The 55,664-nt window shown below is 71.5% G+C and carries 57 protein-coding genes, 1 tRNA gene, 1 pseudogene and 1 riboswitch (2 of these 60 running past the window's edge); of the genes and pseudogenes, 12 read left to right on the top strand and 47 right to left on the bottom strand.

The genetic code is table 11. From position 1 onward, the window contains the following. From MED15_RS34595 to MED15_RS28815, 3 genes are all read right to left on the bottom strand, one after another. Nucleotides 1-110: the 5' portion of an MFS transporter small subunit gene (locus tag MED15_RS34595; RefSeq protein WP_256442137.1), read on the bottom strand. The gene continues 16 nt to the left of window position 1, outside the view; the window shows 110 of its 126 coding nt (coding positions 1-110); the start codon lies at nt 108-110; the stop codon falls past the left edge of the window. Next, nucleotides 107-1,555: an OFA family MFS transporter gene (locus tag MED15_RS28820; protein WP_244220629.1), complete on the bottom strand. Its 1,449-nt coding sequence runs from the start codon at nt 1,553-1,555 to the stop codon at nt 107-109. The genes MED15_RS34595 and MED15_RS28820 overlap by 4 nt, the downstream gene beginning before the upstream one ends. Before the next feature lie 262 nt (nt 1,556-1,817). Beyond that, nucleotides 1,818-3,245 carry an MFS transporter gene (locus tag MED15_RS28815; protein ID WP_112737432.1) on the bottom strand — a complete coding sequence of 476 codons (1,428 nt, stop codon included), beginning with the start codon at nt 3,243-3,245 and terminating at the stop codon, nt 1,818-1,820. A 101-nt stretch (nt 3,246-3,346) separates the two neighbouring features. Between MED15_RS28815 and MED15_RS28810 the strand changes: the two genes are divergently transcribed. Next, entirely contained in the window at nt 3,347-4,024 is a 678-nt protein-coding gene (locus MED15_RS28810; RefSeq protein ID WP_112737430.1) for a TetR/AcrR family transcriptional regulator, read from the top strand. Between the two features lie 36 nt (nt 4,025-4,060). Here the strand turns inward: MED15_RS28810 and zwf are convergent, their stop codons facing one another. Further along, the gene (zwf, locus tag MED15_RS28805) at nt 4,061-5,440 is read right to left on the bottom strand and encodes a glucose-6-phosphate dehydrogenase (RefSeq protein WP_112737428.1); all 1,380 of its coding nucleotides are present in this window, start codon (nt 5,438-5,440) and stop codon (nt 4,061-4,063) included. 213 nt (nt 5,441-5,653) lie between these two features. Between zwf and MED15_RS28800 the strand changes: the two genes are divergently transcribed. Next, a complete protein-coding gene (locus tag MED15_RS28800) occupies nt 5,654-7,249 on the top strand; it encodes a beta-N-acetylhexosaminidase (RefSeq protein WP_244220628.1) in 1,596 nt (531 codons plus the stop codon). Here the strand turns inward: MED15_RS28800 and MED15_RS28795 are convergent. From MED15_RS28795 to MED15_RS28780, 4 genes are all read right to left on the bottom strand, one after another. Continuing rightward, nucleotides 7,219-8,058, bottom strand: a complete 840-nt coding sequence (locus MED15_RS28795) for a PhzF family phenazine biosynthesis protein (RefSeq protein ID WP_244220627.1) — start codon at nt 8,056-8,058, stop codon at nt 7,219-7,221. The two genes, MED15_RS28800 and MED15_RS28795, sit on opposite strands and share 31 nt — an antisense overlap. A gap of 227 nt (nt 8,059-8,285) precedes the next feature. Beyond that, entirely contained in the window at nt 8,286-8,978 is a 693-nt protein-coding gene (locus tag MED15_RS28790; RefSeq protein WP_146754602.1) for a hypothetical protein, read from the bottom strand. 130 nt (nt 8,979-9,108) lie between these two features. Then, a complete protein-coding gene (locus tag MED15_RS34410; RefSeq protein WP_244220626.1) occupies nt 9,109-9,870 on the bottom strand; it encodes a hypothetical protein in 762 nt (253 codons plus the stop codon). After that, nucleotides 9,867-10,418 carry an AAA family ATPase gene (locus MED15_RS28780; protein WP_112737424.1) on the bottom strand — a complete coding sequence of 184 codons (552 nt, stop codon included), beginning with the start codon at nt 10,416-10,418 and terminating at the stop codon, nt 9,867-9,869. The genes MED15_RS34410 and MED15_RS28780 overlap by 4 nt, the downstream gene beginning before the upstream one ends. 59 nt (nt 10,419-10,477) lie before the next feature. On the opposite strand from MED15_RS28780, the gene MED15_RS28775 reads away from it, so the two are divergent. Beyond that, nucleotides 10,478-11,473 carry a tyrosine-type recombinase/integrase gene (locus MED15_RS28775; RefSeq protein WP_112737422.1) on the top strand — a complete coding sequence of 332 codons (996 nt, stop codon included), beginning with the start codon at nt 10,478-10,480 and terminating at the stop codon, nt 11,471-11,473. A 6-nt stretch (nt 11,474-11,479) separates the two neighbouring features. Here the strand turns inward: MED15_RS28775 and MED15_RS28770 are convergent, their stop codons facing one another. From MED15_RS28770 to MED15_RS28755, 4 genes are all read right to left on the bottom strand, one after another. Further along, nucleotides 11,480-12,169 carry a fasciclin domain-containing protein gene (locus tag MED15_RS28770; RefSeq protein ID WP_167457755.1) on the bottom strand — a complete coding sequence of 230 codons (690 nt, stop codon included), beginning with the start codon at nt 12,167-12,169 and terminating at the stop codon, nt 11,480-11,482. Nucleotides 12,170-12,262: 93 nt separating this feature from the next. Continuing rightward, nucleotides 12,263-14,359: a M14 family zinc carboxypeptidase gene (locus tag MED15_RS34590; protein WP_112737471.1), complete on the bottom strand. Its 2,097-nt coding sequence runs from the start codon at nt 14,357-14,359 to the stop codon at nt 12,263-12,265. Nucleotides 14,360-14,588: 229 nt separating this feature from the next. Beyond that, nucleotides 14,589-15,389: an alpha/beta hydrolase gene (locus tag MED15_RS28760; protein WP_112737420.1), complete on the bottom strand. Its 801-nt coding sequence runs from the start codon at nt 15,387-15,389 to the stop codon at nt 14,589-14,591. A gap of 108 nt (nt 15,390-15,497) precedes the next feature. Further along, nucleotides 15,498-16,277 carry an endonuclease/exonuclease/phosphatase family protein gene (locus tag MED15_RS28755; RefSeq protein WP_112587017.1) on the bottom strand — a complete coding sequence of 260 codons (780 nt, stop codon included), beginning with the start codon at nt 16,275-16,277 and terminating at the stop codon, nt 15,498-15,500. A 183-nt stretch (nt 16,278-16,460) separates the two neighbouring features. On the opposite strand from MED15_RS28755, the gene MED15_RS28750 reads away from it, so the two are divergent. Then, nucleotides 16,461-17,231, top strand: coding sequence for a sulfite exporter TauE/SafE family protein (locus MED15_RS28750; RefSeq protein WP_263972109.1), 771 nt, complete (start codon nt 16,461-16,463; stop codon nt 17,229-17,231). Here the strand turns inward: MED15_RS28750 and MED15_RS28745 are convergent. Together MED15_RS28745 and MED15_RS28740 are read right to left on the bottom strand one after the other, a co-directional pair. Then, nucleotides 17,228-17,737, bottom strand: coding sequence for a peptide deformylase (locus MED15_RS28745; RefSeq protein ID WP_091398002.1), 510 nt, complete (start codon nt 17,735-17,737; stop codon nt 17,228-17,230). The genes MED15_RS28750 and MED15_RS28745 overlap by 4 nt on opposite strands. A gap of 32 nt (nt 17,738-17,769) precedes the next feature. After that, a complete protein-coding gene (locus MED15_RS28740) occupies nt 17,770-19,044 on the bottom strand; it encodes a chorismate-binding protein (protein ID WP_112587021.1) in 1,275 nt (424 codons plus the stop codon). Between the two features lie 123 nt (nt 19,045-19,167). Here MED15_RS28740 and MED15_RS28735 point away from each other — a divergent pair, with 123 nt between their 5' ends. Next, nucleotides 19,168-19,368, top strand: coding sequence for a DUF5999 family protein (locus tag MED15_RS28735; RefSeq protein ID WP_007460326.1), 201 nt, complete (start codon nt 19,168-19,170; stop codon nt 19,366-19,368). Between the two features lie 124 nt (nt 19,369-19,492). On the opposite strand, the gene gcvP is transcribed toward MED15_RS28735, so the two are convergent. From gcvP to MED15_RS28720, 3 genes are all read right to left on the bottom strand, one after another. Beyond that, a complete protein-coding gene (gene gcvP / locus MED15_RS28730) occupies nt 19,493-22,315 on the bottom strand; it encodes an aminomethyl-transferring glycine dehydrogenase (protein ID WP_112737418.1) in 2,823 nt (940 codons plus the stop codon). Between the two features lie 72 nt (nt 22,316-22,387). Next, nucleotides 22,388-22,486, bottom strand: a riboswitch (glycine riboswitch). A 74-nt stretch (nt 22,487-22,560) separates the two neighbouring features. Continuing rightward, nucleotides 22,561-23,403, bottom strand: a complete 843-nt coding sequence (locus tag MED15_RS28725; RefSeq protein ID WP_112587025.1) for an NAD-dependent protein deacetylase — start codon at nt 23,401-23,403, stop codon at nt 22,561-22,563. 99 nt (nt 23,404-23,502) lie between these two features. Then, entirely contained in the window at nt 23,503-24,570 is a 1,068-nt protein-coding gene (locus MED15_RS28720; protein ID WP_112737469.1) for a MerR family transcriptional regulator, read from the bottom strand. 120 nt (nt 24,571-24,690) lie between these two features. On the opposite strand from MED15_RS28720, the gene MED15_RS28715 reads away from it, so the two are divergent. Together MED15_RS28715 and MED15_RS28710 are read left to right on the top strand one after the other, a co-directional pair. Beyond that, nucleotides 24,691-25,347 (top strand): SDR family oxidoreductase, encoded by a 657-nt coding sequence (locus MED15_RS28715; RefSeq protein WP_112699000.1) that lies wholly within the window; start codon nt 24,691-24,693, stop codon nt 25,345-25,347. Between the two features lie 28 nt (nt 25,348-25,375). Further along, nucleotides 25,376-25,654 (top strand): DUF1905 domain-containing protein, encoded by a 279-nt coding sequence (locus MED15_RS28710; RefSeq protein WP_112587027.1) that lies wholly within the window; start codon nt 25,376-25,378, stop codon nt 25,652-25,654. 25 nt (nt 25,655-25,679) lie between these two features. Here MED15_RS28710 and MED15_RS28705 read toward each other — a convergent pair whose 3' ends face one another. From MED15_RS28705 to MED15_RS28620, 18 genes and pseudogenes are all read right to left on the bottom strand, one after another. After that, complete coding sequence (locus MED15_RS28705) at nt 25,680-26,639, bottom strand: class I SAM-dependent methyltransferase (protein ID WP_208646741.1); 960 nt, start codon at nt 26,637-26,639, stop codon at nt 25,680-25,682. Nucleotides 26,640-26,742: 103 nt separating this feature from the next. After that, entirely contained in the window at nt 26,743-28,134 is a 1,392-nt protein-coding gene (gene tnpB / locus MED15_RS28700) for an IS607 family element RNA-guided endonuclease TnpB (protein ID WP_112724838.1), read from the bottom strand. Continuing rightward, a pseudogene (locus tag MED15_RS28695) lies at nt 28,131-28,711 on the bottom strand (IS607 family transposase). The gene tnpB and the pseudogene MED15_RS28695 overlap by 4 nt, the downstream one beginning before the upstream one ends. Before the next feature lie 76 nt (nt 28,712-28,787). Then, a complete protein-coding gene (locus tag MED15_RS34585; RefSeq protein WP_112587029.1) occupies nt 28,788-29,483 on the bottom strand; it encodes a DivIVA domain-containing protein in 696 nt (231 codons plus the stop codon). Nucleotides 29,484-29,535: 52 nt separating this feature from the next. After that, nucleotides 29,536-30,717 (bottom strand): globin domain-containing protein, encoded by a 1,182-nt coding sequence (locus MED15_RS28685; protein WP_112587031.1) that lies wholly within the window; start codon nt 30,715-30,717, stop codon nt 29,536-29,538. Between the two features lie 2 nt (nt 30,718-30,719). Further along, nucleotides 30,720-31,118, bottom strand: coding sequence for a group I truncated hemoglobin (locus tag MED15_RS28680; protein WP_112587033.1), 399 nt, complete (start codon nt 31,116-31,118; stop codon nt 30,720-30,722). A 260-nt stretch (nt 31,119-31,378) separates the two neighbouring features. Further along, on the bottom strand, nt 31,379-31,975 hold the full coding sequence (locus tag MED15_RS28675) for a MerR family transcriptional regulator (RefSeq protein ID WP_112587035.1): 597 nt from the start codon (nt 31,973-31,975) through the stop codon (nt 31,379-31,381). Between the two features lie 159 nt (nt 31,976-32,134). After that, nucleotides 32,135-32,599 carry a bifunctional nuclease family protein gene (locus tag MED15_RS28670; RefSeq protein WP_030327706.1) on the bottom strand — a complete coding sequence of 155 codons (465 nt, stop codon included), beginning with the start codon at nt 32,597-32,599 and terminating at the stop codon, nt 32,135-32,137. Between the two features lie 185 nt (nt 32,600-32,784). Next, nucleotides 32,785-33,486 (bottom strand): transcriptional regulator FtsR, encoded by a 702-nt coding sequence (gene ftsR, locus MED15_RS28665; protein WP_181518541.1) that lies wholly within the window; start codon nt 33,484-33,486, stop codon nt 32,785-32,787. Nucleotides 33,487-33,536: 50 nt separating this feature from the next. Continuing rightward, complete coding sequence (gene odhI / locus MED15_RS28660; protein WP_007071101.1) at nt 33,537-33,989, bottom strand: oxoglutarate dehydrogenase inhibitor Odhl; 453 nt, start codon at nt 33,987-33,989, stop codon at nt 33,537-33,539. A 214-nt stretch (nt 33,990-34,203) separates the two neighbouring features. Then, nucleotides 34,204-34,584 carry a glycine cleavage system protein GcvH gene (gcvH, locus tag MED15_RS28655; protein WP_091397961.1) on the bottom strand — a complete coding sequence of 127 codons (381 nt, stop codon included), beginning with the start codon at nt 34,582-34,584 and terminating at the stop codon, nt 34,204-34,206. 60 nt (nt 34,585-34,644) lie between these two features. Then, the gene (locus tag MED15_RS28650) at nt 34,645-35,676 is read right to left on the bottom strand and encodes a DUF881 domain-containing protein (RefSeq protein ID WP_112602419.1); all 1,032 of its coding nucleotides are present in this window, start codon (nt 35,674-35,676) and stop codon (nt 34,645-34,647) included. An 11-nt stretch (nt 35,677-35,687) separates the two neighbouring features. Further along, nucleotides 35,688-36,020 carry a small basic family protein gene (locus MED15_RS28645; RefSeq protein ID WP_030327710.1) on the bottom strand — a complete coding sequence of 111 codons (333 nt, stop codon included), beginning with the start codon at nt 36,018-36,020 and terminating at the stop codon, nt 35,688-35,690. Then, nucleotides 36,017-36,961 (bottom strand): DUF881 domain-containing protein, encoded by a 945-nt coding sequence (locus MED15_RS28640; protein WP_112602420.1) that lies wholly within the window; start codon nt 36,959-36,961, stop codon nt 36,017-36,019. Before MED15_RS28640 ends, MED15_RS28645 begins: the two co-directional genes overlap by 4 nt. Beyond that, a complete protein-coding gene (clsA, locus tag MED15_RS28635; protein ID WP_112587041.1) occupies nt 36,958-37,590 on the bottom strand; it encodes a cardiolipin synthase ClsA in 633 nt (210 codons plus the stop codon). Before clsA ends, MED15_RS28640 begins: the two co-directional genes overlap by 4 nt. Before the next feature lie 295 nt (nt 37,591-37,885). After that, nucleotides 37,886-38,347 (bottom strand): MarR family winged helix-turn-helix transcriptional regulator, encoded by a 462-nt coding sequence (locus MED15_RS28630; RefSeq protein ID WP_112587043.1) that lies wholly within the window; start codon nt 38,345-38,347, stop codon nt 37,886-37,888. A 56-nt stretch (nt 38,348-38,403) separates the two neighbouring features. Continuing rightward, a complete protein-coding gene (locus MED15_RS28625; protein WP_112737416.1) occupies nt 38,404-39,576 on the bottom strand; it encodes a PP2C family protein-serine/threonine phosphatase in 1,173 nt (390 codons plus the stop codon). 71 nt (nt 39,577-39,647) lie between these two features. Continuing rightward, on the bottom strand, nt 39,648-40,394 hold the full coding sequence (locus MED15_RS28620; RefSeq protein ID WP_112587047.1) for an SAM-dependent methyltransferase: 747 nt from the start codon (nt 40,392-40,394) through the stop codon (nt 39,648-39,650). A 112-nt stretch (nt 40,395-40,506) separates the two neighbouring features. Here MED15_RS28620 and MED15_RS28615 point away from each other — a divergent pair, with 112 nt between their 5' ends. From MED15_RS28615 to MED15_RS28605, 3 genes are all read left to right on the top strand, one after another. Beyond that, entirely contained in the window at nt 40,507-41,388 is an 882-nt protein-coding gene (locus tag MED15_RS28615) for a universal stress protein (RefSeq protein WP_112587049.1), read from the top strand. A gap of 100 nt (nt 41,389-41,488) precedes the next feature. Then, the gene (locus MED15_RS28610) at nt 41,489-41,701 is read left to right on the top strand and encodes a phosphatidylethanolamine-binding protein (protein ID WP_088948250.1); all 213 of its coding nucleotides are present in this window, start codon (nt 41,489-41,491) and stop codon (nt 41,699-41,701) included. Beyond that, nucleotides 41,698-42,174, top strand: a complete 477-nt coding sequence (locus tag MED15_RS28605; protein ID WP_112734117.1) for a hypothetical protein — start codon at nt 41,698-41,700, stop codon at nt 42,172-42,174. Before MED15_RS28610 ends, MED15_RS28605 begins: the two co-directional genes overlap by 4 nt. Before the next feature lie 8 nt (nt 42,175-42,182). Here MED15_RS28605 and MED15_RS28600 read toward each other — a convergent pair whose 3' ends face one another. After that, nucleotides 42,183-42,386, bottom strand: a complete 204-nt coding sequence (locus MED15_RS28600) for a hypothetical protein (protein ID WP_091397934.1) — start codon at nt 42,384-42,386, stop codon at nt 42,183-42,185. A 134-nt stretch (nt 42,387-42,520) separates the two neighbouring features. Here MED15_RS28600 and MED15_RS28595 point away from each other — a divergent pair, with 134 nt between their 5' ends. Continuing rightward, complete coding sequence (locus tag MED15_RS28595; protein WP_112587053.1) at nt 42,521-43,171, top strand: hypothetical protein; 651 nt, start codon at nt 42,521-42,523, stop codon at nt 43,169-43,171. Nucleotides 43,172-43,176: 5 nt separating this feature from the next. Here MED15_RS28595 and MED15_RS28590 read toward each other — a convergent pair whose 3' ends face one another. The 5 genes from MED15_RS28590 to MED15_RS28570 all read right to left on the bottom strand — a co-directional run bounded on the left by MED15_RS28590 (nt 43,177) and on the right by MED15_RS28570 (nt 46,461). Further along, nucleotides 43,177-43,362, bottom strand: a complete 186-nt coding sequence (locus MED15_RS28590) for a hypothetical protein (RefSeq protein ID WP_036410487.1) — start codon at nt 43,360-43,362, stop codon at nt 43,177-43,179. A 73-nt stretch (nt 43,363-43,435) separates the two neighbouring features. Beyond that, on the bottom strand, nt 43,436-44,713 hold the full coding sequence (locus MED15_RS28585) for a hemolysin family protein (protein WP_112737414.1): 1,278 nt from the start codon (nt 44,711-44,713) through the stop codon (nt 43,436-43,438). Nucleotides 44,714-44,788: 75 nt separating this feature from the next. After that, the gene (locus MED15_RS28580) at nt 44,789-44,986 is read right to left on the bottom strand and encodes a hypothetical protein (RefSeq protein WP_112587850.1); all 198 of its coding nucleotides are present in this window, start codon (nt 44,984-44,986) and stop codon (nt 44,789-44,791) included. 58 nt (nt 44,987-45,044) lie between these two features. Continuing rightward, a complete protein-coding gene (locus MED15_RS28575) occupies nt 45,045-45,782 on the bottom strand; it encodes a hypothetical protein (protein WP_112724834.1) in 738 nt (245 codons plus the stop codon). A 70-nt stretch (nt 45,783-45,852) separates the two neighbouring features. Beyond that, entirely contained in the window at nt 45,853-46,461 is a 609-nt protein-coding gene (locus tag MED15_RS28570; RefSeq protein ID WP_112737412.1) for a TetR/AcrR family transcriptional regulator, read from the bottom strand. A 95-nt stretch (nt 46,462-46,556) separates the two neighbouring features. Between MED15_RS28570 and MED15_RS28565 the strand changes: the two genes are divergently transcribed. Beyond that, nucleotides 46,557-47,597, top strand: a complete 1,041-nt coding sequence (locus MED15_RS28565; protein ID WP_112724832.1) for an NAD(P)-dependent alcohol dehydrogenase — start codon at nt 46,557-46,559, stop codon at nt 47,595-47,597. Between the two features lie 29 nt (nt 47,598-47,626). Here the strand turns inward: MED15_RS28565 and selB are convergent, their stop codons facing one another. From selB to fdh, 6 genes are all read right to left on the bottom strand, one after another. Next, nucleotides 47,627-49,381 carry a selenocysteine-specific translation elongation factor gene (gene selB / locus MED15_RS28560; protein ID WP_112724831.1) on the bottom strand — a complete coding sequence of 585 codons (1,755 nt, stop codon included), beginning with the start codon at nt 49,379-49,381 and terminating at the stop codon, nt 47,627-47,629. Between the two features lie 2 nt (nt 49,382-49,383). After that, nucleotides 49,384-50,688 (bottom strand): L-seryl-tRNA(Sec) selenium transferase, encoded by a 1,305-nt coding sequence (selA, locus tag MED15_RS28555; RefSeq protein WP_112724830.1) that lies wholly within the window; start codon nt 50,686-50,688, stop codon nt 49,384-49,386. Between the two features lie 23 nt (nt 50,689-50,711). After that, a tRNA-Sec gene (locus tag MED15_RS33670) sits at nt 50,712-50,807 on the bottom strand. 13 nt (nt 50,808-50,820) lie between these two features. Next, complete coding sequence (gene nrfD / locus MED15_RS28550; RefSeq protein WP_208646740.1) at nt 50,821-52,068, bottom strand: NrfD/PsrC family molybdoenzyme membrane anchor subunit; 1,248 nt, start codon at nt 52,066-52,068, stop codon at nt 50,821-50,823. Further along, entirely contained in the window at nt 52,065-53,219 is a 1,155-nt protein-coding gene (locus MED15_RS28545) for a 4Fe-4S dicluster domain-containing protein (RefSeq protein ID WP_112724829.1), read from the bottom strand. The genes nrfD and MED15_RS28545 overlap by 4 nt, the downstream gene beginning before the upstream one ends. Further along, nucleotides 53,167-55,664, bottom strand: partial view of a formate dehydrogenase gene (gene fdh, locus MED15_RS28540; protein WP_279636261.1) — the 3' portion only. It continues 775 nt past the right edge of the window; the window shows 2,498 of its 3,273 coding nt (coding positions 776-3,273); its start codon lies beyond the right edge, outside the window; it ends in the stop codon at nt 53,167-53,169. Before fdh ends, MED15_RS28545 begins: the two co-directional genes overlap by 53 nt.

Raw genomic sequence — 55,664 nt, 5'->3', positions numbered from 1 at the left:
TTCGCCGCGGTGACGACGGTCTGGGCGACCCCGTAGCCGAGCAGCGCCGCCACCACCAACCAGGAGATCCACAACCGGGCCTGCTGCCCGGGTCGGCTGTCCTCACTCATCGCGTACCACTCCTCTGCGCCGTCGTGTCCTCGTCCACGTCCCGATCCGCGTTCTCATCCGTGCCCTGTTGCGGGTTCTGCTCCGCCGCCGGTTCGTGGTAGCGCTGCGGCACCGGCCGCACCAGCAGGTTCGCCACGAAGCCAACGGCCAGCACAGCCACCATCGTGAACAGCGCCGGGCGGTACGCCGCGGCGGTCAGCGAGCCCGGCTCGCCCTGCGCGTCGAGGAACCCGTTGACGATCAGCGGACCGGCGATCCCCGCCGCCGACCACGCGGTCAGCAGCCGACCGTGGATCGCACCGACCTGGAAGGTGCCGAACAGATCCCGCAGGTACGCCGGCACGGTCGCGAAGCCACCGCCGTAGAACGACAGGATCACGCAGGCCAGCAGCACGAACAGGGCCGTCGAGGTCTGCCCGACGAGCGCCAGCAGCGCGTAGAGCACCATGCCGACACCCAGGTACACCAGGTAGATCGGTTTGCGGCCGATGACGTCCGAGGTGGACGACCACACGAACCGCCCGGCCATGTTGAACAGCGACAGCAGACCCACGAACCCGCCGGCCGCCGCGACTGTCACCGCCGAGGTGCCGTTGTCCCGGAAGAAGTCCTGGATCATCGGGCTGGCCTGTTCCAGGATGCCGATGCCGGCGGTCACGTTGCAGAACAGCACCACCCACAGCAGCCAGAAGGATCGGGTCTTCACCGCGTTCGCCGCCGACACGTTCGCCGTGGTGACCAGCGGCTTCGCCGCCACGCTGGCCGGGTCGAAGCCGGCCGGACGCCAGTCCTGCGCCGGCACCCGCACGTTCGCCACCCCGAACATCATGATCACGAAGTAGCCCAGGCCGAGGGTCACGAACAGCCACACCAGGGCGCTGCCCGACGCCGTCGACCCCGCGTTGGCCGGGTCGTAGCCGGCGTCGTAGAACGACAACAGTTGCCGCGACAGGGGAGAGGCGACCATCGCCCCACCACCGAACCCCATGATCGCCAACCCGGTGGCCAGCCCCGGCCGGTCCGGGAACCACTTGATCAGGGTGGAGACGGGGGAGATGTAGCCGATGCCCAGGCCGATGCCACCGAGCAGCCCGTAGCCCAGATACAACAGCCACAGCTGCTTCGTGGCGATGCCCAGCGAGCCCACCAGGAAACCCGCCGCCCAGAAACAGGCGGAGACGAACATGGCCTTCCGCGGCCCGTTCGCCTCCACCCAGGTCCCGGCGACCGCGGCGGACAACCCGAGCATCACGATCGCGATGCTGAAGATCACCCCGATCGCCGTCTGGCTGGTGTCGAAGTGGGCGATCAGCGAGTTCTTGTAGACGCTGGTCGCGTAGACCTGACCGATGCAGAGGTGGATGGCCAACGCCGCCGGGGGGATGAGCCACCGGCTGTAGCCGGGTGGGGCGACGGTGTGCCGACGATCGAGTGCGGAAAGCATGCGCTGCTTCCTCTCCGATGAGGACGAGAAACGTCGCACCCAACGTGCCCACACCACTCGTCAACGGCAAACCTCACCGTCGCCGGACGGTCGTTCCGCTGAGCTGAGCGGTCAGTCAGCGACCGCGCGGTGCGCGCCGTGATCGACTCGGCTTCCGGAAGGTCGGGGTGTCGCGCAGGGCCGGACACCGCGACATGCCGGAGAACCGAGTCGATCACGGCGCTACTGGAGGCCTGCCGTGCCGGGCTTCCAGTGCGCTGGCTCAGGCCGCGACCGCCGCCTCGGCGACCCGTTCGGCGTCGGGGCGCAGTTGCGGGGTGGCGAGCGAGATGACCAGGTTGACGATCGCGAAGACGGCGGCGATCAACAGCCCGCGGTGGAACCCGTCGACCAGCGCCTGCTGCTGACCGGCGCCGCGACTGAGCGCGTCGGTGACATGGGTGACCGACAGTGTGGTGACGATGGCCAACCCCAGCGCGCCGCCGACCTGGTACACGGCCGTGACCACACCGGACGCGGCACCGGCCTCATGGTGTTCGACGTCGGAGATCGCGGAGATCTGGGCGGGTACGCCCAGCGTGGTGATGCCCAGACCGAACAGCAGCAGGCCGGGCAGCAACTCGCCGGCGTAGGAGCCGGTGGCGCTCGCCCCGCTGAGCAGCAGAAGGCCGATCACGCTGAGCAGCGCGCCGATGATCTGCAGGGTGCGGGTGCCGAGTCGGTGCACCAGTTGGGTGGCGAGTGCGGCGCCGGCGATGGCCGTCGCACCCATTGGCAGGAACTGCAGGCCGGCGGTCAGCGGTGAGGCGCCGCGTACCTGCTGAAGGTAGATCGCGGTGAGGAAGAACATCGACAGGAACGCGGCGCCGTTGAGCGCCAGCGCCCCACTGGAGACACCCAGCGCCCGGGAGCGGAACAGCCGCAGCGGCACCAGCGGCGCGGTCGAGCGCGCCTCGACACCGACGAAGACCGCCAGAAGCGCGACCCCGCCGATGAGGGCGGTGAGCACCTGCGCCGAGCCCCAGCCGGCGGACTCGGCCCGGACCACGCCGAACACGACGGCGAGCAGGCCGGTGGTGCCGAGGACCGCGCCGAGCGCGTCGAAGGTGCGGGGGCCGGGCTGGGAGTGTCGTACGGCCGCCACGAAGGTCGGCACGATCGCCACGAGCGCGATGACGATGGGTACGTTGACGAAGAACACCCACCGCCAGTTCAGCGCGTCGACGAGCAGGCCTCCGGCGACCACGCCCAGGGTGCCGCCGAGCCCGGCGAGGGCACCCCAGATGCCCATGGCGATGTTGCGTTCCCGTCCGTGGGCGAACGTGACGGTGAGGATGGCCAGCGCCGCGGGGGAGAGCAACGCGCCGCCCAAACCCTGCACGGCGCGCGCGGCGATCAGCAGGCCGGGCGAGGTCGCGAGGCCGGCGAGCAGGGACATCGCCCCGAACAGCACCAGACCGACGATGAAGATCCGGCGGGCGCCGAGCAGGTCGGCGGCGCGACCGCCGAGCAGCAGGAAACCACCGAAGAGCAGGGTGTACGCGCTGATCACCCATTGCAGGTCGTCAGCGGTGAAGCGGAGATCGGTCTGGATGTTGGGCAGCGCCACGTTCACGATCGTCACGTCGAGGATGACGATGAACTGCGCCACCGACAGCACCGCCAGTGTTGCCCAGGGACTACGTCGCATGCCTACCCCATCGGAGAGAGGACGTCGCACGACGCGGTATACGCCGTACATCTACAACGTATACTGCCGTGTGTACGTAGTACACTGGCCTGGTGGCCAGTATGAGCAAGGACACCCCGCAGCGTCTCGACCCCACAGCGATCGTCGCGAGCGCGTTGCGCATCGCCGACGCCGAGGGCCTGTCCGCGATCACCATCCGCCGGCTGGCCCAGGAACACGGCGTCACCCCGATGGCGCTCTACCGCCACTTCCGGGACAAGGGCGACCTGCTCGACGCGCTCGCCGCACGCCTGCTCGCCGACATCCGCCTGCCCGAGCCGACCACCGCACCCTGGGACGAGCAGGTCCGCGCCATCCTGGCCGCCTGCCTCGACGCGCTACGCCCACATCCCACCGTCGCCGGGCTCGTCCCCACCCGCATCCTGCTGTCCGAGCCGGGCCTGATCCTGGTGGAACGCCTCCTCGCCCTGCTCGACGGGGCGGGCTACCCCCCGGAGCAGGCCACCGAGATCGGCAGCCAGGCCCTCTGCTCCCTGGTGACCCTCGTCGCCACCGAACCCGGCGCGACCGAGAGCACCGACCCGGAGATCCGCGACTACGCCGTCCGCGCCAAGCGGGCGGCGCTGCAAGCGTTGCCGCCGCAGCGTTTCCCGCACGTCCTCGCCGCCGCCGACGCGCTCACCATCTGCGGTGACCGCGACGGCTACTACGACCTGGGCATCGAGTTCGCCGTCGCCGGCATCCGCGGCATCCGCCCGGCGACCCGTACCACCGGATGACGCACCCGCACCGCCCGCGAGCGGTGCGGCCCGCCGCTACCGCAGTTCCGGCAGGTGCCAGTCGCCGGCCAACGCGTCGGCGTCCGCCGGACCCCAGCTGCCCTTCTCGTACGACTGCACCGCCGTCGGCAGATCCAGGATCGGCTCGACGATGCGCCACTCCTGTTCGATCGTCTCGGCACGCGCGAAGCGCAGGTGCTGCCCGTCCATCGCATCGTCGAGCAGCCGCTCGTACGCCTCCTGCCGGCGACCGAAAGCCGAGCCGAAGTCGACGGACAGATCCACCGGACGGCTCGCCACCTCAGCACCCGGGCTCTTCGCCTGGATCGACATCGTGATGCCGTCACCGCGCCCGAGGCGGAACCGCAGCAGGTTCGCCGCCCTGGCCGTGCCCCGCTCGGCGGGGATCAGCGAGCGCTGCGGCTGCTTGAACTCGACCACGACCTCCGTCGCCGTCCCCGGCAGGGACTTACCGGTGCGCAGGTAGAACGGCACGCCCGCCCAGCGGGGGGAGTCGACAGTCAACCGGGTCGCCACGAACGTCTCCGTGTTCGAGCCCGCAGCCACGCCGGGCTCGTCGCGGTAACCGGCGTACTGCCCCCGGACAGTGGACTCGGGCGACAGCGGTGCGATCTGCCGCAGCACCGCGGCCTCCGCCTCCCGGAACGCCGCGGTGTCCTCGCTGGCCGGCGCCTCCATCGCGATGAGCGCCACGACCTGCAGGATGTGGTTCTGCAGCACGTCCCGGGTCGCGCCCACCGTGTCGTAGAAGCCGGCCCGGCCCTGGGTGCCGAAACCCTCGGCGAGGGTCACCTGGATGTTGTCGATGTGCTCGTTGTTCCACAGCGGCTCGAACAGCCGGTTGGCGAACCGGAAGGCGTAGAGACCCTCGACGGCTTCCTTGCCGAGGTAGTGGTCGATGCGGAACACCCGCTCCGGCGCGAAGGCCGCGCCGAGGGTGCGGTCCAGCTCGCGGGAGGACTCCAGGTCACGCCCGAACGGCTTCTCCACGATCACCCGGCCCCGGTCGGCCAGACCCACGGCAGCCAGGCCCTCGACGACGGAGCCGAACACCGCCGGAGGGATCGCCAGGTAGAAGACCGGCCGCTCGGCGTCGCGCAGCCGCTCAGCCAGCCGCTGGTACGTCGTCGGGTCCCCGTAGTTGCCGGAGATCATCGAAAGGTTGTCCGCCAGCCGATCGAAGGTCTCGTCGTCGATCTCGTCATCGGCCTCGTTGACCGACTTGCGGGCCATGGTGACCAGTTGCTGATCATCCCAGGGGGAGCGGGCCACGCCGATCACCGGAACGTCGAGGCGGTCGCGCCGGGTCAACTCGTACAGCGCCGGAAACAGCTTCTTCGAGACGAGGTCTCCCGTGACGCCGAACAGCACTACCGCGTCTGAGCGCACGTGCATGGCACTTCCCATTCGATCATCCGAACCTGATCTTCCGAACGGACAACGGCACGACGCACCCCAGGAATTCCCCAGCGTGCGGCGTACGTGAGGTCGGTGACAACACTGTCTCGACGAGCCCTTATGTTAAGGAAGGTTTACAGTACAGGCGAAACGCCGGTAGCCTGCGACTCTAATCGACGAAGGTCGATCATGACGAGGCCTGGAGGTACCGTGCGTCGCCGACACACCACCACGCGGCTGCTGGCCATAGCCGCACTCGCGCTGCCAGTCATCCTGCCCGCAACACCCGCCGCCGCAGCACCCACCGCACCAGCCCGACACCTCAGCGACGTCATCCCCGCACCGGTCGAAACCCACCCCGACGCGCACAACACATTCCGGATCACCCCCCTGACCGTCATCCGCACCACCCCCGGCTCAGCCGCCGCCTGGCAGGTCGGCCACCAACTCGCCACCACACTGCGCCCCGCCACCGGCCACCCCCTGCCCGTCCTGCCCGTACGCTCCACCCCGCTACCCGAGATCGCCCTGCTCATCGGCGGCGCCGACGACCGCATCGGCCAACAGGGCTACCAGCTCGACGTCACCCGCCGCGGCGTCACGATCCGCGCCAACACCCCCGCCGGGCTGTTCGCCGGCACCCAGACCCTGCGCCAACTGCTCCCCGCCGAGATCGAGGCACCCGACCGGCAGCGGACCACCTGGACAGTCCCCGGCGGACGAATCGTCGACTACCCACGCTTCGCCTACCGAGGCGCGATGCTCGACCTCGCACGCCACTTCCACACCGTCGACGACATCACCGCCTACGTGGACCTGCTCAGCCAGTACAAAATCAACTACCTGCACCTGCACCTCACCGACGACCAGGGCTGGCGCATCCAGATCGACTCCTGGCCCCGCCTCACCACCGTCGGCGGCGGACCCGGCACCGGAGTCGACGGCGTCGGCCCCGGATACCTCACCAAGGCCGACTACAAGACCGTCGTCGCCTACGCCGCCGCACGACACATCACGATCATCCCCGAGATCGACATGCCCGGACACACCAACGCCGCCCAGTCGACGTACCCCGAACTCAACTGCGACGGCGTCGCACCACCCCCGCGCACCGACATCGCGGTCGGCTACAGCTCCCTCTGCATCAACGACGAACTCACCTACCGCTTCGTCGAGGACGTCATCCGCGAACTCGCCGCCATCACACCCGGACCATTCCTGCACATCGGCGGCGACGAAGCCCACGCCACCACCGACGAGGACTACCGCACCTTCATGAACCGGGTCCTGCCCCTGGTCGCCAAGTACGGCAAGCGCGCCTCCGGATGGAACGAGATCACCCAGTCCGACCTGCCCACCGACGCCGTCGCCCAGTTCTGGGGCACCGGCACCACCAACGCCAGCCTCGCCGCGGCCGCCGCCCGCGGCAACAAGATCATCATGTCACCGGCGAACAAGGCCTACCTGGACATGAAGTACGACGCCAACACCCGCCTCGGCCTGCGCTGGGCCGGCCTGATCGAGGTGTCCGACGCCTACGGCTGGGACCCCGCCACCCGGGTCACCGGCGTCGGCGAGAACGCCATCCTCGGCGTCGAGGCCCCACTGTGGTCCGAGACGCTGCGCACCCTCGACGACATCGAATACATGGCCTTCCCCCGCCTACCCGCGATCGCCGAACTCGGCTGGTCCACCACCGCCAGCCACGACTGGGAATCGTTCCGGACCCGACTGGGGGAGCAGGCACCCCGCTGGCGACTGCAACAGGTCGACTTCTACCCGTCCCCGCAGGTGCCCTGGACCTGACCCGTACCGCCGTCTGACGTTGTGGTGCGGGCCGGTGCCCGCACCACATGCAGTCCACTCCAGGCGACCCTCGCGGCAGCCCCCACCAGGACTCGCCGACCAGTGGAACTCCGCCGGGCAGAGGCGGTGATGGTCGCCGGTTCACCGAGGACGTCGCCCATGTCGACGGTCAACTCGGTGACGCCACTGCCCGCCACGCGGGCGGCCAGGCAAGCGGTGCTGTTCACATTCGCGATGTCCTCAGGGACCCCGATCGACGGCGCGAACATCCGGGCCACCACGCCACCAGAGCGGGTGGGCACCGAATAGACGTAGCAACCGAGCAACCCCAACCGGTCGCACGCCACACGGAGCCGGTCCAGATTAGGGCCGAGGGTCACCACCGCATCAGGCGTGATGACCGGCACCAGCATCCGCGCCCGACCCAACGAGGCCACACACGCCCCAGAAAGCAACTCGCCCGCAGCAACACCCAGAGCGTCGACGACAAGGCCGATCTCGACCGAGGTCGCGTCGCGTACGGCCACCGGACCCGGGTCGAACGCGGCCTGGACCTGATCACCGTCACGGACCGCCCGACCGACGAACGTACGCCCCGACACCCGCAGCCTGAACTCGTGCTCTGCGCCGTGGCGACGCCCTGCCAGGAACGCCACGGCGGCCACCGTCCCGTGCCCACACGCAGGCAGTTCCCCCTCGGCGGCAAAGAACCGCAGGTCCACGGGCTCGTCTGCCGTGGCTCGCCCCACGAACACCGCATGCGAGGTGCCCACGCGGGCGGGCACCCGGCTGCGCTCGGCGTCGGTCAACGCGCACGCCCCGGCTGGTGTGGGGGAGAGGGACTCATCGATGACGGCCGTCGCGCTGCCGCCACGCCCGCCCCGGAGGCAAGCGCTGACGATGGCGACCGGAATCGAGCGATCGAAAGCAGCCTCCGCTGACCTGCCGTCACCGCGCCCCACGACTCAGCCACCCCTCAATAGCAACCCGCTCGGGGCCGCGGCCACCGCCGAGCCTGCCAGGTTCTGCGTCCAGGTCAGGAAGGCCAGGGAACTTCGTGGTACGTGGTCCCCGAGGAGACGGTGACGAGATACTCGGACCTTCTCAGCAGGCCACTCCGCAGCGTGTCAAAGTCAACGGGGTCGGCCTCAACGAAGACGGTCGGCCAGGTGAGGTCCGGGACCGCCTGATTGATCAAGGCGTTGACGTCTCGCGTCCACCCGACCTGAACCGTCCAGTCGTGCCCGGGTACGAGGTAGCTCAGGCCCGGCAGGGGCAGCGGGAGCCCGTCATCGGTCTTGCCGTTCGCCGCGTAGTACGTCTCGACATCCTCGATGGCCGAAGTGGTGGTCGGTATCAGCCCGGCAGCCTTGGCGCGCTTGTCAACCTCGCGCAGCACATCCAAAATGTCGCCGTCGGCCCCGAAGTACCTGGTGTCGCTAAGACCGCAACTGAGGCGGTAGTCGTCGTGTGGCCACAGGGCGTTGGTGGCTCCGGCGTGGCAGATGTCGCGTGTTGACGTTGCGACCGACCTGAGCGGCGACGCCTGAGTCACGGCGGAGAGCAGGGTGCTGATCTGTTCAGCGCTCGAAGCACTTGCCTGCCGGGCTGCGGCCGAGTGCGCTTCCTGGCTTGCTTCCTCCCGCGTGGGTGCGTCTGACCCGCAGGCTGTCAGCGCGAACAGCAGAGTTACAGCCGTTGCCAACGTGACCAGGCGACGAGGAGTCATGGTTACCAGGATGCTGGCTGGCTGCACACGCAGGAATGAGTCGCCGTACTCATCCTCCTGCGACCAACGGGTTCGATTCGATAATGCACATTATGTAATGTAGGGCGTTCTGGGGGTCCCCTGATCGGGGTCAGTCGCGGGTCAGGCCGGGCGGGCACGCGTCCTCGTCCGGCCCGACGAGACGCGCGTTCACCAGCGGGTTGCGTCGCAGCGCGGTGAGCACGGCCGCGCTGGCGCCGATGTCGGTCCAGGTGTCGTCCCACAGGGCCGAGACCAGCCAGGAGCGATCCGCCGGGAAGAACAGATCCGGCAGCGCCCCGTCGCCGCGCATGTGACCTGTCCGCCAACTGAGGGCCTGTTCCGGCCCGGCCTCGACCAGCACGTACGACCAGTCCCAGTAGAGGGACACCCTTGAGGCGTGCGGAAAGACCACGTCGTGGGCGCCGGTGTCGAGGAAGCCCAGCCACCAGGGCTGATCGGGCGTACGCGCCGCCAGCTCGTCGACCACCGCGTGTTCGTGGGCGCCGATACCGACCCCGGCGGGCGGGTGGAACGTGGCGTACGCCTCGAACACCGGCGGAATCGCGGTGGTGACCGAGAAACCCTGCGTGGTGCGCCCGGCGAGCCAGGCGACGTCGGTGGCCGTGCCGATCCGCCAGCTCCGCCCGCCCTTGTCGACCTGGACGGGGCCGGTCCGGGTTGTGGTGTCACTGGCGTCGTGCGGTGTGGTGACGGCGGTGGGCGTCGCCCATGGAGACCACCCGGGCCGGTCGGTCGCCCGCCACCGGTGCCCCTCGGGACAGACCCAGGCCATGGGATCGCCCGGGTCTCGGTACACGGTGGGTGTGCCGGGTTGACCACACTCGGGGCAGGTGGCACCGGGCGACGTCATGTCGCGCACGATACGTGTTCCTCGATCAGGGCCACCCGTGTCCATACCGGTCCGGCTGGCACGTCGACCAGTTGGTGCCCGTGTTCCTCGTACACCTCACGGTGCAGGCGGGCGAAGGCCAGCGCGTCGGCGTAACTGATCTGGCGCGCCGCGGTGTGTCGGATGAAACCCAGCGGGCTGATCAGGAACACCACGCGTTGGTAGGTGCGCTCGCGCATGATGCGGTCCACCTCGGCGGTCAACGCCGGGCCGGTCGGTCTGCCCAGGTGGCGAGCCAGTGCCAGGGTGCACAGCGGCGACCGGTCGTAGAACTGGACCGGGTGACGCGCGTCGGATCCGACCTGCCGGTGGTGTTGCAGCGCGGCGACGGCGTCGACGAAGCCGTGGTCGCGCCACGGCTCGGCGTACCCCTGTGCCTGCCTCTCGGCGATGAGGTCGGTGGCGGCCTCTCGGACGGTGACGTGTCCCCTGTGATGCAGCGCCTCGATCAGGCTGGTCTTGCCGGCGCCGGGCGCTCCCGTGAGGACGTACCGCCGGGGTTCTGGCATCTCCTCCCCCTCTCCCGGTCCCCTTTCGGGAAACCCGAAAATGCTGCATAATATCCCTTATGCATGACAAACAGGACGAATCGCTCGCAGTGCTGATCGAGGAGTTCCTGACCGCGCGGGCCACCCGCAAGCCCTCCCCGCACACCCTTGCCGCGTACCGCAGGGATCTGCACGCGGTGGCCACCCTGGTCGCGGAGGCAGCGACCCCTCCCCTCCCCCTCGACGCGCTGTCGATCACCGACCTCTCCCCCCGGGTGATGCGCGCGGCCTTCGCCCGGTTCGCCGCTCCCCGGGCGCCCGCGTCGGTACATCGGGCCTGGTCCACCTGGAACACCTTCTTCACGTTCCTGGTCGCTGACGGGTTCGTGGCGGGCAACCCGATGCCGGCGGTCGGGCGGCCTCGGGCGCTACTCCCCCAGCCGAAGCCGCTGCGTGGCGCGGACACGCCCGAGGTGCTGCTCGCGTCCGCCGCGCGGGACGACGGTCGGCAACGCGACCCGTGGCCGGAGCGCGACGTGGCGGTGTTGGCGGTGGCGCTCTGCGCCGGGCTGCGCCTGTCGGAGCTGCTGGCGTTGCGCGTCGACTCGCTCGGCGGTCGGCCCGGTGAGCGGCGGGTCGAGGTGGCGGGCAAGGGTGGGCGGCCTCGGGTGGTGCCGATCGAGGCGGATCTGGACCGGCTGCTGCGGGACTACCTGGACAGTCGGGTGCGGCGCTTCGGTTCGCGGTCGGTACGCCCCGACTCGCCGTTCCTGGTGGATCGGCGTGGTGAGCCGTTGCGCCGTGGTGGTCTGCAGTATCTCGTCGAGTCGTGTTACCGGCGGGCCGGCATCGGTGACCGGGTGCCGCGTGGTGCGCGGCTGCACGCGCTGCGGCACACCTTCGCGACGCGGTTGGCGGAGGACGGTGCGAGCGCGGCGGAGATCATGCGGTTGTTGGGGCACGCGTCGCTGGCGTCGTCGCAGACGTACATCGAGGTGACGGCCGGGCAGCAGCGCGACGCGGTCCGCGCCAACAGGACCAACCGCGCGCTGGCAGGTCTGGTGCCGCCCGGGTGAGCGCGGTCAGTGTGCGCGGTGGCCGGTGCCGTCGGCGGTGGCGGGCAGTGGGCCGAGGACGGCGTTGATGATGTGGATGCGGGCGTTGGTCGCCTGGTAGTCGGCGCAGACCGTGTCGGCGCGGTCGCCGAGGCGGGTGGTGGGCCCGGTGCGGGTGACGGTGACGGTGACGCCGTCGAGGGTGGTGGCGGTGCCGGCGGTGGTGAGGTCGGCGATCGGGTGGCTTCCGGTGATGAGATGGGCTTTCAGCAGGGTGCGGAGCTGGTCGGTGTGGTGGGTCATGAGGTCGTCCCAGTTGTCCTCGGAGAACGTGGCGGCGAAGGCGTCGTCGGAGGGCGCCAGGACGGTGACGCCGTCGCCGGCGGGCAGGTCGGTGAGGACGCCGCTGGTGCGCAGGGCCGCTTCGAACGTGGTGAGGGTGGGGATCCAGCGCAGCGCCTGGTCGACGGGTTGCCCGGCGAGGAAGCTCGGGTTGCCGGGGTCGGTGCCGGTGGGCAGGGCGGCGCAGAGTGGCCCGGTGGGCTGGGGTGCGGCGCTCGCGGGCGCGGCGTCCGTGCGGGGAGCTGCGGGGCTGCCGGTGCAGGCGGCCAGCAGCAGCGTCGGCAGGAGCAGGCCGAGCGTCCGTTGGACGCGTCGAGCGCCGTGCGGTCCGCGAGATCGTCGGGGGTGTCGCGGTGGGGTGGCGGGGTGCGACACGGCGGCCTCCACGGGTGCGGGGGTGGGTGGTGAGGTGCCGGCGGCGCGGGTGTTGGGCCCGCGCCGCCGGCGTGATGGCTCGCTAGTTGTCGGTCACAGTGCCGCGCACTGGGTGGTGCGGGGGCCGTGGACGGTGTTGGCGATGCCGAGGTTGTGCGGGGTGGGGTTGTTGCCGGTGCAGTTGAGTGGGCCGCGGATGGTGGTGCCGGCCAGTACGGGTGCGTCGGTGCCGGTGGTGTTGCCGGACAGGTCGACGGGGCCGGCGATGGTGGCGTCGATGATGGAGATCGTGTCGGTGGTGGCGATGCGGACGGGGCCGTTGATGGTGCTGTCGGCGAGGAGGATGCCGGCGGCGCCGGCGGCGGTGAGCGGGCCGCTGATGGTCGTTGCCGTCGTGACGAGTGCCGCGCCGGCCCGGACGGTGACCGGGCCGTTGATGGTGGCGTCGTCGGCGCAGGTGAAGCCGGTGACGGCCAGGGGTCCGTTGCGCCGGCCGGTGAGGGTGGGATAGACGCGTTCGCCGTCGGTCAGCTTCTCCACGCCCTTGCCGTCGAGGAGCAGGGGGATGAGGCCGCGTTCGGGTTGGTTGAGGGGGATGTAGTGATCGTCGCCGATCGTGATGACCTTCCAGCCGTGGGCGGCGATGCGCTGGGCGACGGTGGTGCCGACGCCACCGGGTCCGTCGGTGCGGGCGCCGTTGTACTGCGCGTCGGTGAGTTTGTAGGCGCAGGGCGGGTTGTCGAGGATCAGGTCGGCGGGGGGCGCGTCGAGTGGTGGCGGGCTGTCGCCGGGGTGCGGTGCCGGGTGGGCGGGGATGGGGCGGGAGCCGCGGAAGACCAGCCGGCCGGTATTGGCGGCCTGGGTTTCGATGGCCTCGCTGCGGGCCTTGAGGATGTCGGCGCGGTCTGCGCGGTGGTAGTCGAGGAACTGGTGGAACGTCCACAGGGCGGAGTAGGTCTTGCGGCGTCGGTTGTTGGTGGTGTTGCCCTCGTCGGGGCGGGTCTGGCCGCCGGAGCTGCGCAGTTCCAGCAGGGAGTTGGTGACGTTCTTGAGCCCGAGGGTGTTGCGCAGGATGGTTTCCTCGCTGAGGCCGACGTTGCCGCCGCCTTCGCAGCCGTAGGGGCAGGCCCACCAGCCGGCTTCGGCGCCCTTGGCGTACATGTGGCCTTCGATCATGTCCTGGGACTGGTCGAAGATGGGTTGGGCGACGTTCTGGTGCCGTGGGGGCAGCATCGGCAGGTCGCCGGCGCGGGAGTTGCCGAACTCGTGGCCGTCGTAGCCGGCGACGGGTCGGTAGTCGCGGACCATTGTGATGTACGCGGTGGTCTCGGGTTGGCGGATCAGGGAGTAGTCGCGGTTGAGGTCCTGGCCGGTGGAGTTGCCGCGGGTGTTGTTGGCGCGGCCGTCTCCGTTGATGGTGGGGACGATCAGGACGGTGGTGTGGCTGAGCAGGTCGGTGATGCGGGGGTCGGTGCTGAAGGCGAGTTGGCGGGCCATGATGAGGCAGGCTTCGCGGTCGCCGGGTTCGTTGCCGTGCACGTTGCAGTTGATGGCCACGGGTGCGGTGGCGGCGACGGCTTCCGGGGTGGCCGCCGGGGTGGGGTGGCCGATGACCATCATGTTGATGGGTCGGTTCTGCACGGTGCGGCCGAGTTCGACGACGCGTACGCGGTCGCTGAGGGCGTCGATGGCGGCGGTGTAGGCGTACTCGTCGGTGTCGGTGGTGTACTGCGCGGCGTGGGTGGTCTCCCAGCCGGTGCGCAGTTGCTCGCCGGGGGTGGTGGGGTTGCCCCAGGGGGCGGTGGTGGTGGCGGTGACCGGGTCGGAGTAGGGCTGTTCGGTGGTGCCGGTGCGGGCGCGTACGCGCCATTGGAAGGTGTCGCCGGGGTTGTAGCCGGCGTCGGCGAAGGTGGGCGCGTGTTGGTTGATCTGGCGGTTGGGTCGCCAGATGCCGACGATGGTGGGTGCGCCGGTGGGGGTGTTGTCGGCGTCGACGGGGGTGCGTTCGATCTGGTAGTCGGTGGCGCCGTCGACGGGTTGCCAGGCGAGGGTGGTGTATCCGTCGGCCTGGTGGGCGGTGAGGGCGGTTACCTGGTCGGGTGGTGCGGCGTTGGCGGGGGTGGGTGCGGTGGTGAGGGTGACGGCGATGAGGGTGGACACGGCGATGAGGGTGGGTCGCTGGCGTCTCATGTGGCCTCCGACGAGTTGATCGTGGCGCGTGTCGACCAGCATGGTTGTCGAAGTCCATCGATGCAATGATCTTGAGGGAATCTTGCGACTTGGCGGTCCGCTCCCCCGCCGACCCTTGATTGATTCGGTTTTCAGGAAGGCGCGGTGTCCGGGGCACGGGGATGCCCCTGATTTCACGAAGCCGGGGGCGGCGTCAGGCCGAACGGTCGGCGCCGGTGAGGCGTCGCGGTCAGCGGGCGTGGCGCAGGGCCCAGTCGAGGGCGACGTCGGCGATGCGCTGCCAGCCCTGCTGGGCGGGCAGCAGGTGCGCGTACCCCTCGAAGAGTTCGACCTCGGTGATGGTGTCGCCCTTGTAGTGGGCGGCGTTGGCGCGTTGCACGCTGGGCGGCTGGATGTGGTCTTGCGAGCCGGAGATGAACAGCAGCGGCGCGCGCTGGTCGTTGTGGTAGTTGACGGCGATGTCCTGGGGGCCGGGCAGCAGGTTGGCCAGGACGCTGTCCCAGAGGATGCCGCCGGCGGCGGGGATGGCGTAGCGCTCGTACAGGGCTCGGGCGGTCTGCTTGTCGAAGGTGCTGGTGAACGCGTAGTTCCACTGCTCGAAGCTGAACCCGACGGCCCGGTGCCGGTTGGCAGGGTTGCGCAGCACCGGGAAGGTGGAGCGCAGCTGCGAGAGAGGGGTCACCGTGACACCTTCGGTGGGTGCCGAGTTGAGCACGACCGCCGAGGCGCCGTAGCCGCGGTCGAGCAGCACCTGGGTGAACGCCCCGCCGGCGGAGTGGCCCATGAGGATGGGTGGCGTGGGCAACGCGTCGAGCACCGCGGACAGGTGCGCGATGATCTGTGGCGCGGTCAGCGTCTCCAGGGGGCTGGGGTCGGCGTTGATCGCCTCGACCTCGCCTTCCAGCCCGGGGTACGTGGGAGTGAGCACCCGAAAGCCCTTGTCCTGGTAGTGGGTGACCCAGTGTTCCCAGCTGCGGGGGGTGACCCAGAACCCGTGGATGAGGACGATCGTGTCCGGCGTGTCGCTCATGGTCAGCTCCCTGTCATGTCGGGGGTGGCGATGGCGCGACAGCGTGGTTGTCGGCGAGCCCACCCTAGGCATTCGTGAGCCGCGATGCGGCCGGTTGGGCGATGATGCTCAGCCGAGGTCGACCAGCAGGGGTCGGTGGTCGGAGATGGTGGACGCCGGCGCGGTGACCGCGCGTACGGGTGGGAGCTGGTCGAGGGCGTGCCGGTCGGCGAGGATGTGGTCGAGTTGGACGCGGGGCTGCCCGGACGGGTAGGTGGGGCGTCGGCCCAGGGGGCGCCAGCCGGAGATGAGCCGGGCCGCGCCGGCGGGCAGGTTGAGGTCGCCGAGCAGGACGCGGGGCCCCGGTAGCGCGCGCAGGGCGCGGACGGTCTGACGTAGTTGGCGGGCGTTCCACCCGGGCACGAAGGACAGGTGGGTCGCGGCGACGGTGAGGGGGCCGTGCGGGGTGTCCAGGACGGCGGCGAGGACCACGCGGGGTTCGTCGTGCAGCAGGATGAGGCCGCCGCGGGGGCCGGGCACGTAGACCGGTGAGCGCACCGGCGCCGGCTTGAGTCGGGTGACCTGCCAGCTGCGGACGGGGTATCGGCTGATCAGCCCGATGCCGTAGCAGGGTTCGCCGTGGCCGTCGTCGTCGTGGCGCAGTGGGCGGAACTGTTCGCCGGGGGTGCCGACGACGGCGGCGGCGAAGCGGTGGTGGGGTGCGCCGAGGGCGCGGGCGGCGATGGCGGTGAGGTCGAGGTTGCCGCTGCGGCGTTGGTCGCGGTCGACCTCCTGCAGGGCGAGCACGTCGGCGTCGAGGGCGCCGATGGCGGCGGCGAGTCGGTCGGAGTCGACGAGCCCGTCGGTGAGGGACCGTCCGTGCAGCAGGTTGAAGGTGGCCAGGCGCACTCCTGCACCTTACGTGCCCGTGGCATGGTTGCCGGGTGGTGAAGGTCCTGCTGTGTTCGGTGCTGGTGTTCGTGGCGGTCGGCGCGTTGGGGGTGTGGTTGCGGCGTACGCGGGGTCGGTGACCGGGTGAGGCTGGCCACTCGGGTGCCGGTGAGGCGCGTCGGGTGGGCAGAATTGCCGCCCGTGGACGCCGTGACGCTGAGTACCCTGCTGGCCGCCGCCGCGATGGCCGGGTGGGTCGATGCCGTGGTCGGTGGTGGTGGGTTGTTGCTGCTGCCGGCGTTGTTGGTGGCCGCCCCGGGGTTGCCGGTGGCCACCGCGTTGGGCACGAACAAGTTGGCCGCGATCTTCGGTACGGCCACTGCTGCGGCGACGTACGCCCGCAGGACGAAGGTCGACTGGCGGGTGGCGGGCCCGGCGGCGGGGTTAGCGGTGCTCAGCGCGGGCGTCGGCGCGGCGTTGGCCGGGGCGGTGCCGGCGTCGGCGTACCGGCCGGTCGTGTTGGTGGTGCTGGTGTCGGTGGCGGTGTTCGTGCTGCTGCGTCCCCGGATGGGGGTGGTGGCGGTGCCGGCGAAGCGCACTCCGGTGCGGGTGGCGGTGGTGATCGCGGTGGCCGGGGTGGGGATCGCCCTGTACGACGGGTTGATCGGCCCGGGCACCGGCACGTTTCTGGTGTTGGCGTTCACCGCCCTGGTGGGCGCGGACTTCGTGCACGGCTCGGCGATGGCGAAGGTTGTCAACGCGGGGACGAACCTGGGCGCGCTGGTGGTGTTCGGGGTGACCGGGCACGTGTGGTGGCTGCTGGGCGCGGGCATGGCGGTGTGCAACATCGCCGGCGCGGTGCTGGGGGCGCGGATGGCGTTGCGCCGCGGCTCCGGGTTCGTGCGGGTGGTGTTGCTGGTGGTGGTGGTGGCGTTGGTCGCGAAGCTGGGCCATGACCAGTGGGTGAGCTAGCCGCGGCGGCTGGGTGAGTCGAAGCGTCCGGCGCGGATCTCGCGCAGGGCCCGGCGGCGGGTGTCGCCGCGCAGGGTGTCGACGTAGAGCTTCCCGCCCAGGTGGTCGGTCTCGTGTTGCAGGGCGCGGGCCAGGAACCCGCTGCCGGCGATGGTCAGCGGCTCGCCGTGCTGGTCGACGCCGTGGGCGGTGGCGTGCAGGGCCCGCACGGTCGGGAAGTACAGCCCGGGGATGGACAGGCAGCCCTCCTCGTCGTCCTGGAGCTCGTCGGACAGCTCCAGGGTGGGGTTGATGAGGTGGCCGCGGTGCCCGTCGGCGTCGTAGACGAACACCTGGGCGCTGACGCCGATCTGCGGTGCGGCGACGCCGGCGCGGCCGGGGGCGCCGAGCAGGGTGTCCATCAGGTCGGTGACGAGGGCCCGCAGCTCGGCGTCGAAGGTGGTGACCGGTTCGCATCCGGTGCGCAGGACAGGGTCGCCGATGATCCGGATGGGCCGCATGGTCATGGGGTTCAGCGTATCGCCGTGCCGTGCGGCGGTCAGCGCCCGGCCAGGGTGGCGCGGATCGGGGTGGTCTTCGCGGCGGCCTCGGCGACCTCGGCGTGTGCGTCGCTGTCCCAGGTGATGCCGCCGCCGGCCCAGGTGTGCAGCCGTTGGCCGTCGGCGGCGGCGGTGCGGATGGTCAGGCCCAGGTCGACGTGGCCCGGGGCGACCCAGCCCAGCGCGCCCATGCTGGCGCCCCGCCCGACCGGTTCGAGGGCGCTGATCTGGGTCAGGGCGGCGAGTTTCGGGGCGCCGGTGACGGAGCCGCCGGGGCAGGTGGCGCGCAGCAGGTCGGCGAGGCCGAGGCCGTCGGCGGCGGCGGCGCGGACTGTCGACTCGGCCTGCCACAGGTCGCACCAGCGGCGCACGGCGAACAGCTCGTCGACGGTGACGGTGCCGGTGCGGGCGATGCGGGCGAGGTCGTTGCGTTCCAGGTCGACGATCATGATGTGTTCGGCGCGTTCCTTCGCGCTGGCGAGCAGTTCGGCGCGGCCGGTGGCGGTGGCCGGGCGGGTGCCCTTGATCGGGCGGGTGATCACCTGCCCGTCGGTGACCTCGACGAGGGTTTCCGGGGAGGCGCAGCCGATGGCCCAGCCGTCGCCGGTGAGGACGCCGCCGTAGCGGGCGCCGGGGAGCGCGCCGAGGCGGCTCAGGGCCGGCAGCGGGTCGCCGGTGTAGGGGGCGGCGGCGTGGCCGACGAGGTTGCTCTGGTAGACGTCGCCGCGGCCGATGGCGGCGCGGACCGCGTCGACGGCGGCGGCGTGCTGGCCGGGGGTCCAGCTCTCGACCCACTCGCCGAGCCACCACGGCGGCGGCGGGCCGGGCCGGGCGACAGGGGTGGGGCCGTGCTGGTAGACGACGACGGCGAGGTCGGGCAGGGCCGGTGCGGGTTCGGGCGCCCCGGTGGGTGCGCCGGCCAGCAGCGCCCCGGCGGCGGCGGACAGGTACAGCGCCGCGCCGCAGACCCCGGTGCCGTGCTGGCCGGTGGAGGGTCGGGTCAGGTCGTGCAGGGGTAAACCGTGCGCCGCGAGGAACTCCTCGGCGAGGGCCGCGGGGTCGCCGCCGTCGCCGAGGGACCAGTGCAGGCGGGCGCGTTCGGTCAGCGCTCCCCGGCACACTGCCGGCGCGGCGGGTACATCGATCGACGCAGCAGGGCCGCGGTGGGCGGCCAACGCCGCCGGGCCGCTGCCCGCGGCCAAGCCAGCCGGGCCGCTGCCCGCGGCACATACCTGTGGGAGCGTTTCCACGCCGTACGGTCCAACCTTCCTCATCCGTTCAGTGGATTTCCCGTGCACCAGGCGGGCACCTGCTCGATGCTGGACACTTTCGCTTGGTACTGTGCGTCACTGGTCATGTGAACCATGACACAGTGCCCCCACAGTCCGGAGAACCCGATGTGCCAGCACCAACCGACCTGCCCCTCTGCTGAAGCCACCGACCGGGAAGCCGCGCGGGTCCTCGCCTGCTTCCGTGAGCAGGGCTGGAGCCTGCTCTGCAACGGTGTCATCGTCTTCGAGGACACCGGCGAGCTGCTTCCCGACGGCAGCAGCATCGCACCGCACCGCGGCCCCGCCCGCCACGCTCTCGTGGCCTGACCGACCACTCAGCGTCACCGTTTAGCCGCCTTCGACCCAGGCTAGTCCCCCGGTAAGGGACGTCCCCGCCCAGGTCGCAGCGGCTGCCGGGGCAGGCCGTACCGCCCGCCCCGGCGCGCCGTCGTCAGTCCTCGAACGCCTCCGGCGACGGGCACGAGCAGACCAGGTTCCGGTCGCCGTACGCGCCGTCGATGCGCCGCACCGGCGGCCAGTACTTCCCGGCCCGGTCCACCCCGGCCGGATACGCGCCCACCGAACGCGGGTACGCGTGTGACCACTCGTCACCGCTGACCATCGCCGCGGTGTGCGGCGCGTTGGCCAGGGGGTTGTCCCCCGCCGGCCACGCCCCGGAACCCACCTGCTCGATCTCCGCGCGGATCGCGATCATCGCGTCACAGAACCGGTCCAGCTCGGCCAGGTCCTCGCTCTCGGTCGGCTCCACCATCAGCGTCCCCGCCACCGGGAACGACATCGTGGGCGCGTGGAAGCCGTAGTCGATCAGCCGCTTCGCCACGTCGTCGACGCTCACCCCGGTCGCCTTCGTCAACGGCCGCAGGTCGAGGATGCACTCGTGGGCCACCAGGCCCTTGTTGCCGGCGTACAGCACCGGGAAATGCCCCCGCAGTCGCGCCGCCACGTAGTTCGCCGCGAGGACTGCCACACCGGTCGCCCGGGTCAGGCCCTCGGCGCCCATCATCCGCAGGTACGCCCACGGGATCGGCAGGATCCCCGCCGAGCCGTACTTCGCCGCCGAGATCGCCGGCGTGGCGTCCACGTGGGCGCCCAGCGGGTCACCGGGCAGGAACGGCGCCAGGTGCGCGCGGACCGCCACCGGGCCCACCCCGGGGCCACCGCCGCCGTGCGGGATGCAGAACGTCTTGTGCAGGTTCAGGTGCGACACGTCCGCGCCGAACTTGCCGGGCTTGGCGAACCCGACCAGGGCGTTGAGGTTCGCCCCGTCGACGTACACCTGCCCGCCGGCGTCGTGGACCTTCGCGCACAACGACGCGATGCCCGTCTCGTACACGCCGTGCGTGGACGGGTACGTCACCATGATCGCGGCGAGCGAGTCCCGGTGCTTGTCGATCTTCGCGTCCAGGTCGACGAGGTCGACGTTGCCGTCGTCGTCGCAGGCCACCACGACGACCCGCATGCCGGCCATCACCGCCGACGCCGCGTTCGTGCCGTGCGCCGACGACGGGATCAGGCACACGTCGCGGTGTGTCTCACCCCGCGACGCGTGGTAGGAGCGGATCGCCAGCAACCCGGCCAGCTCGCCCTGCGAACCGGCGTTGGGCTGCACGCTCACCGCGTCGTAGCCGGTCACCTCGGCCAGCCACGACTCCAGCTGACCGATCATCTCCCGGTACCCGACGGTCTGCGCGTCCGGCGCGAACGGGTGGATGTTCGCGAACTCCGCCCAGCTGACCGGCTCCATCTCGGTGGTCGCGTTCAGCTTCATCGTGCACGACCCGAGCGGGATCATGCCCCGGTCCAGGGCGTAGTCGAAGTCCGACAGCCGCCGCAGGTAGCGCAGCATCGCCGTCTCGGAGTGGTGGCTGCGGAACACCGGGTGGGTGAGGAAGTCGCTGCCGCGCGTCAGGTCGACCGGCAGGGCCGTGTCCACGTGGCCGTCGAACGCGGGCACCCCGAACGCCGCCCACACCTGCGTCAGGTGCGCGTCGGTGGTGGTCTCGTCGCAGGACACGCCCACCCGGTCGGCGTCGACCAGCCGCAGGTTCACGCCACGGTCCGCGGCGGCGGCCACCACCTCGGCGGCCTGCCCGGGCACGGTCGCGGTGACGGTGTCGAAGAACGCGGCGTCCGCGACGTCCACCCCGCCGGCGCGCAACCCGGCCGCGAGCCGCGCCGCCATCCGATGGGTACGCGTCGCGATGTCCCGCAGCCCGTCCGGGCCGTGGTAGACGGCGTACATGCCGGCCATCACCGCGAGCAGCACCTGCGCGGTGCAGATGTTGCTGGTCGCCTTCTCCCGGCGGATGTGCTGCTCACGGGTCTGCAACGCCAACCGGTAGGCCGGGTTGCCGTCCGCGTCGCGCGACACTCCGACCAGGCGCCCGGGCAGCATCCGCTCCAGGCCCGAGCGCACCGCCAGGTAACCGGCGTGCGGCCCACCGAAGCCCATCGGTACGCCGAAACGCTGGGTGGTGCCGGCGGCGATGTCCGCGCCGATCTCCCCCGGTGCGCGCAGCAGCGTCAACGCCAGCAGGTCCGCCGCCACGGTCACCAGAGCGCCGACGGCGTGCGCCGCCTCCACGAGCGCCGCGTGGTCGCGCACCGCCCCGGACGCCCCCGGGTACTGCAGGTGCAGGCCGAAGAACTCCGCCGGCAACTCGTCGCGCTGCACGTCGAGGACCCGCACGTCGATGCCGAGCGGCTCGGCCCGGCTGGTGATCACCGCGATGGTCTGCGGCAACGCGTCGGCGTCGACGACGTACACGCCGCTCTTGCTCTTGGAGGCCCGCCGCGCCAGGGTCATCGCCTCCGCCGCAGCGGTGCCCTCGTCGAGCATCGAGGCGTTCGCGGTGGCCAACCCGGTCAGGTCGGTGACCATGGTCTGGAAGTTCAGCAGCGCCTCCAGGCGGCCCTGGCTGATCTCCGGCTGGTACGGCGTGTACGCCGTGTACCAGGCCGGGTCCTCCAGCACGTTGCGGCGGATCACCGCCGGGGTGTGCGTGCCGTGGTACCCCAACCCGATCATGGAGACGGCGACGGTGTTACGTGCCGCGAGGGCCCGCAGCTCGGCGATCGTCTCGGCCTCGGTGGCCGGGTCGGGCAGGTCGAGGGTGCCGTGCCAGCGGATCACCTCGGGGATCGCGGCGTCCATCAGCTCGTCGATCGAGTCGTGCCCGACGACCTCCAGCATTCGACGCTCATCGTCGGGGCCGGGACCGATGTGACGGGTGGCGAACTGCTCTACGGTCATAGGGGCACTCCCGGGGCGAGGTCGACGTGTCGGCCTCCCCCTCTGTCGCACCCACAGGGGCACTCCACAGTGCCTGCCCACGAGGTCCTTTTGCCTGAGAGGTTCCGGGGAGGATTTGCCCCTTCGGCGCCGCCCTGCGTGCTGTCGGGCGGTCTCTCCCACGTGGGTGTTACCGGCATGGTCAACGCTACCAGCGTTGGTGTTTCCGGCGGATGTCCTACCCCCGGGCCCCCAGGGCCCCGCCGTCACACCTTGAGTGGGGCTCCAGTGGCGACCCGCGCGGCGAGCTGCGGCAGCACGACGCCCAGCGGCGCGTCGACGCACACGGTGGCGTGGCCGTCACCCCGGGTCGGCCCCTGGTTGACGATCGCGACCGGGATGCCCCGTTTCGCGGCCCGAATCACGAACCGGCGACCCGACATCACCGTCAACGACGACCCCAGCACCAGCAACGACCGGGCCTGCTCCACGGCCGCGAAACACCGCGCCACCCGCTGCGCCGGGACCGTCTCACCGAAGAACACCACGTCCGGTTTCAGCATCCCCGTGCCGCAGATCCCGCAGTCCACCGGCCGAAACGCCGCCACCTGCTCATCGGGGAGATCAACATCACCGTCCGGGTTGACCGCGGCGACGCGGGCCACGAACTCCGGGTTGGCCTCGCGCAGCCGCCGATGCAGCTCCTCCCGGGAGGTCAGGTTGCCGCAGTCCAGGCAGGTCACCTCGTCGAGGCGGCCGTGCAGCTCGATCACCGACGGGCTGCCGGCCGCACCGTGCAGACCGTCGACGTTCTGGGTGATCACCGTGTCGACCAGCCCGGCGTGTTGCAGCCCGGCCACCGCCCGGTGCCCGGCGTTGGGCGCCGCGCCCGCGATCAGCCGCCAGCCCAGGTGGCTGCGCGCCCAGTAGCGCCGCCGGGCCAGGGGATCGCGGGTGAACGCCTGGAAGGTCATCGGCGTGTGCCGCCGCGCCACCCCGCTGGGCCCCCGGTAGTCCGGAATTCCCGACTCGGTGGACAGGCCGGCACCGCTGAGCACCACCACCCCACCACCGGCCACCAGCGAGGTCAACGCGTCGAAGCTCTCCATCACCTCTCCATGCTGCCTCAACCGGTTCACCAACGCCGAGCCCCGCGCCGGGTGGGCGGCCCCACCCGGCGCGGGTGGCGTCGGCGGCGAAGACGACGGCTATACCGCGACGACGTCGGCGACGACGCACGCGATGTTGTCCGGCGCCCCCTCGGCCCGCGCCAGATCGATCAGCGCCCGCACCGTGTCCCCGGGATCGTCCGTCGCACCCAACGCCGACCCCAGATCGGCCCGGTCGACGACCGCGGACAGCCCGTCGGAGCACAACAAATACCGGTCACCCGGCAACGCGGTACGCAGCGCCAGATCCGCCTCGACCTGCCGACCGCCACCGAGGGCGCGCACCAGCACCGCGCGCTGCGGATGCGTCGCGGCCTGCTCCCGGTCGAGCCGCCCCTGATCAACCTGGGCCTGCACCCAGGTGTGATCCTGCGTGAGCAGCGACAGCTCACCGCCGCGCAGCAGGTAGGCCCGGGTGTCACCGACGTGCACCAGCGCCAACCGGGAACCGCTGAGCAGCAGCGCGGTCAGCGTGGTGACCGGCTGGTCGGTGTCGGTGGCCAACCCCTGCACGGCGCGGTCGGCGTCGCTCACCGCGCCGGCCAGCATCGCCAGCAGGTCGGCGGCCGGCACGTCGGTGAACGCCAACGGCTTCAGGGCGTCGACGGCGGCGGCGCTGGCGGCCGCACCACCGGGCCCCCGCATACCGTCGGCCACGGCGAGCAACCGCTCGCCGGCGTACGCGGTGTCCTCGTTGCTGTCGCGCACCAGCCCGGTGTCACAACCGGCGGCGCAACGGACGGCAACTGTGGGATTCGGGTCGGACATGGTGGCGCCCCCTTCAGACAGGTGATCCACGAGGAGGGTGGCGAGCCGGGCACGCGCCGCGGTGTCGGCGCTGACCTGCCGCCAGTACGCGGTGACCGCCTCAGCCGCCGCCGCGGGCTCCAAGCCGCACACGACCCGGATCGTCGCCAGCGGCATACCGAGCCGACGCAACTGGGCGACCAGCCGAGCCACCGGCAGCTGAGCCGGGTCGTAGAGCCGATAACCGGACTCCGGATCGACAGCGGCCGGCACCAGCAACCCAACCTGGTCGTACAGGCGCAACGCCTTCGGTGTCAGCCTCGCCGCCCGGGCGAACGCCCCGATGGTCATCAGCCCCACGTCGACATCCTCCTCGCAGCCGGTCACGGCGACCGGCACCCACCAGGCTCAGGGTTACCCGAAGGTCAAGGTCAAGCCGGTGACACCGCCTGCACCCCGCGGCGCCGGTAGGTTGGGCGCATGCGCGTCGTCATCGCCGGAGGCCACGGCAAGATCGCCCTGCTGTTGCAACGCCACCTCGTCGGGCGCGGCGACACCGCCGTCGGCCTCATCCGCAACCCCGAGCAGACCGCGACGCTGCGCGCCGCCGGCGCCACCCCCGTCGTCTGCGACCTGGAACACACCCCGCTCGAACAGGTGGCCGGGCACCTCGACGGCGCCGACGCGGTGGTCTTCGCCGCGGGCGCCGGCCCCGGCAGCGGCGCCGCCCGCAAGGACACCGTCGACCGGGCCGCCGCCGCGCTGCTCGCCGACGCCGCCACCCGCGCCGGCGTCCACCGCTACCTGCTCGTCTCCTCCATGGGCGTGGACACACCACCCGCCCCCGGCACCGACGACGTGTGGGCGGCGTACCTGCGCGCCAAACGCGCCGCCGAGGACGACCTGCGCGGCCGCGACCTGGCCTGGACGGTGCTGCGACCCGGCCGGCTCACCGACGACCCACCCACCGGGCGGGTCAGCCTCACCCCACACGCCGGCCGTGGCGCGATCAGCCGCACCGACGTCGCCCACGTCCTCGCCGCCCTGCTCGACGAACCGGGCACCACCGGCGCGACACTGGAACTCGTCGACGGACCCACCCCGATCGCCGAGGCCGTCCGCGCCGCCGCCAGCTGACCACCCGCCGCGCCGAGGAGAACCACCCATGGACCCGCAACCACTCGACTACCGCTTCACCGCGCCCATCGAGAAAGACGGCGCGTTCGCCACCTACGTCACAGTGCCCGACTCCGCGGACCTGCTCGGCACCCGACGCGCCGTCAAGGTCACCGGCACCATCGACGGGCACCCGTTCAACGCCACCCTCATGCCCTCCGGCGCCGGCCCCCACTGGCTGCCCATCCGCGCCGCCCTGTGCAAGACCATCGGTAAGAGCGCCGCCGGCACCGAGGTCACCTTCCACCTCGAACAACGGCTCAGCTGACCACCCGCCGCACCAACTGTCGCCCTCAGCCGCCCGCGCGGTGCGCGGCGACCAACACCGGCCCGCCGGGGACGGTCGGAAAACGCCGAACGTCACCCAACCCGGCCCCTGCCAGCACCTGCGCCATCCGGTCGGCGTCGAAGGCGTTGCCGCCGTTGCGTACCGCGTTCCACCGGTCGACGGCCGCCCGCAACGGGTCCCCGGCCGGCGGATTGGTGCCGGCCACCAGCCAACCACCGGGTCGCAGCGCCTGCACCAGCCGGGGCAACGCGAGCGTCAACGTCTGCTGAGGAAGAAACGGCGCCGGCACCCAGACCAGGTCGTACCCGCCCGGCTCGGCCACCTCCGCGACGTCCTGAAGGCGCAGCGTGATCCGATCCGCGACATCGCGGGCCTCGGCCAACTCCCCGACCGCGAGGTCCAACGCCCGTTGCAGCACGTCGATACCCACCACCGACACCCGGGGCAACGCGCGGGCCAGGGCGACAGCCAACGCCGCCACACCCGTGCCCACGTCCAACACCCGGGCGTCCGCCGAGTCCAAACGCTCCGCCAACCCCGGCAACTCGGGCACCACCCGGGTCGCCAACGCCCGGCCGGTCGCCGCCGACGCCCGACCCTGATGCAGCAACACCTCGTCGTCCACCTGCGCCCAGCCGACCCCACCCCCGCCGGAAGGCTCCTGCGCCGCCGCGGCGACCGCCTGCCGCAGCGAACTCAACCGCGCCTGCACCGCGCTGCGCCCGGTCGGCCCGTCGGCGGGCACCAGCGACGGGTGCGCGACCGGCGTCCCACCCTCCCAGGACAGCAGACCGGCGGCCTGCAGCACCGCGCTGCGGTGCGGCGACGCCGCGAGGACCTCGGCGAGCGGAGCCGACAGGGCGTCACTCATGGTGCCGACCGCGGCCGCCAGCGCCCACGCCGACGCCTCCAACGCGGCCAGCGGGTCCGCTGACCCGCCGGGTGGGGACGGTGATACCGACACGATGGCGCCTCTCCCAGGGGCGGGCCACCGGTCAGCCCCGCCTGGCCCCTCCGACTATGCCACCGCCGCCAGCGCGCCGGGTGGGGTCCACGTCAGCGCACCGTTACCGGCGAGTGCTCAGAAGTGAGCGCTGTGCGGTAGTCCCGCCTTGCGGTGGGACGGTCCCGGCCTGACCCGCTCGCGCGGTGCCGGGTAGACGCTTCACAGCCACCTGCCCGCGGCTGCGGGTCTTCTGGTCGGCTCCACGTCCGTTTAGCGACTCCCGGCCACTCCGGTCGTCGGTTACCTCACGCGCGAGGGCGGCGAGGTTGAGTGCGGCGTTGAGGTCCCGGTCGAGACTCAACCCGCAGGCGGTGCAGGTGTAGGTCCGCTCGGCCAGGGTCAGCTTGGTTTTCACCGCGCCGCAGCCGGAGCAGGTCTTGCTCGACGGATACCACCGGCCGGCGGTGACCAGCCGCCCACCGTTCCACTCGCTCTTGTAGGTCAGTTGACGCCGGACCTCCGCGAAGCTTGCGTCCGCGACGTGCCGGGCCAGCCGGCGGTTACGCAACATGCCCGCGACGTTCAGGTCCTCGACCACGACAGTGCCGTGCTCGCGGGTCAGCCGGGTGGTGAACTGGTGTAAACCGTCGCGGCGTAGCCCGACGACGCGCGCGTGCGCCCGCGAAAGCTCTTGCTGCGCCCGGGCCCAGCGGTTCGACCCGACCCGACGCACCCGACGGTCAGGAGTGACGCATCGGCTCACCGCCCGGGCCAGACGGCGCATCCGGCGCGCGGCCACCACGAGGTGCCGCGGGTTGGCCACCCGTTCGCCAGTCGACAGCACCGCGAGGTGCTTCACACCAAGGTCCACCCCCACCATCGAGCCAGGCCGGGCTGGTGCACGCACGGCGCGCTCGACCTCGCAGGTGAACGACACGAACCAGCGGCCGCCCTCGCGCCGCACCGTCGCGGACATGATCCGCGCGGTGCCCGCCTCCAACCGCCGAGCCAGCTTGCGCGCCGACTCATGCAGCCGCAGCGCGCCCAGCCGGGGTAGCACCACATGCCGGCGGTCGGCCTCGATCCGCATCACGCCGGTGGTGAACCGCACCGTCGGGGTGCTGCGCCGCCGGGACTTGAAGCGGGGAAACCCAACCGCGCGACCCTTACGAGCACCTTTGCGCGAGTCAGACCAGTTCTTCAGCGCCCTCGCGAGGGCGTCGAGACCGGTGTTGAACGCCTCCTTCGAGCACTCCGCCCACCACGGTGCGACCTCATCCTTGGCGGCGTTCCACGCCTTACGCAGTGACGGCAGCGACCACGAAATCGGCGGGCTCAGCAGCTCGTCTGGCACGCCGTAAGTGCGTTCGGCAGCGCGCTGGCTCATGACTGCCTTCACGCGAGCCAGGGCCCAGTTGTGCGCGACCCGAGCCGCTCCAGCGTGGGCGAGGACCGCCCGCTCCTGGCGCGGTGACAGGTCCAACGCGAACCGGTACGCCTGCAACGTCTTCACGACGGTCCCTCTGTAGCCGCTTCGACCGCGCGCTGAGCTCGGTTCGCCGCGGCACGGCGACCGTGTAGGCGTGCGCACACAGCGAGGTGAGGATCTCGGTCATGTCCCGGACGAGGTCGTCATCCACCTCAGCGGGGTCCACCACCAGTAGGCGGCGGCGCTGTGCGCTCAGCGCGGCCTCGACGTATTCGCCGCCGAAGCGAGCGAACCGGTAGCGGTGCTCGACGACAATGGTTGTCACGGCAGGATCACGCAGTAGGGCGAGGAACTTCTCGCGATGCCCGTTGAGGGCGGAGCCAACCTCGGTGACGACACTATCGACAGCCAACCTCTGCCCAGTGGCCCACACGGTCACCCGGGCGACCTGCCGGTCGAGGTCCGTCTTCTGGTCTGCTGACGACACCCGCGCGTACACCACGACCCGACCAACCTCAGCCAGCGTGCCCGTCACCGGCTCGCCGACCATGATGAGCCGGCCGAGCCGATACGTCGGAACGGGCAGCGCCCCGGCCTCGTAACGCCGCCGAGCGGTCGCGTACGAGACGCCGGTGGCCGCCGCCCACTCCTTCAAGTTCACGCCCGCACCAAGCACTCTAATGAGCACTCCCGCCCATCACAACGAGACCTGCTAGCAGCCCCACCCCGGCGACCACTCAGCGCTGCTGGTGCCGCGGCAACGCCGACTGGCCCACCACGCCACCCACGAACGGCGCCCCCGGCGTCTCCGCCGCGATCCGATCCATCGTGCGCGCCAACTGCTCACTGCCGTCGTCGAGATGCCGCGCCGCCGCCTGCATGTGCGACACCATCATCTCGCCGAAGATCCGCAACGCTTCCCGGGTCGCCACCGTGTCGTCGAAGCTCGACCCCGCCGCGCTGCGGTACTCCGCCACCGCCCGCTCCGCCTCCTGCTTCGCCTCCGCCTCCGCCGCGTGCAGGTAACTCTCGTACTGCACCCGGGCGTACTCGGCGACCCGACGCGCGTAGTCATGGGCCTGCGCGATGATCTGCTCGGCCTCCCGCTGCGCCGCCGACAGCAGATTCACCTCCCGCGCCGCCGGGACCTTCGCCGCCGCGCCCGTACTCGGAATCACCCCGTGCCGGTGCAACTCCACCCGGTCGGTCAGTCGCTCGTTCTCCGCCCGCAACGTCGCGATCTGCGTCGCCAACAGGTCCAACTCGTCAGCGACCTGCACCCGGAACCGGTCCACGTCGGCGTTGTCGTAACCGCGCCGAGCGAACGACGCCGCACCGAACTCCCACCGCCGAACCCGGTCGGCGGTCATCCGCACCTGCACACCGCCGGAAACCTGCACCCCGTCATACCGACTGATCGGCGTCGCACTCACCTGTGCAGACCTCCGTTCGCGACCGCCGGGCTCGCAAGCTCACTGCTCGCGCTCACCTGTGCCCACCTCCCGAAGTGTCACCCGCAGCCGGTTGCTGCACCGCCGTCCGCCACGCCGGGCCGTACCACTGCGCGCCCAGGCCCTCGTGGTGCACCTGACCCGCGTGGTAACCCGCCTGCACCAACGTCCGCACCGCGTGCGACACCATCTCGTCCGACCCACACACGAACACGTGCCGGGACCGCCAGTCACCGTCGGCCAACGCCCGGTCCACCGCTTGGACGAACTCCCCCGGCCGGTGCACGTCGGCACCGACCACGTACGTCACCGTCAACCACGGATACGACGACGCCAACTTGTCCATCGCGTCACTGTCGTAGAACTCGCTACGGGAGCGGGCCCCCACGTACAGGTCCACTCGCCGACGGGAACCCTCCGCGGCCACCTGCTCCACCAACGCCTTCACCGGCGCCCAGCCAGTACCCGAAACCAACAGCAACAGGTCACTGGAGCCCGCCGACCGCAACCCCAGCCGGTCCCCCACCGGCGCCGCCAGGTGGATCCGATCGCCCACCGCCGACCCGTACACCAGCCGCGACGACACCGCGCCACCCGGCGCGGCCCGCACATGCAACTCCAACGTGCCGTCCGCCCGCGGCGCGTTCGCCGGCGAGTAGTACCGCCACGACCGCACCGACGGGTGCGACACCCCGATCGACTGACCCGGCGTGAACGGCAACAGATACTGCGGACGCACCGTCAACACCGCCACGTCGAACGCCCGCCGCTCATGCGCCACGATCTCCGCCACCCACCACGGCGGATTGACCGCCTCAGCGGCCTGCGCGGCCTCCATCATCACCTGGGCGACCAACCCGTACGCGGCAGTCCAGTCCGCAGCCAACTCGTCGGTCCACTGCTCGGCGAGGAAATGCTGCAACGTCGCCACCAGCGCCTCACCGACCGCCGGATAGTGCTCCGCGCGGACCGCGAACTTGCGGTGATCCGCGCCGAGATCCTGCAGGAAACCCACCAGCCGATCCACCTGGTCCACGTTGGACACGATGTGACCCAACGCGGTCACGAGGCGGTCCCGCTGACCGGCCATGTTCGTGGGGAACATCTGCCGCGTCTCAGGATGAGCGAGGAACAACGTCGAGTAGAAGTAGAGCGGCACCTGGTCGCCGTGACCGGCGACCACCGACCAGCTCTGCTTGAGGCGAGCCGCGTCCACGCTCAGGCGCCCGACCTGTTCCCGGCAGCCACCACCTGGCCCTGCACCTGCCCCAGCACTGTCTGCACGTCGGCGAGGATGTCCGCCGGCACCCCCAACTCGGTCAACGTCACCGTCAGGTGCTCGCCCACCTTCGCGTAGTGCTCCACCGTGATGTTCAACGGCTGGTGCGCCTCGGCCAACCCGCGACCCGTGTACTCGTTCGGGCCACCCAGCACCACAGTCAACATCAACGCCAGGTGCCGCCGCTGACCGGCCATGTCCACGTCAGCGAAGTAGCCCGCCAACTCCGGGTCCGCGAGCACCTTGTCGTAGAACAGCTCAACCGCCGCCTTGACCGAACTGGCACCGCCAATGCGGTCGTAGTGCGAGGCGGGAGCAGTCTCTTCCGTAACCGTCACGGTCGTTCCTTCCGGGGATGAAGGGTCCAGAACCGTGAGGGACCATAGCGTGTCGACCGCCTCCGGTCAGCGCCCCCCTATCGGATTCCCGACAAAACGACACCACGCTACGTAACCGCTACCAATGGGTATCTCCACAATCGGCCACCGAAACGACACCCACAGTATCCACAGTGGACCGCATCAGCCGAACAAACCCTGGAACGGTCACCGACGGTCGCGAGAAAACCAACCGGAAAAAAACCCGGAAGCTGGAACGCTCAGCCGGCCCGCCGCCGCGCCCGCCGCGCCGCCAACTCGTCGCCCACCGGATCCGGGCCAGACACCACCGCCGGCTCCACCGGGCCACTCGTCGCAGGCTCCGCCGGCAGATGCGACAACGACCCCTGGATCTCCTTGAAAGCCCCACCGATCGCGATGCCGAAGACCCCCTGGCCACCCTGCAACAGGTCGACCACCTCCTCCGGAGACCGGCACTCGTACACCGTCGTCCCATCAGAGATCAGCGTGATCCCCGCCAGATCCTCCACACCACGCGACCGCAACGCCTCGATCGCCTTACGGATGTTCTGCAGGGACACCCCCGCATCCAACAACCGCTTCACGACCTTCAACACCACCAGGTCCCGGAACGAATACAACCGCTGCGTCCCCGAACCCGAAGCATCACGAACGCTCGGCACCACCAGCGTCGTCCGCGCCCAGTAATCCAACTGCCGGTAACTGATGCCCACCGCGTGGCAGGCCGTCACACCCCGGTAGCCAACCGAACCGTCACCCTCAGCCGCCACACCTGGCGACGAGGCACCCGACTCGTCGAACTCTGCACCCGGATCGGAATCCCGCGGCTCGTGCATCCGGACAACCTCCCCGTCAGTGTGGCGACGCATCGTTTCCGGGACGCGCACCCCTCGACATGGAAACCCTATCGCCACCGTCAGGGGTTACCACGGAGGAACCGACGCGACACGCCGCGCAGCCACCGAGAAAGATCACCAACCGAGCACGGGCACACCTCAGCCCGCGAAATCCTCCGGACGCACCTGCTCCAGGAACTCGCGGAACTTCTCCACCTCATCCTCCTGCTCATCAGGGATAACGATCCCCGCCTCGCTGAGGACCTGCTCCGCACAACGAATCGGCGCACCAACCCGCAACGCCAACGCGATCGAATCGCTCGGCCGCGCCGACACCCGCACCCCATCGCCGATCAACAGATCCGCGTAGAAGACGTTCTCCTTCAGCTCGGTGATCTCCACCGCCTGCAAGGGCGCCTTCAACGCCGCCAACACATCCCGCAGAAGATCATGCGTCAACGGCCGGGCCGGCTTGACCCCCTGCTGCTCATAAGCGATAGCCGTGGCCTCGACCGCGCCGATCCAGATCGGCAGATAGCGGTCCCCCTCGACCTCCCTGAGCAGGACGATCGGCTGGTTGCTGGGCAGCTCCACCCGAACTCCGACCACGCTCAGCTCGCGCACCGCCGCCTCCGTGTCGTTGTCACCTACGCCGCACCGCGCCCTTCCCTGCACGGTACACGGACCGCAACACGGCCGTCCCATGCGCTACAGCACCACGCCCGCGCCGAAAAGGGGTTACCCCGGCAAGCCTACGGCACGCTTCCCGGAAGAGATCTTTCCGCTCAACCGCCACCCACCGGGCACCCTCACCGACCCAACGTCGACCGCAGCCCCACCCGCACCAACGCCGCGTGCAACTGCTCCGACAACGCCACCAACTCCCGCGCCGTCTCCGCCGCCCGCGCCCGCGCCGCCGGATCACTCTGCCGCGCCAACGGGGCCACCAACTGCGCGAACAAACCGACCTCCCGGTCCGCCGCCGTCCGATAACCCCGCAGGTGCCGCGGCTCCAACCCGTACGCCGCCAACCCCGCCACCGCCGACGCGATGATCAGAGCATCCGCGTCGTACCACCCCGGCGGATCCGAGACCAGCACACCGAGCCGCTCCAACTCCACCAACGTCGACTCGTCGATCCCACTGCGCGCCACGAGATCCGCCCGGCCGAGCCGCACCTGCGACGACTCGGCCGGCTCCGCCAACTCACGACCCGGCACCGCACCATCGGGACCAACCGCCACCAACGCCGGCCGCGACCGCCCCGGCTGCTCACCGGACGAATCCCACTGGGCCAACTGCTCCCGGATCACCCGCAACGGCAGGTACTTGTCCCGCTGCGCGGTCAACACGAACCGCAACCGCGCCACATCGTCCCAGCTGTACTTCCGGTAACCCGCCGCCGTCCGCTGCGGCTCGACCAAACCCTCGGCCTCAAGAAACCGCAGCTTCGAAATCGTGGTATCCGGAAAATCCACCCGCAACTGCCCAAGCACCTCACCGATGCTCATCAGCGGCTCAGACCGAGCCGCCCCGGGTGACATGGAGGCCGCAGGCTCGTTCACCCCCGGCCGGCCTCCTCCTCCGGGCGCGGACCGGCGATGAACACCACCCGGAACTTACCGATCTGGACCTCGTCACCATTGCTCAACGTGGCCGCCTCAACCCGCTCACGATTGACGTACGTGCCATTCAGGCTGCCCACGTCCCGCACCGTGAACGTCCCACCATCGCGGTGGAACTCCGCATGCCGACGCGACACCGTCACGTCGTCCAGGAAGATGTCACTGTCCGGGTGCCGGCCACTGGTCGTCACATCGTGGTCCAACAGGAACCGGGCACCCGCATTCGGGCCTCGACGAACCACCAGCAGCGCCATACCCGGCGGCAACGAACCGGACATCCGGCTCGGCACCACATCGGTATCCGGCCCCTCCAGCACTTCGTCGAGCGAACCGAGATTGAGCGTCGAAGTGACGTCGAGTGGGGGGAACTCGTCGTCTGGCCGCGTCATGGGACCACCTCACGGATCTGTTCGGTCGGCGTCGGGTAATGGCGGGTCTGGCCGCCGGGCACTTGAACACCCGGCGGCTGGCTCCCCGTGCCCGGGAAGGCAATTCCGCAACGCTCAACTATTGGGTTCTCGGTCGACTGGGCGAGCCTAGCCAGCGCCGAAATGCAGGGCAACCGGACGCGCGCAGACATCCCACGCACCGGATCAAGCACACTCAGCCTTCGGTGATCTTCTGATACGCGGCCGCCGTCAGCAACCCATCCGTCGCAGTCGGATCATTCGGCGTGATCTCCACCAACCAACCCTCACCGTACGGATCAGTGTTGATCAGCTCAGGCGTGTCAGCCAACGCGTCGTTGCGCGCCGCCACCGTACCGGCAACCGGCGCGTAGATCTCCGACACACTCTTGGTCGACTCGATCTCACCCAACGAGTCACCGGCCGCGACCACCGCACCCGCCTCGGGCAACTGCACGTACACGATGTCGCCGAGCGCGTCCTGCGCGAAGTGGGTGATGCCGACCCGGACCGAAGCCGTGCCGTCACCCGCCACCCACTCATGCTCGGCGGTGTATCGCAGATCCTCGGGAATCACCAGACGCGTCCTTCATCCATCGGTGCCCCGGACCACCCGGGTCCGGCGCGGCCGCGCCGGTCAGGAGACCGGACGGGCGTGTTCCAACTTGATCGGCACGTGCAGCGCCGAAACCTCGGCAACCTCACGCTCCCCAAACGTCACGTTACCGCCGTCACCCCGGACCGACGCCACCACCCCACCAGGAATGTTCAACGCCGTACGCATCGTCGCCGGATCACCGATCACCGTGATCGTGTACGGCCCCGACAACCGGCGCCCCTCGACCATCAACGACCCGTTGTCCCCATCGAGGAAGTACGTCGACGCGATGATCCGCACCGTCGCCCGATCCCCACCGGAAATCTGCATCGCCTCGGCGCCCGCACCACGCAGCTCCTGCACCGCGTCCAACACCCGGTTCGCCGAGATCGGCTTCACCCCGGCGTCGAACTGCACCGTCAACCCCGGACCCACCGCCGGCAACGTCCCCGCCAGGATGCCCAACTCGTCCGCCCGCCGCGTCGCCTCATCCAACGCCGCCTGACGACCCTGCTCACCCGACTGCAACTGCCGCTGACTGTCCTCCAGAGCCCGGATGTCCTGCTGCAGGCGGTTCTCCCGCGCATCCAGATCCGACAGGATCCGGACCAGGTCCTCCTGCCGGGTGGCCCCCAGGGTCGGGTCCGTCGACGTCGTCTTCAACTGCACGACCAACGTGAACCCCAGCAACGCCAACAACGCGGCGATCATCACCCCGGCCGCACTCCACCGGGACCGACCAGCCGCCACCGGCGCCGCCGACTCCGCCGAACCGTCGGAACCGGCAACCACCGGCTCCGCCAACCCGTCGGAACCCGCGACCGCCGGCTCCCCCGACCGCGACACCGCGTTCAGGTCCACCGTCGCACCATCGTCGACCGGCTCCACACCCGGCTCCGCCGCAGGCTCGTCATCCGACGGCTGCGCCGGCTCCTGCGGCGCCAACGGGCTCAACTCATCCGGATCCGGCGCATCCGGCCGCGGATCCGGCTCACCCGCCGGCCCACCCGGCCGCACCGGACCGGCCGGCTGCGGCCACCCGGTCCCCGTGTCGGTCTGCTCGTCACTCATCCCAACCCAACCTACGCCCGGAACAGGTGCCGACGGATCGCCGCCACGTTGCCGAAGATACGCACACCCAACACGACGACCACACCGGTGGACAACTGCCCACCCACCCCCAACTGGTCACCCAGATACACGATCAGACCAGCCACCAGCACGTTCGAAATGAACGACACCACGAACTGCTTGTCGTCGAAGATGCGGTCCAACCGGGCCCGCACCCCACCGAACACCGCGTCCAACGCGGCCACCACCGCGATCGGCAGGTACGGCTGCAACGCCGCCGGCACCGTGGGATCAAGCCACACGCCCAGCACCACACCGGCGAGCAACGCCAGCACCGCGATCATCGGCCACCTCCGGAGGGGCTAACAGTCGTCGCCGGACCGGACGACCCGGGACTGCCGGAACGGACACCCGACGCGGAAGGGCTCGGACTGACCGACGGCTTGGCGTAGCGTAGCTGCGGCTCCGGCGCCGCCGGCAGGGTGAGGTCATCCGCCTCCCGCACACCGAACGACAACCCCGTCCCCTGCGCGACCTTCCGCATCAGCGCCGCGTTGCGGCTGTCCTCGAAGTCGCGCCGCATCGAACCCGGCCCGATCGCCGACACCTCGTACGGCCCGGTCACCGGCCGGAAATCCACGAGCATCGCCTCACCCGCCGACCGGATCGTCGACGTCGACGTCAACCGCTGCCCGTTGATGGCGATCGCCTCCGCGCCAGCACTCCACAACGCGTTCGCCACACCCTGCAGGTCGCTGTAGAGCACCCGCGGCGGCCCAGCGCCGGCACCGGTGACCGCGTCCGCCTTGTCCGGCGCGTCCGCCAACCGCACCACCACACCATCACCGCGCACCCGACCCAGCCCGGTGCTCGCCTCCAGGTTGCGCAACCGGGCGGCGGCCGACCCGCTCAACGCCGCGTCCCGCTGCCGACTGACCTCCTCGCGCAGCTGGTCCGCCCGCGTGGACAACCGGTCGGTCTGGCTCTCCCGTTCCTTGATCTGCGTCACCAGACCCGAACGGGCCTGGCTCCGCCCCGGCTCGTCCGCCATCGTCTGCCGGTACGCGACCGCGAACAGGAAACCGAGCATCACCACCACGACCAGGCTCACCGACCGTGCCGGCAACGCCCGCCACCCGCGCGCCGGCGCCGACTGCGCCGAGCGCCGACGCGCGGCAGCCGCGTCCGCGTACCCCGGATCCAGCGGGTTGCGGAACAGTTCGGTGAGGAAGTCCGGCGCGTACACCCGGTCCTGGCCGGGTTTTCCCAGCCGCGGCGCGCTCACGCCGCCGCTCCCGGACTGCGCGCCGCGCGCACCAGCCGGGCCGCCTGCACGACGTACATCCCGCCGGCCACCCAGTACAGCACCAGCCCCCACCAGGCCAACGCCCAACCGATCGCGCTCGCCGCCGTCGCCACGTCGGTCGCCGCGCTGGCCAGCAGCAGCACCGGGAACGCCGCGAGCAGCAGGAACGTGGCGGTCTTGCCCACGTAGTGCACCGGCGGCGGCCCGTACCCGTAGCGACGCAGCACCGCCAGCGAGGCCAGCAGGAGCACCTCACGGGCCAGCAGCGCCGCGGTGAACTGCCACGGCACCACCTCCCGCGCGGTGAAGGCGACCAGGGTGGCGAGGATGTAGAGCCGGTCGGCGAGCGGGTCGAGCAGCTCGCCCAGGCGGCTGACCTGGTGCAGGCGACGGGCGATCCAACCGTCGACCCAGTCGGTGGTGCCGCCGATGGCCAGCACCACGACCGCCGCCACGTCGGCCCGCGCCACCAGGAACAGGTAGAGGAAGAGCGGCACGCCCAGCAGCCGCCCGAAGCTGATCAGGTTGGGCAGGGTGAGCACCTGGTTGCCGGGAGTCTCGTCACCGGTGTCCCGCGGTTGCTCTGCCCGAGCCGGCCGACGCGACACCGATCCTCCTCCACGGCACGCGGGCCCCCGGCCGGCGCGGGGCGCGGCTGAGGGTCGTACGCGCTGTCGGGCCGACCAGCGCCGGCTCTCCCCTGCGGCCCCGGGCGGGGCCCCTTCCCCTGATGCGGCCCGCGATCTCGATGATCGCGGGCCGGGTAGGTGCGCTGCCACTATATCGGGCTTCCCCTCGCTGGCCGGGCGCCGCCGTGGCCTGTCGGTGCGGCTCTGCCGCACTGTGGCGTGGATCACCACGCCTAAAGCGTCCTAGGATACTAGTGGAAGGGGGGAACGGCGCTCAGGCCGTCTGGACGGCAGGATCGGTCTGCTGCTCGGGCACCGATGTCGCCGCCCGAGCGAACCCGGCCAGCGCCAGCAACAGCTCGTGCTGCATCCGCACCGGCATCCGGTCCAACACCGCCTGCACCGCGCGCTGCCGCCGCTCGGCCAACTCCCCCAGCAGGGTCAGCGCCGCAGCTGTCGGCACCAACCGCACCTCACGCCGGTCACGCGGATCGGCCACCCGACGCAACAGCCCGGTCGCCTCCAACCGGTCGCACAGGCGGCTCGCCGACGAGGGCACCACGTCCAGCAACTCCGCCAGCCCGTTGACGTTGGTCTCCGGACGACCGCTGATCAGCGTGAGCACTCTCAGCTGGGTGGGCGGCACCTGATGCCGCGACGCGGCCGACTCCAGAACGGCGATCAGCGTCCCGGCGGCCGCGTCGATCGCCGCGGCGAGATCCGCAGGTCGCTCCACCTGATGTCCCCTGCCGTCGTCGCGCTGGTGCCCGCCCGGCAACGCGGCGGCGAATCTCACCCCGTGCCCCGTTCGCGCGGACCGTGCCAGTCCAGACAGACCACGACGGCGTCGTCGCGCAGATCGGAATCCGCGTGATAGGCGTGCAGTTCGCGCATCACCGTACCAACCGCCTCGGCCGGCGGCTGCAACCGCGTGGCGCGCAGGGAACGAGCCATCACCCGCTGCCCGTACGGCTCCTGACCCGGCGGCTCGGCGGCCCACACCCCGTCACTGACCACGAAGAGCCGGTCACCCGGGGCGAGTTGCACCTCCTGAAGCTCGTAACGGGTCTCCGCGAACATGCCCAGCGGCAGCTGCTGATCCAGCTTCAGAGGCTCGACCGTGGACCCCCGCATCCGCAACAAATGGGGGGAGCCCGCGTCGACCGCCCGCACCCGGCCGAGGCGAGTGTCCACCTCGAGCAGAAGGGTGGCCACGTGCCGGGCGCCGCGGTGTTGGTAGAAGACCGTGTCCGAGGCCAGCTCGGCCTGTTCCACCAGACCGCCACCGGAGCGCCGCGCGTTGCGCATCGCGTTGACCGTGACGGCGGTCAACAGGGACGCCGCCAGCCCACTGCCCTCACCGTTGAGGACCGTCACGGTGAGACGGTCGCCGTCCAACGACCAGTCAAAGTGGTCACCGCCGACCGTGTACGCCGGTTCGAGCTGGCCGGCCAGCTCGAACGCGTGGTGGGACACACCACGACCGGGCAGCAGGTCCCACTGCATCTCGGCGGCCATCGTCAGTCGCTCCCGACGGCGGGCCCGCCGGTAACGGTCGGTCTCCCGGTCCGCCGCGCGCATCGCCACGGCCAGGGTGCCGGCGATGTCGGTCGCCCGACCGGTGACCGTCGCGTTCGGTACGGTCGGAAGCTCGATCAGCAGCACGCCCAGCCGCTCCCCCCACACCGTCAAGGGCAGGTAGAGCCGGCATGGGCCTTCACCGTCGCGTACCGGCTGCTGACTGCTGAAGCATCGCTGCGCCATGGTGTGGCAGGCCAGGAAGCCGCCCGCAGGCAGGTCCGGGTCCAGCACCGGCCAGAGGCCGCTGATCCGGTAGTCGGCGACGAAGACGTCGGTGCGCAGCGCGCCCATCGCGGACCGGATCGCCCGGTCCGCCGCCTCCGCCAACTGGTCGGGCGGAGCCTCGCGCAACGCGCGCGACACCACGTCCGGCGCGTCTACCATCGTCGTCCTCCCCAGAAGCTTGCTATAGGGCAAGCATCATACGGACGCCACCGGACGGATGATCGGCGCGGTCAGTCACCCGCGCGGGTCGCGAGCACACCGTGGAACGCGTCGGGCACCCGCGCAGGCGGGCCGTCCGGCCGCCACTCGGCGACCGGGACGATCCCGTCCGCCGTCGGCGCCCATTGACCCAGCAGGGGCGCGAACGCCGCCGGTGGACGCATCCGGAACTGCGGTCCCATCATGGCCAGCGCCTGCGGGTGGCCGGCCAGTTCCTCGGTGTCGAAGTCCACAGCGAGCAGGCTGCCCGGCGCCGCGGCAGCGTACAGCTCGTCGAGGGTGTGGGTCAGTGTGGCGTCGTCGAGGAACGCGGCCAGGCCGAGGAAGACCACCCCGACCGGCCGTCGACCCCAGCCCGGCACGAAACGGTGCAGCTGCGCCGGGTCGACAGTGCCGATGTCGGTCGCGTCGCCGAAGCCGTAGCCGGCCCGGTCGCTGCCGGCGAGGATGCTCTGTCCCAGTCGGATGGTGACCGGGTCGACGTCGGTGTAGAGCACCGTCGCGTCGGTGGCGACCTCGTGCACGTTGCCCATCGTCGGCACCCCGGCGCCGAACACCAGGAACCCGTCCACGCCGTGGGCGGCCATCGCCCGCACCGCCCGGCCCAGGAACGCCCGCAGCTCGCGGAACACCGGCGCGCACGGCCCGTACGCCTGCTCGAACGCGTTCGCGGCGGCCACGTCCACGGGGAAGTGATGCTGCCCGCCGAGCCAAAAGTCGATCATGCGAGCGGTGCTCGGCTGGTCTGGTTCACCCATCGGCGGCGCTCCCTCCCCGGTCGTCGCCAGCGTACCGACCGGGACGCGCTCAGCGGTATCGCGGCGCGAGGGCGTCCGGGCCCGCGATACTGGCCGCGAGCGGAGGTGGGCGGTGAACTCGGCGAACAACGCGGCGGTGGTGGTCGGCGTCGACGGCTCGGAGTCGGCGCTGCGCGCCGTACGCCTCGCCGCCACCGAGGCGGCACGCCGGCACCGACCCCTGCGGGTCGTGCACGGCTTCATCTGGCCGCTGCTGCACGTACCGGTCTCCCCCGCCCCGGACGCGCCGCCCGGCGGTGGGCTGCGCCACCGGGCCGAGGAGCTGGTCGAGGCCGCGGTGCGCGAGGCCGAGGCGACAGTGCCCGGGTTGTCGATCTCCGGCGAGATCATCGACGGTGAGGCCGCCGCGGTGCTGGTGGGCGAGTCCCCCACCGCCGCGCTCATCGTGCTCGGCGACCGCGGGCTGGGTGGATTCTCCGCGCTGCTGGTCGGCTCGGTCGCGGTGCAGGTCGCCGCGTACGCCGACTGCCCGGTGCTGGTCGCGCGCGGCACGCAACGACCCGACGAGCCGGTCCTGGTCGCGGTGGACGGCTCGGACGCCTCCCGGCGGGCGGCGGACTTCGCCGCCGAGACCGCCGTGTCGCTCGGCGTGCCGCTGGTGGCGGTGCACGCCTACCGACACCCCGGCAGCAGCGGTCCGGGCGACATGCAACCCCTGGTGTACGACGAGGCGAAGCTGCACGGCGAGCAGGAGCGGATGCTCGCCGGGTGGCTGACCGGGCTCACCGAGGACCATCGGGGCCTGCGGTTGACGTGCCAGGTGGTGCATGGCCGACCCGGCACCGTGCTCGCCGAGGCGTCCCGCTCCGCCCAACTGGCGGTCGTCGGTGGGCGTGGGCGCGGCGAGGTGACCGGGTTGCTGCTGGGGTCGGTGAGCCAGTCGATGCTGCACCACGCGCAGTGCCCGGTGGTCGTGGTCCGCGCGCCCCGGTAGCGCGCCGGGGGTTGGTCCGCCACCAGACGGGTAGACGGCCGCGGTACGCCCAGCGGACGGTGGGCAGCACCAGGTGCCCAGACCGACGAAGGAGGCACAGATGCCAGGACCACGGCCGGGCAGTAACGCGTACGACAAGCAGCGCGCGCGGTTGCGCAACGCGATCGACGACTCCGGGCGCCGGGTACCCGACGGCAAGGCCAACCAGGTCGCGAACCGGATCCTGCAGGAGGATCGCGGCCAACGGGGCGTGGTGCGCGGTGAGCGGACCTACGGCCCGAAGAGCGAGCGCGAACCGGGCGACCCGAAGTGAGGACTGTCGACGTGGCCGACGGCGCGATCGCGGGCGCCGTCGGCAGCACCGCGCTGAACGTGGTCAGCTACCTCGACATGGCGCTACGGGGACGTCCGGAGAGCGACGTCCCCCAGGAGACCGTCGACCGGCTGGCCGGGATCGCGCACGTGGACCTGGGGAACGGGGCCCGGGCGGCCAACCGCCGCTCGGGCCTCGGCCCGCTGATCGGTTACGGGCTGGGCGTCGTCGCGGGCGTCGGGTTCGCGCTCTACGCCGGTGGTCGACGTCAGCCGTTGCCGGTGGCCACCGGTCTGCTCGGCGCGGGCGTGATGACCATGACCGACGGGTCGATCACCGTGCTCGGGATCAGCGACCCGCGTACGTGGCGGCGCTCCGACTGGATCTCCGACATCATCCCGCACCTCGCGTACGGGCTGGCGGCCGCCGCCACCTGGAACAGGTTGCGGCGGCCGCCAGCCCGCGGTCGCTAGCTCATCGGTCAGCGGGTGTCGCTGTCGTCCTCGGCCACCGGCTCGCCGGCCGGGCCGTACGGCGACACCTGCCCCTTGGGCACCGGTCGACCCTCGTCGCCCCGCGACGAGCCACGGTTGAGCGGGTGCCCGGTCGGCTTGGGCCCCTTGCTGTCCTGGCTGGTGGCGCCCTTGGCGTTGCGCCGGAACTCTTCCTGCTGCGGATTGACCACCGGTGTCTCCCTTCCGGGTACGGGGGCGGCATCGACCGCCTCCACACCTCGGCATACCCGCCCGCCCCGGTGGCATTCCGGCCGTGGTCAGCGGTGCGACGGCTAGCGGGTCCTCAAGTGGGTAACCCGACGGGATGGGCAATGACCGAAGTGTGGTGCGGGTGCTGCTCGACCGGCGTGGCCGCACGTACGCGGAGGAGGCCGGCATCCGGCTCTCCGACCGGCCCGGTCCGCTGTATCAGCTGCTGGTGCTGACCACGCTGCTGAGCACCCGGATCCGCGCGTGCGTGGCGGTGGACGCCGCGCGGGAGTTGTTCGCCGCCGGCTACCGCACCCCACAGGCCATGGAGGCGGCCAGTTGGCAGGAGCGTGTCGACGCGCTGGGCCGGGGCCACTACCGCCGCTACGACGAGCGGACCGCCACCATGCTCGGCACCGGCGCCCGGCTGTGCCTGGACCGTTGGCACGGCGACCTGCGACGCCTGCACCGGGAGGCCCAGGGCGACCCGGCCGGGCTGCGGCGGCGGCTCACCGAGTTCCCCGGCATCGGCCCCACCGGCGCGGACATCTACCTGCGCGAGGCGCAGACGGTCTGGTCGGACGTGCGCCCGTACGCCGACCGTCGGGCGCTGGCCGGGGCGAAGCGGCTGGGCCTGCCGGGATCACCGGACCGGCTCGCCGGTCTCGTCGACGAACCGGACTTCGGCCGGCTCGCGTCAGCGCTGGTACGGGTGGCGCTGGGTGAGGAGTCCGCCGGTGAGGTCACCCGAGTCGCCTCCCGCTGAGGCGCTCACTTGACCGTCTTGTCCCCCGGGCGGGTCAGGTGCCACACCAGCAGCGCGGCGAGCAACGCCAGCACCACCACCCCGCCGGAGATGCCACGGCCCTCCTCGGGGCTGCGGCCGGCGCTGCCGAAGTAGATCACCGCGAGGCCGGCCAGCACCGTGACGAACGTACGCAAACCTCGGTCCTTCACGTCTGGCACGGTAGGCGGACCACGTTCCCGGCTTTGTCGATTTGGACCTTTTGTCAGCCTTCCGGGTGAACCCTCAGCGCTCGGTGACAAACCCGCAGAGGCGCACCCGGCGCACCGCCCGATCGGCGACCTCCACCACCTGCAGGGTCAGCCCGGGCAGCCGCACCGTCTCACCCGGGGCGTCCGGCAGGTGCCGCAGTCGGGCCAGCACCAGACCAGCCACCGTCGTGTAGTCCCGGGACAACGGAAAGCTCAGCCGCACCCCCAGGTCGGGCAGGTCATGCAGTGGGAAGTCGCCGGGTACCAGCAGCGACCCGTCCGGTTCCCGGACGACCCCGCGCACGTCCCGGTCGGTCTCGTCGTACAACTCGCCGACCACCTCGGCCAGCAGGTCCTCCATCGTGACCATGCCGTCGATGCCGCCGTGCTCGTCGACCACCAGGGCCAGCTGCTGATGCTCCTGCCGCAGCTGACGCATCGCGTCGGCGACCGGCAGGGTCACCGGCAGCAGCAGCGGATCCCGGACCTGCTCACCCACCGGGGCGGTGCCGGCCCGCACCAGGTCGCGGATGTGCACCACCCCGAGCACCTCGTCCAGGCCGCCGGGACCGGTGACGGGAGCGCGGGACCGCCCGGCGGCGGCGAGCCGCCGGACCCCCTCGTCGGCGGCCAGACCGGCCGGCAGCGTCGTCACCTCCCGCCGGGCCACCAGGATCTCGCGCAGCGTCCGGCCGGCGATGTCGAACGCGCCGGTCAGGATCTCCCGCTGCTGGGCCGACAGGCCGCGCTGGCTGGCCAGCATCTCCCGCAGCTCCTCCTCGGTCATCTCCTCCCGGTTGGCCCGCGGGTCACCACCGGCGAGCCGCACGACCGCGTCGGTGGCCCGGCTGAGCAGCCACACCGCCGGCCGGGACACCCGGGCCAGCAGATCCAGCGGGCCGGCGCTCAGCAGCGCCCAACGCTCGGCCCGCTGCATGGCCAGCCGCTTCGGGGCCAACTCGCCGAGCACCAGCGTGACGAACGTCAGCAGCACGGTCACCAGCAGCACCGCGGCGGGACGTGCCGCCCCACCGAGGAAGCCCAACGGCCCGACCAGCGGAGAGGCCAACGACACCGCGGCCGCCGCCGAGGCCAGGAACCCCGCCAGGGTGATGCCGAGCTGGATCGTGGCCAGGTAGCGGTTCGGGTCGCGCGACAGGTGCACCAACCGGTCGCCGGCGCGGCTGCGCCGGCCCAGCCGCCGCAACTGCCCCTCCCGCAGGGTCACCAGCGCCATCTCGCTGCCGGAGAGCGCGGCGTTGACCAGCACCAGCACGGCCACCAACGCCAACTGCCCGAGCTGACCGCCCATCGCGTACCCCCGTCCGCCGCCTGAGGTCACTCAACCGCAGCGGGGCGCGGCGCGGGCCCGGTTTGCCGCCCCCGCTCAGTCGACCTCCAGGTCGTCCAGCGAGATGGCGTGGGTCATCAGCCACCGGGCCAGCGCCGACATCCCGAACAGCCACAGCGGCACCGACTCGGTGGGGCCGTTGGTGGCGTAGACGGCGAAGCGCAGGTCCGGCGCGCGGTACGCCTCGATCCGCCACCGGTGCTGCCGGTCCCGCCAGACCGCCGAAGGGTCCATGGCGTCACCGTAGGTGACTGTCGTCGACCTGGGGGCCGGTTGGCCCGGCATCGCCGGGTCAGCCCGGCACCACAGTCGTCCCGAACACGATGCGGGCAACGGACACCAGGAGGCTGATGCCGACTGCGGCGAGGATCAGCCAGCCGAACCCACGCCACCCCGAGCCCCGGCCGGGCACCGGCACCGGCGGTGGTCTCCACAGCTCCCGGTAGGTCCAGGCCAGCACACCCACCCCGAACGGCAGCAGCCCGACCCAGAACCAGAACCACCGGGTGCCGGCCAGCGGCGGCGCGCCAGCGATCAAGCGGCCCAGCCAGAGCACGGTCAGCACACCAGCGAGCAGACCGGCGGTGCCCGCGATCCGGTGCGCGAGGTCGCCGCCGACACGCCAGGGACCGGCCACGGCAGCGAGCCGGTCCAGCCCGGCGTTCGCCGACAGGTCCGGCTCGCCCGGGTACGAAGCCGAGGCGGGCGGGTCGACGAAGGCGTACCGGATCTGGCCGTTCGGCACGGTCCAGGCGAGCATCCCGCCGTTCGTCGCATGCTGCGGCCGAGGCCGGCTCCCCCAGTACGCGCCGTCGTCGGCCCAGCCGGACGACCGCTGGAAGGCCACCACCTGGCCAGCCGCGAGATCCCGGTCGAGCTGCGCCTCGGTGGACTCGCGCGGCTCGACCCACCACGCGAGGGACGCCCACAGCACCCACAGCACCGGCAGCGCCCAGCGCAGCACCACCGGGACGACAGCACGCCACCGGCGGCGGGAGGCCCGTGACCGAGTGGGGATCGCCTCGACCATCAGCTCACCGTCGCACCTCGGCGCACTGTTGTCAGCCCCGGATCGGACGCGACTGACGGCCGTGCGGTGGTCAACGGTCCGGTTGATCCTGGTCCCTCGGCACAGTGGCTCGCCGGACGCAGTCGCGCAGCAGGACGCGGCGTTGATCATGAACGTCGTCGGGTTCCTGGTTGCTGGCCGCGTAGACGTTGCTGACCGGCGACCAGGCCATGGACATGGCGATGACCAGAGCCATGAGGTCGAAGGGGTCGCCTTCGCGTACCCGCCCGGCGGCCTGCGCCTCGGCGATGGCCGTGAGCTTGCGATCGTCGTAGTGCTGGTGGGTCTCGACGAGGTGCCCGGTGGGCCGGCGCTCCAGTCGTGTCCAGGTCGCGAGGCGGATGAGGTCGGGGCGGCGCAGGTATTCGTCGTAGAGGCGAACGGCCCAGTCGGCAAGATCATCAGCGTCGATCGGCACCACGTTCGTGATGCGCTCCAGTGAGCTGAGGAAGATCGCGTCGAAGAGCCGTTCCTTGTCGCCGAAGTAGCCGTAGAGCTGCGCCTTGTTGGTGCGCGCCGCCGCCACGATGCGTTCGATGCGCGCTCCGGCGATGCCGTGCTGGGCGAACTCCTCGGTGGCGGCGTCCAGGATGCGCTGGTAGGTCGCGGCGCCTCGCGAGGTCGGTGGCTGCTCCGGCATGCCCGCACTCTAGCAAACAGAACGGTTGGTTTGCGGCGCGCCGCGACGGGGTCTACGGTGAAACAGACCGAACAGTTTGTTTAAGGAGTTCACCGATGCGGACGACCACCGGATGGCAGGCGACCGGCCCCACGACGCTGCGCCGTACGTTGCTGGAGCGGCGCGACCTGCGCCCCGATGACCTCGCGGTGCGGATCGAGCACTGCGGCGTGTGCCACAGCGACCTGCACGCCCTCAACGACCACGATCAGCGCGTGGACGCGCCCCTGGTGCCCGGCCACGAATTCACCGGCGTGGTGACCGAGACGGGCCCCGAGGTGACCGCCTTCACCGTCGGCGATCGCGTCGCGGTGGGCAATATCGTCGACTCCTGCGGCGTGTGCGCGATGTGCGCGGCCGGACAGGAGAACTTCTGCCATTCCTTCCCGACGCTCACCTACGGCGGCACCGACCGGCGGGACGGGTCGACCACACTTGGCGGCTTCTCCCGCGAGTACGTCGTGCGGGACCGCTTCGCCTACCCGCTGCCCGCCGGCCTCGACCCGGCCGCGGCCGCCCCGCTGCTGTGCGCCGGCGTCACCGTCTGGGAACCGCTGCGCGCCCTCGGTGTGGGCCCCGGCAGTCGTGTCGCCGTGGCCGGGCTCGGCGGCCTGGGCCACCTCGCGGTCAAGATGGCGGTCGCACTCGGTGCCACCACGACCGTCATCAGCCGCACCCAGGAGAAGCGCGACGATGCCCTCCGGCTCGGCGCACACGATCTCCTGGACTCCACCGACACCCGCCAGATGGCAGCGACACGCGACACCTTCGACGTCGTCATCGACACCATCTCCGCTTCGCACGACCTCGCCCCGTACCTGAAGGTGGTGGCGATGGACGGCACCCTCAGCCTGCTCGGATACCTGGGCCCGGTCACCGTCGAGGCGATGGACCTGCTTGTCGGCCGCAAGAAGCTCAGCTCCGCCGGCAGCGGAGGCCGCCGCTCGACAGCCGAGATGCTCCAGTTCTGCGCCGACAACGGCATCGCCGCCGACGTCGAGGTGCTCCCGTCGGCGCAGGTGGAGACGGCACTCGACCGCCTCCGGCGAAACGACGTCCGCTACCGCTTCGTGCTCGACATGTCCGACCTGGACTGACAGCGGTTGACCCGGCGCGCGCCACGCCCTCAGGTGACGACGATGCGAGCGTCGTCGGGCAGCCGGCGGGTCGCGCCCCGCCGGTCCAGCAACTCCAGCAGGGGCACCGCCACCCGGCGGGTGGTGTCCAACGCCTGCCGGGCCGCCGACAGGGTGAACGGCTGCGGCAACCCGGCCAACACCCGAACCGCGTCGTCGAGCGCGTCGGGCAGCAGCACCACGTTGTCGGCCAACCGCAGCAGGGCGCCAGCCCGCACCGCGGCGCCGATCTCCCGGGGGCCCAGGCCGAGGTCGACGAGGCGGTCCGCCTCGGGGGCGCGGAACGGCCGGTCGCCGTACTCGGCGCGGACCCGTTGCACGGCCAGGGCCACCGGTTCGGGCAGCGCGTTGGCGCTCGCCGCCCCGACCCGACCGGCGTGGATCCGCAGCGGCGGCCGGACCAGCGCCTCGACCAGCACCCGGTCGGGCAGGGCGAGGCGCTGACGTAGCGCGTCCACCGGCATCCCAGGCTCCAACGGGTGTTCCCGCGCGTGCCGGGCGACCTCCTCGGTCAGCCGCTCGCCGAGCCGCCGCCAGTGGTCGGGGTCGGACAGCCAGTCACCGGCCACCGGTTCGGCGTGCACCGGCACGCCCATCCGGATCAACGCGCCGGCCCGGATCAGCCGACGACGGCGCAGCTCCCCCGCCAGGTCGGGTCGACCGTCCAACTCGGCGAGGACCTGGGCGCGGGCGGCGGCCGCACCCCGTCGGGCCAGCGGTGGGGGTGCCACGTCCAGCACCCGCACCCCGCCGCTGACGTGGTGGCGGCCCGGGTCCCGCAGCAGCGCCCGGTCACCCACCAGTAACGGCAGTGGGCGGGCCAGCCGCAGCCGGACGGTGTCCGGGCCGAGCGGGCGCACCCGTACCGGCACCGCCGCCGACCCGACGTGCAGTGTGAGGGTGGCCGGTAGGTCGGCGGCCGGGTCGCCGGCGAGCCGGACGTCGACGAGGTCGGTGTGGTGAAACCGGCCCGGGGTGAGCAACGCGTCGCCCCGGCCGAGCCGGTCGCGGGGCGTACCGCGCAGGTTGACCGCCACCCGGGCGACCGCCGCCGCCTCCGGGCGGGCCTCGCCCAGGGAGTGCAGGCCACGGACCCGGACCGGTTCGTCGGCGCCGGCCAGCTCCAGTTCGTCGCCCACCCGTAACCGCCCGGCGCCGAGGGTGCCGGTGACGACGGTGCCGCTGCCCCGCACGGTGAAGCTGCGGTCCACCCACAGCCGGACCGGGTCGTCCACCACCGGCGCGGGCAGTTGGGCGGCGAGCCGGTCCAGGGCCGCCCGCAGCTCCGGCAGGCCGGCACCGGTCAGGCCACTGACAGCCACCGCCGGCACCGCGCCGAGGCTGGTCTCGGCGATCTCGGCGCGGGCACGGGCCGTCGCCGGCCCCGGATCGGCCAGGTCCGCGCGGGTCACCGCCAGCAGGCCGTACGCGACGCCGAGCGCGTCGAGCGCGGCCAGGTGCTCGGCGGACTGCGGCATCCAGCCCTCGTCGGCGGCCACCACGATCAGCGCCGCCGGGACCGGGCCGACCCCGGCGAGCATGTTCGGCACGAACCGCTCGTGCCCGGGTACGTCGACGAACGCGACGGTGCCGCCGGACGGCAGCGTCGTCCAGGCGAAACCCAGGTCGATGGTCATCCCCCGGCGGCGTTCCTCGGCCCACCGGTCGGGTTCCATCCCGGTCAACGCCCGGACCAGTGTCGACTTGCCGTGGTCGACGTGCCCGGCGGTCGCGACGACGAACACGCTCAGTCCTCCCCGGGTACGCGCAGCACCGCCTCGCGGACGGCCTCGTCCGCGTCGGCGGGCACACAGCGCAGGTCGAGCAGGAGGCGGCCGCGCACCACCCGACCCAGGACCGGCGGGTCTCCGGTGCGCAGCGGCACCGCGTACCGCTCGGGCAGGCTCAACGCCCACGAGTCCAGCTCCACCCCGGGGGCGCCGCCCCCGCCGACCACCGCGACGGCCGGCACCACCTCCGCCTTGCGGCCGTCCGCGCCGAGCCGGTCCCGCAGCCGCTCCACCCGTTCACGCAGGGCACCCGGGTCGGTGTGCAGCGCCGCCCGGGTCGGAGTGTCCGGTTGGTGCACTGTGGCGGCCAGCGCGGCCAGGGTGAGCTTGTCCACCCGAAGCGCCCGCGCCAGTGGGTGGCGACGCAACCGCTCGATCACCTCGACGTCACCCAGCAGCAGCCCCGCCTGCGGCCCACCGAGCAGCTTGTCGCCGCTGGCGGTGACCAGCGCGGCGCCCGCGCGCAGGGTGCTGGCCGCGTCCGGTTCGTCGGGCAGCAGCGGGTCCGCGCCGAGCAGCCCGGAGCCGATGTCCGCGACCACCGGCACCCCGAGCGTGGCCAGTTGCCGTACCCCGACGGCGGAGGTGAATCCGGTGACCCGGAAGTTCGACGGGTGCACCTTGAGCACGAAGCCGGTCTGCGGACCGAGCGCGGCGGCGTAGTCCGCGAGTGTGGTGCGGTTGGTGGTGCCCACCTCGCGCAGCCGCGCACCGGTGCTCTCCAGCAGGTCGGGCAGGCGGAAACCGTCGCCGATCTCGACCAGCTCGCCCCGGCTGACCACGATCTCCCGGCCGGCGGCCAACGCGGTGGCGGCCAGCACCAGCGCGGCGGCGCCGTTGTTGACCACGTGCACGGCGCCCGCGTCGGGCACCGCGGCGGCCAGCGCGTCGAGCGCGCCCCGGCCGCGACGGGCCCGCCGGCCGGTGGCCAGATCCAACTCGACGTCGGTGTGCCCGGCGGCGGCCACCACCGCGGCGACCGCGGCGGACGACAACGGCGCCCGACCCAGGTTGGTGTGCAGCACGACACCGGTGGCGTTGAGCACCACCCGGGGGCCGGGCGCGGGCAGCGCGGCGACCGCCGCGTCGCGTACCTCGTCGGGGTTGAGCTCACCGCGGCGGGCGCGGCCCTGCGCGTGGGAGACGATCGCCTTGACCTGCTCCCTACCGAGGGTCACGGCGGCGGCGGCCAGCACCGGGTCGGCGAGCAGCGTGTCCGTACGGGGCACCCGACGTCGCGGATCCACCGGGCCGTCGCCCATCACGTCATCTCCTGCAAGCGGTGTGGCGGAGACGGACGGGAATCGAACCCGCCTGGCCCGGGTCCCGGACCACTCCGGTTTTGAAGACCGGGAGGGGCACCAGCCGCCTGAACGCCTCCACCGGACATTCGATCACACCGTGGGCGGCACCGCCCGATCAGATGGAAGATCCATGCCGATTCGCCGCGCCTCGACCCGTTCGCGCTGCGGCACCACCGTGTAGCGGGGGTCGCGGGCCGAGGCGACGCCGCCGTAGAAGATGCCGAACCGGGTCAGCACCGACGCGGCCAGCAGCGCTGTCCCGGAGAGCGCCCCGACCACCCGGCTGCGCCGGCCCAGCAGAGCACCCGCCACCCCGCCGGCGGTCAGCAACCGCCCGGCGCGCAGCAACCGACCCGGCCGACCCAACCGGTAGGGCTCACTGAGCAGACCGAGGCGGGTCTCCACCCGATGCGCGCCGTACAGCTCCAGGGCCGCGCCGGCCACCGCCATCCGGCGGGCCGGCCCGGCCTGGGCCGGCGGCGCGGCGAGCAGACCCACGCCGGCGCCGCTGGCCAACGCGCTGCCCGCGAAGATCACCGGCAGCTCGGGGTACGCCTCATGCCAGGACGGCACCGCCGTGTCGGCCAGCAACACCCCGGTGTACGTGGCCAGCGCCGGCGCGGTGCCGGCGGCGAGCAGCCCAGCGACGTGCCCGATCGGCGGCAACGCCCGGCCGGCCAGCCCGAGCAGACCGTGCCGGGGCAGCACACCGGCCGCCTCGGCGATCGCGGCGACGCCCGCCGCCGGCCCGTACGCGGTGAGGATCCAGGTGCCCATCGACATCGGCGAGGTCGGCTTGGCCACCCGCAGCATGTGGTGGAACCGCGCCGGCCGGCCCAGGTCCTTCACCAGGAAGACGGCGCTGGCGCTGACGGCGGCCAACGCGGTGACCCGACCGGCGCGCCGCAACGCGGGCCGCCCGGTGAGCTGCCCACCGGCGGCCAGCAGCGACGAGCCGGCGGCCAGCCCTCCGGTGAACAGGTACGCGGCGATGTCCCACTTCCAGACCGGCCCCTTCAGGATGGGCCGACCGTAGTACGACGTGAACTCCGCCTCCGGCACCCGCAGTTCCTCACCGCCGCCGCCGCGCCGCCTGCGCCGTCGACCCCCGGCTTCGGTGCTCCGCCGCGCCGTCAGGTCGCCCCGGCGGCTGCTGGCGGCGGTGCCCCTGTCGCTCGGATGGTCGCCACCGCTCGCGAACTCCTCGCCGCTCGTGGCCGCTGCACCGCTCGTGGCGCTGGGGCGGTCGTCGCTCACCTGTGGTCGGTCGTCGCCCTCGGCGGCGAGCCGCTCCCGGAAGCGACGGAACCGGTCGCCCACGGGGCCCGGTGGGGTCATGAGGAACCTCCGACGAACGCGGCGACGGTCGCCGCCGCCATGGCGAGGGCCGCGAGGCCGGCGCGCTTCCACATCTTCGGCAGGTCACGGGTGGTCACGACCGGGTCGGGTGGCAGCCCGTACACCTCGGGTTCGTCCAGGAGCAGGAAGAACGCCCCGTCCCCGCCCACGCCGTCGTTCGGGTCATGGCCGTACAGGCGGGCCTCGGGGACGCCCCGCTCGTGCAGCGTCGCCACTCGGGCGGCGGCGCGTTCACGCAGCTCGTCGAGCGGCCCGTACTGGATCGACTCGGTCGGGCACGCCTGCGCGCACGCCGGTGTCATGCCCGCGCCCAACCGGTCGTAGCACAGCGTGCACTTCCACGCCCGACCGTCGTCCTTGCGCTGGTCAATGACGCCGTACGGGCAGGCGGAGATGCAGTAACCGCAGCCGTTGCAGATGTCCTCCTGCACCACCACCGTGCCGAACTCGGTCCGGAACAACGAACCCGTCGGACAGACGTCCAGGCACGCCGCATGCGTGCAGTGCTTGCAGACGTCCGACATCATCAACCACCGGAAATCCGTACGCTCCTCGACGCCCGTGCCCCGGCCCGGCGGCTGGGCCCCCGGCATCCCCACGAACTGCGGCCCCGCGCCACCCCGGCCCGCGGCGGTCGGATCGGCCGCGATCGCGCCGAGCACGTCCGCCGGCACGCCCCCGGCCATCCGGGCGGCGGCGGACGGCGTGCCGGTCGGCACACCCGGGTCCGTGCCGGTGCGCTCGCTGGTGCCAGCCGCAGCAGCAGCCGACGCCGCGCTGACCGAACCGTCGGTCGGCGTTCCCGCGAACGGTGGCGTGCGGTGACCGGCCGGCCGGGGTTGCTCGATGAACGCGACGTGCCGCCAGGAGTTCGCTGTCAACGCGCCGGTGTTGTCGTAGGACATACCCAGCAGGTCGAGCCCGCTCTCCGGGACGCCGTTCCACTCCTTGCAGGCCACCTCGCAGGCCTTGCACCCGATGCAGACGCTGGTGTCGGTGAAGAACCCCATCCGCGGTGGCGCGTTCTCGTAGCCCGCGTCAGGCGCCGGGTCCAGCGGGCCGTACAAGCTGTTCGGGTCAGGAAGCACCCTGCTCCTTTCCCTCGCTGTCGGTGGTGACCGCCGGGGCATTGTGGCCCGGGTTGATCCCGGCGCGCCGCTGGTAGTCGGCCACCAGGTCCAGCAGCGCCGGCCCGGTCGGTCGGCGGCCCGGCCGCACGTCGCAGGTGCCGACCTTGCTCTCCTGGATCAGCACGTTCGGGTCCAGGCTGATACCGAACAGGTCGTTGGCCGAGTCGCCGGTCACCAGACCCTCGAAACCGAAGTGGTACGGCAACCAGACCTGGTGGATCAACCGGTCCTCGACGCGCAACGGGGTGAGCCGGTCGGTCACCAACACCTTCGCCTCGATCACCGCACGACCGCTGACCAGGTGCGCCCAGCCCAGGTGGGCGAGGCCGCGTTCGACGGCCAACTCCGGGGACACCTCCACGAACATCTCCGGCTGCAACTCGGCCAGCGGCGACACCGTCCGGCTCATCGCACCGGCGGTGTGGTGCTCGGTGAGCCGGCTGACAGTGAACACGTACGGGAACACCTGACTGTGTCGCTCCGGCGGGCTCGGGTTCACCGAATTCACCGGGTGCGCGTACATCTTGCGGGTCGGGTTGGCCTGCTGACCGTAGAGCGGGTTACGCACCGGCGACTCCACCGGCTCGTAGTGCGTCGGTAGCGGCCCGTCCAGGACACCGCTGGGCGCGTACAGCCAGCCCTTTCCGTCGCCCTGCATGATGAACGGGTCGTCGCCGGCGATGCCCTCCGTCCCGGACGCGCCGGGTGGCGGCCGGTACGACGGCGGTTTGGTCTTCTCGAAGTCCGGCACGTCGTAACCGGTCCACTCGGACTTCTCCGCGTCCCACCACACGTAACGCTTGCGCTCACTCCACGGGTTGCCGTCCGGGTCGGCGGAGGCACGGTTGTAGAGGATGCGCCGGTTCGCCGGCCACGCCCACCCCCACTCGGCGGCCACCCAGTCCTGCTCGTGTCGGGACTTGCGCCGAGCCGCCTGGTTCACGCCGTCGGCGTACACCCCCGTGTAGATCCAGCAGCCGATGGCTGTGGAGCCGTCCGCGCGGGCCTCCGCGAAGCTGGACAGCGGATGGCCGGTGGCCACGTCGTACCCGTTGATCTCGCGCAGCACCGACTCGGCGCTCGGCTCCGCGAGCGGACCGTGCGTGGGGTAGTCCCAGGTGAGGTCGAGCAGCGCCCGGTCGCGCGGTAGCGGCGAGTCGGCCAGCTTCTCGCGCAGTTTGCGGCCCAGGTGATAGAAGAACCACAGCTCGGAGCGGGCGTCACCTGGTGGCTCGACGGCCTTCTCCCGCCACTGCAACAACCGCTGTGTCTGGGTGAAGGTGCCCTCCTTCTCCACGTGCGACGCGGCGGGCAGGAAGAACACTTCGGTGCGGCACTCCTCCGGCACGATCTCGCCGGTGGCGACCTCGGGGCCGTTCTGCCAGAACGTCGCGCTCTCGATCATGAACAGGTCCCGGACCACCAACCAGTCGAGGTTGGCCATGCCCAGACGCTGCGCCCGGCCGTGCGCCGACCCGACCGCCGGGTTCTGCCCAAGCAGGAAATAGCCCTTGATCTTGCCGTCGATCATGTTCAGCACCTGCTGATAGGTGCCGTGGTCACCGGTCATCCGCGGCATGTACCCGTAGCAGTAGTCGTTCTCCGGTGTCGCCGCGTCACCCCAGTACGCCTTCAGCAGGCTGGCGGCGAACGATCCGGCGTTACCCCAGAAGCCCTTCTGGCCGGGGTGCCGGATGCTGTCCACCCACTCGTCGAAGGTCGGGTGGTCGGCGTGGTGCGGCATCGGCAGGTAACCCGGCAGCAGGTTGAACAGCGTCGGAATGTCCGTGGAGCCCTGGATGCTGGCATGACCCCGCAGCGCCATCACCCCACCACCGGGACGACCCATGTTGCCGAGCAGCAGCTGGATGATCGCGCCGGTGCGGATGTACTGCACACCCACACTGTGCTGCGTCCAGCCCACCGAGTAGATCAGCATCCCCGTGCGTTCCCGGCCGGAGTTTCGGGTCCACGCCTCGGCCAGCTCCAGGAACTTGTCCTGTGGAATGCCACAGACCCGCTCGACCATCTCCGGGGTGTAGCGGGCGAAGTGTCGCTTGAGGATCTGGTAGACGCAGCGCGGGTGCTGCAACGTCTCGTCCCGCGGGGTGTCCCCGTCGACCTGCGCGCCGTGCGACTCGTGCTCCAGCCCGGACGCGCTGTCGCGCTCCTTGGCCGTGTGCCCACTGCCGGAGGAGCCCTCGTTGCCCTCGTACTGCCAGCTGTCCTGCACGTAGGTGCCGGTCTCCGGGTCGAACCCGGAGAAGAACCCGTCGCCGTCCTCGGTGTCGCTGAACTCCTCGCTCACGATCGTCGCCGCGTTGGTGTACGAGAGCACGTACTCCCGGAAGTCCAACTCGTTGTCCAGGATGTAGCGCACCACCCCACCGAGCAGCGCGATGTCGGTGCCCGCCCGGATCGGCAGGTACGAGTCAGCCACCGCGC

The organism is Micromonospora noduli, from assembly GCF_003264475.1.
GTDB lineage: Bacteria > Actinomycetota > Actinomycetes > Mycobacteriales > Micromonosporaceae > Micromonospora > Micromonospora noduli.
Note: the sequence above shows the minus strand (reverse complement) of the source record. Positions and strands in the feature narration are given on the sequence as shown.

What these genes read in the sequence shown, in the direction of transcription:
- MED15_RS28820 (WP_244220629.1), bottom strand. Translation starts at nt 1,555, where the DNA reads ATGCTTTCCGCACTCGATCGTCGGCACACCGTCGCCCCACCCGGCTAC.
- MED15_RS28815 (WP_112737432.1), bottom strand. Translation starts at nt 3,245, where the DNA reads ATGCGACGTAGTCCCTGGGCAACACTGGCGGTGCTGTCGGTGGCGCAG.
- MED15_RS28810 (WP_112737430.1), top strand. Translation starts at nt 3,347, where the DNA reads ATGAGCAAGGACACCCCGCAGCGTCTCGACCCCACAGCGATCGTCGCG.
- zwf (WP_112737428.1), bottom strand. Translation starts at nt 5,440, where the DNA reads ATGCACGTGCGCTCAGACGCGGTAGTGCTGTTCGGCGTCACGGGAGAC.
- MED15_RS28790 (WP_146754602.1), bottom strand. Translation starts at nt 8,978, where the DNA reads ATGACTCCTCGTCGCCTGGTCACGTTGGCAACGGCTGTAACTCTGCTG.
- MED15_RS34410 (WP_244220626.1), bottom strand. Translation starts at nt 9,870, where the DNA reads ATGACGTCGCCCGGTGCCACCTGCCCCGAGTGTGGTCAACCCGGCACA.
- MED15_RS28780 (WP_112737424.1), bottom strand. Translation starts at nt 10,418, where the DNA reads ATGCCAGAACCCCGGCGGTACGTCCTCACGGGAGCGCCCGGCGCCGGC.
- MED15_RS28775 (WP_112737422.1), top strand. Translation starts at nt 10,478, where the DNA reads ATGCATGACAAACAGGACGAATCGCTCGCAGTGCTGATCGAGGAGTTC.
- MED15_RS34590 (WP_112737471.1), bottom strand. Translation starts at nt 14,359, where the DNA reads ATGAGACGCCAGCGACCCACCCTCATCGCCGTGTCCACCCTCATCGCC.
- MED15_RS28760 (WP_112737420.1), bottom strand. Translation starts at nt 15,389, where the DNA reads ATGAGCGACACGCCGGACACGATCGTCCTCATCCACGGGTTCTGGGTC.
- MED15_RS28745 (WP_091398002.1), bottom strand. Translation starts at nt 17,737, where the DNA reads ATGACCATGCGGCCCATCCGGATCATCGGCGACCCTGTCCTGCGCACC.
- MED15_RS28740 (WP_112587021.1), bottom strand. Translation starts at nt 19,044, where the DNA reads ATGAGGAAGGTTGGACCGTACGGCGTGGAAACGCTCCCACAGGTATGT.
- MED15_RS28735 (WP_007460326.1), top strand. Translation starts at nt 19,168, where the DNA reads ATGTGCCAGCACCAACCGACCTGCCCCTCTGCTGAAGCCACCGACCGG.
- gcvP (WP_112737418.1), bottom strand. Translation starts at nt 22,315, where the DNA reads ATGACCGTAGAGCAGTTCGCCACCCGTCACATCGGTCCCGGCCCCGAC.
- MED15_RS28725 (WP_112587025.1), bottom strand. Translation starts at nt 23,403, where the DNA reads ATGGAGAGCTTCGACGCGTTGACCTCGCTGGTGGCCGGTGGTGGGGTG.
- MED15_RS28715 (WP_112699000.1), top strand. Translation starts at nt 24,691, where the DNA reads ATGCGCGTCGTCATCGCCGGAGGCCACGGCAAGATCGCCCTGCTGTTG.
- MED15_RS28710 (WP_112587027.1), top strand. Translation starts at nt 25,376, where the DNA reads ATGGACCCGCAACCACTCGACTACCGCTTCACCGCGCCCATCGAGAAA.
- MED15_RS28675 (WP_112587035.1), bottom strand. Translation starts at nt 31,975, where the DNA reads ATGCACGAGCCGCGGGATTCCGATCCGGGTGCAGAGTTCGACGAGTCG.
- ftsR (WP_181518541.1), bottom strand. Translation starts at nt 33,486, where the DNA reads ATGAGCATCGGTGAGGTGCTTGGGCAGTTGCGGGTGGATTTTCCGGAT.
- odhI (WP_007071101.1), bottom strand. Translation starts at nt 33,989, where the DNA reads ATGACGCGGCCAGACGACGAGTTCCCCCCACTCGACGTCACTTCGACG.
- MED15_RS28650 (WP_112602419.1), bottom strand. Translation starts at nt 35,676, where the DNA reads ATGAGTGACGAGCAGACCGACACGGGGACCGGGTGGCCGCAGCCGGCC.
- MED15_RS28645 (WP_030327710.1), bottom strand. Translation starts at nt 36,020, where the DNA reads ATGATCGCGGTGCTGGCGTTGCTCGCCGGTGTGGTGCTGGGCGTGTGG.
- MED15_RS28625 (WP_112737416.1), bottom strand. Translation starts at nt 39,576, where the DNA reads ATGGTAGACGCGCCGGACGTGGTGTCGCGCGCGTTGCGCGAGGCTCCG.
- MED15_RS28620 (WP_112587047.1), bottom strand. Translation starts at nt 40,394, where the DNA reads ATGGGTGAACCAGACCAGCCGAGCACCGCTCGCATGATCGACTTTTGG.
- MED15_RS28610 (WP_088948250.1), top strand. Translation starts at nt 41,489, where the DNA reads ATGCCAGGACCACGGCCGGGCAGTAACGCGTACGACAAGCAGCGCGCG.
- MED15_RS28595 (WP_112587053.1), top strand. Translation starts at nt 42,521, where the DNA reads ATGGGCAATGACCGAAGTGTGGTGCGGGTGCTGCTCGACCGGCGTGGC.
- MED15_RS28585 (WP_112737414.1), bottom strand. Translation starts at nt 44,713, where the DNA reads ATGGGCGGTCAGCTCGGGCAGTTGGCGTTGGTGGCCGTGCTGGTGCTG.
- MED15_RS28580 (WP_112587850.1), bottom strand. Translation starts at nt 44,986, where the DNA reads ATGGACCCTTCGGCGGTCTGGCGGGACCGGCAGCACCGGTGGCGGATC.
- MED15_RS28575 (WP_112724834.1), bottom strand. Translation starts at nt 45,782, where the DNA reads ATGGTCGAGGCGATCCCCACTCGGTCACGGGCCTCCCGCCGCCGGTGG.
- MED15_RS28570 (WP_112737412.1), bottom strand. Translation starts at nt 46,461, where the DNA reads ATGCCGGAGCAGCCACCGACCTCGCGAGGCGCCGCGACCTACCAGCGC.
- MED15_RS28565 (WP_112724832.1), top strand. Translation starts at nt 46,557, where the DNA reads ATGCGGACGACCACCGGATGGCAGGCGACCGGCCCCACGACGCTGCGC.
- selA (WP_112724830.1), bottom strand. Translation starts at nt 50,688, where the DNA reads ATGGGCGACGGCCCGGTGGATCCGCGACGTCGGGTGCCCCGTACGGAC.
- nrfD (WP_208646740.1), bottom strand. Translation starts at nt 52,068, where the DNA reads ATGACCCCACCGGGCCCCGTGGGCGACCGGTTCCGTCGCTTCCGGGAG.
- MED15_RS28545 (WP_112724829.1), bottom strand. Translation starts at nt 53,219, where the DNA reads ATGCCCCGGCGGTCACCACCGACAGCGAGGGAAAGGAGCAGGGTGCTT.